This window comes from Bacteroides sp. AF32-8BH (genome assembly GCF_003435205.1).
GTDB lineage: Bacteria > Bacteroidota > Bacteroidia > Bacteroidales > Bacteroidaceae > Bacteroides > Bacteroides ovatus.
In genome coordinates, this window is the sequence record NZ_QVLZ01000051.1 from 1 (window position 1) to 47,736 (window position 47,736).

The following is a 47,736-nucleotide window of genomic DNA, read 5'->3' on the forward strand; positions in this document are numbered from 1 at the left end:
ATTTATTCACAATAGAAGAAGTACCACCAAATTTGACGAAGAACCAGATTTTTAAATTTCATTTCTCATATTCTCATAGGTGACTGATAAACAACAAATAGTCAAATAAATAGCTTATGAGAAATACTTTCTAAGACGGCATTTCTCATAATACACCTTCTATTTTAGCTTAAAATTCACCTTATTCTCATAGTATTTCAGAGTATTTCTCATAGTTAAATACTATACTTCTCCTTTTTTCTGGTTGAAGATAAACTGTAGTTCCGATTGTCCCATATATTATGGGAAAATGTTCCCTAATATTATGAGAATTTATTCCCACAAAATAAGAGAATCTTTTCCCTACTGGTAGGGAATACTTTCCCACAATATATGGGACAAGGAGAATATGTACTTCCCTGATAATGGTTGACTAGTTGTTTCTTTATTCTTGTATAGGTTGATTGGAAAAACACTATGAGAAATGAATCCAACAAGTATGAGAAACAAGGTAAAATACGGGGTATTTGACGGAAAAACTATGAGAAATGCCGTCTTAGAAATCATTTCTCATAGTCTATTCTATTAGTTTTCTGCTATTTATGATTAATGAATGAGAATATGAGAAATGAAAATCATAAAAACACTCTAGTAGGGTATCTATTTCAAATTAAATAGAAAATCATAATGCCCTGCTTCTACATCAACAGTCTGCTCCTTAACGCTCACTTTCTTCTTATTCTTTTTACATGAGACAGCATTATTAGGGATGCAAACTGTAGCCGTTGTTCCGGCAGGAACTGTCAATTGAAGATTCAACTGATTATCATCTTTCAACTTCCAATTAACAGCAATTGTGCCATAAGGTGATTCTTTCGTTACTTTTGCCCAGGTCACACCGTTTGGAATTTGAGGATCGACATAGAAGTGACGATATCCAGGTTTAGCCTCGTCAAGACGTATTCCTCCTACAGCCTGATAAAACCAAGTACCAATTCCATTGTAACAATTGTGCACACGACTTCGTTCTCCGCTCCAATATTCCCAAGTCGCTGTCGCACCATGATCAATCATATACAGATAACCGGGATAATCACGTTTCTTCATCATTTGATAGAAGAAATCCACTTGTTTATTCCGAACAGCCCATTCTGTCAAAATAGGTACTCCAACCAGACCAACAGCAATATGTCCTTTATATTTTTCTTCGGTCATCGTAACGACATTCTCTTTCACTTTATTGTACAAAGAATCAGGTACAACACCTACCAACATAGGATAGCACATATCCAATTGTGAACCGGTAGAATAGATCCCTTCATCTGCACGGTAGAACGTCTGATGAATCAACTTGTTAAGTTTTTCTCTACGAATAGCAAACTCTTCCGCCTCTTCTTTGTTTCCTAATGTTAAGGCTGTCTTATACATAGTGCTCAAGCATTCGCTGATAAAACAGTTACTTACCAAATCCACTGAAGCCTGATTACCTGCATCTACTCCCATGGGTGCCAGCCAATCACCCAAATACCAGTCACGGTATTTGGTATCGGGCCAACGTTTCAGCAAACCATCTACTGTATATTTATCAACATACTTAAACCACTCTTTCATTTGAGAATAATACTTCTCAATCAAGCGGGAATCACTATAGTTGACATACGTTCTCCAGGGAGCTTGTACAAAAAATCCGCACCAATACGGACCGCCGCCACCGGCACCCGGATTAGGACCAACATGCGGTAAACTTCCTCCTTCACGCATGGAGTCTCCCCATGTTTGCACCCAGTTTTCAAAAGTAGGGGCTACATCGTACATCGTTTGCAAAGACATCGTTGAGGAGTTTCCATCACCACCATATCCTGCACGTTCCAAATGCGGACAGTCTACCATATATCCACTAAAAGTCAGACATTTCATCGTATACTGAATCATTTGGTGAATAGCATTCAAGTCGGCATCCGAACATTCAAAAGTTGCGGTCTGTTTATAATCTCCATAAATCTGCAGAGATTTCATAGCACCTGTTTCCGGTTTTTGAGGAAGATTGGAGATGCGCACATATCGAAAAGCGTGATGATTGAATTTATTTCTGAAGTATTCTCCTTGCTTACCACCAGATATATAAATATCACTTTCACCTTGCTTGTCAAATTCACCGTCTTTCGTCAAATTATCACTATATTCCATAATAACTTCATGACCTGCCGGCAATATAGGCATTTGCATCTCAAACCATCCGGTCTGAACCTTCCCCATATCTACCAGCCAGAGACTTTCACCCAGCTTCTTTACAGAAACAGCCTGCAAAATCTGATGTATCTTGTTTATCTCACACATTTGAGGGGAAGCGATATGATCGGGAACATTCACTTTCACAACAGGAATCCATTTCATTTTGTCTAAAGCCTGTGTTGAAAGGTCTCGCGGAAGAATCCTTCCATCCACCCTCTCACCTCCAAACTGCAAAGCACGCCAAGTACCTATATCAGAATAGCCACTTTCACGTCCGTACCATGATCCGTCTGTCTTCGTTACGACTTCCCATTTACCATTTCTCAACACATCCAATTCTGCTTTTACCAGCGGACCTTCATAAGCTGCTCCGAAAGTCGTCGTTTTATACCAACCTTGTCCCAGCCAGATAAGCAAATCATTGTCTCCTTCTCTTAAATAAGGAGTAATATCATAAGTAACAATTAGTGAACGTTTAGATAAATGTGATACAGCAGGGGTCAGAACGTCCTCCCCAACCTTTCTCCCATTGATATAAATTTCGTGATAACCTAACGTGTTTACATGCAAGAAAGAAGTCTCCCCTTGAGTCAGTTTCACTTTTTTGCGAAGAATAGGAGCACAAATCTTACCACCTTCAACAGAAGCCCCTATATATTCTCCTTGCATCTGTGACTGATCCAAGATGCCAACTCCAAAACGGGCAACAGGACTCCATGATGAAGCTTGTTTTTTAGCATCCCAAACACGTACCCGCCAATAACACAAAGAACGAGAAGTTAAAGTCTTCCCTCGATAAGGTACCATAACCGAAGTTTTGGATTTCAATTTTCCGGTATTCCATAAATCAGCTTTATTCTGCACCAACAGAATACTATCCGAAGCTACCTGTATTTCATAATAAGTTTGCCCGTCTTTCCAGCCGTCCCCCTTTAACTTCCAACTAAAGTGAGGAGTTACATTATCAATCCCCAAAGGATCAATAAGATTCTCACATTTTAATTCCGCCAAATAGAAAGGCGAAGTTTTCTCATTTCCATATACTATCATCGACAGACAACAGAAATAACAAATCAAACCTAAACATAGCAATCGTTTCATTCTATTCATCTTCTATTATTATTCAACTCTTGCCAGCCTCACTTTATGAGTGACAGGTTTATTGATTTTATAAATTGTTTCAACAATAGTCTTCATATAATTACTCCAAACCTCCCGTATTTCGGGATTCATCGCTTTTATATACCAGTCGTAGCTCATCCTAAGAAAACCATCTTTAGGTAAATATTCTTTTAGTTTATCAATAGCTTTCTGATCATCAGCAAACAGTAATCCTTCCTTTTTCAGGAATGAATATTCGGTCCACAAGTATTCTCTGAAACGTTTCTCCACTTCAAATCGTTCTTCATTCAGATACATGATTTTCGCAGCTTGTTGATATTGGGGAGTATTCGGGTAATCTGCCAAATTCACTCCATTCGCCAACTTTTCGGATGAGAGATTGTCAATAAACTGATTGTCTATAGTTAACCGATACATTCCTTTCTCTAAGTTTGTTACCTGAAAACGTTCCTGATTAAACTCTTCCATAAATGGAACCAACTGCATTGCATCGCGTTGTGACCTTTTATTTCCCCAGCCACTTCTAGAAATAGAATCCAGCGGATAAGGAAGAGCATACGCCAGATAATCAAAAGTCAGATCAGCTCCGTTCTTTTTTAGTTTTGAAATCTTACAGTTCTTATGGGTTATTACAGATGAATGATATGCATCAATAGATACTGATGACACTTCATCCCCAGCCAGTCCCTGTGCTTTCAGAAACAAATAGGCCATAACCATCTGTCCGTCATTATCCGGATGAATTCTATCTATCCTGCAGAATGTAAATGTAGAATCTGCCTCCTGCTCCTTTCTGCTTATCTCACGCATCGGTTGGTTAAAATCAACAAAACCCCAGCCATTCTTTTTAGCCGATGTACGTTGGGCATCTATGATTTTTAAAATGGCGTTATTCTTATTATGCAATATAAAATTATTAAACCGGGAAGTCTCATCATAAGGAGAACCACCAATCAAAACTTTCTTTATTTTATTTTTAGCCAGTAAGCGTTCTTCTATTTCCCGATAGCTTTCCAATGACTTTGCAATCCGTTGTTTCGACAGTTCTTTTGCATCGTCTTTCATGTAAATATCATAACCGGTATCATTCATACCGAAAGTTAGAGTCACATAAGTTGGTTTCCTGTTGAAAACATCATAGTCCAAGCGATCCTTCATATCCCACGCACTCTCTCCACCAATTCCGGCATTCATGATAGTAATCGGTTTATCCGGGAAACGAGTCATGTAATACAACCAGATAAATGAATGATAATGTCCGCCGTGAGTAATGCTGTTTCCTACAAATACCACACGTTCCCCTTCTTCAAACCGAGGTATTGTTGTTTGTGCCTGTAAGTAATCGCAATTTATATAAACTAAAGATAACAACAAAAGTATCCTCATTTTTAGTCTATTAGCCATTTTCTTTATTCTTTTAATCAAACCATAAAGATAACCGTATAACAATCAATCTGCTATATCCAGCTTATTCTTCTCTGCTTTCCCATACTGTTTCACCAATACACTTACGCCTCCTTTCAACAGTTCGGGAGTCGCCTCCATAGTGATAACCTTTTCTTCGCCCGGCATCAACGTCACATAATTATCGGACATAATAATTGGAAGTATTCGTTTTTGCGTAGCCTTATTAACAAGCCTCACCCGATTAGCAAAAGCCACAGTCTCGGAATTGTTCTTTACAGCTATCTTCATCCTTCCGTCAGACATCGATTTATCCACCAATCGGCAAGACAAAGCAACTTCCGGAAGTGTGTTCAGCAATGTATAGTCAAGATCTCTCACGCCATTCCGCCAATAGAAGTTTTCAGAGATTAAATTACCTTTGGCATCTATCAGTTCCAACTTGATAAAATGAAGCGGAGTCAGTTCTTCTATCTCTTTTGGTTTCTCACCGTAGATTTCGAATTCGAACAAAGAATATCCAAACTGTGTGGCACGGCTGATGCCTGCCAATTTCACATAACGTGCTGTAACAGGTTCCAATTCAATCTGTTCAGTACCACCTCTTCCATCTTTGTTGGCATAAACGGTTTTCCATTCTTGCGCATCATTCGATACTTGCAGTTCGTATTTCTTAGCACAAGCTGCCTCCCATTTCAAAATAACCTTTTCTATCTTTTCTTCTTTACCAAGATCAATGTATATCCATTGAGGATCACTGTATGCACTTTCCCAACGACTTCCGGCTCCTCCGTCAGTAACCATTGAAGCACTTTTAGAGGCACCTGTTGAAGAAGAAGCTACAGCCTTCTTTCCATAAGCCAGATTGAAAGGGTTAAAGTTCAAAGAAAATGCTTCTGCAATGTTGCTGGCTGCCACATCGACCTGTTTTGTCTGTCCGTATGCAGGCACTTCTTTTCCATTCAAGTTGTAAATTGCAGCTTTAGCTATTGCACCTTTCAAGTCCTCTGCTGTAGTATTTATTACTTTTATATTGTTATTGGAAGCATTCCATTGGATATGTAAAGGTTCACAAGCCTTTTTTGCTCCCCAATAAGCACCTGTAGGATCATAATAATAGTCATAAGTCTGCCATACAAACGAGGGATAAGCCGGATGGCTCATCCAGATCAGAAGTCCGGCTGCATCATTCCACATCTTATCGTTCCAAGCCTCATACATACCTTTCATCACTTCGAGATTCAGCATTTGCGCTTTCTCGCAGAATTCTTCCAATCCGGATGATTCTCCGTACTGTGTGTTCACTGAATTCTTATAATTAACCGGGTTGGCATTAGACGCTTCCTTACCGAAGAAATGTTTGTTCCATACATTGTCATCATCATTCTTCAACTGCTCATCAGTAGGCAGAGGCCACCAGTCTTTTTCCGGGATAAACTCTTTGATGCTTTCAAATGTCGGGAAAGTAGCCGTTCCTATTTCTGTACGCATACCGTAACCGTGATCAATACCGTATGGATAAGCCGGTGTATTAAATGCCAGATTACTGCCTGAAGTTTCAAAATGGTGTCTTGGAGGTTGATTTCCCCACCAACCACTTCCGGACAGTCCATCCTGATTGGAGCAAGACTTATACATACGGTCATTATTGTCCTCTTTCGCAATCATTTCACGCAGGTAATTATCCAAATCAGTTGTCGGATGCGTTTCATTTGCTCCACACCAAATAGCAATGGAAGGATGGTTTCTAAGACGTCTGACTTTATCAAGAGCATTCGCTTTAAATGCTTCCGGTTGAGCCACATCATTGTATGCTACATATAACCAGAAATCATTCCATACCATAATCCCATATTTATCACAATAATCATAAAACTCATCATCAGTAACACACCCTGTCCATAGACGGATCATATTGTAATTCATTTCCTTATGAAGTCTGATTTTCGTTTCATACTCTTTACCCTGGCAGCGAAGCAGATATTCGCTCATTCCCCAGTTTCCACCTTTCAGATAGATCTTCTGTCCGTTGATAAAGAATGTAAGAACAGGATATCCCACTACATTATCGACCATTTTATACTCATACTTCTTGATACCGAACGTCATTTCTTTTACATCCGACACTTTTCCATCTACAGAACAAGTTAGCTTACAAGTATAAAGATTGGGATCACCATAACCATTCGGCCACCAAAGTTTCGGATGGTCAACGACCAATTGCGTTATGTCATCTTTGTTAATAGATAGTCTGGCTGTTGTTCCTCCTTCTACCCGAATGTCTTTAGAGAAAGAAATATTCCCCGGCTGAATCACTCCGGATACAACGACATCTTTGGGGGAAGAAGAAGCATTTCTAATATCTGTTGAGACAGAAAGCTCTGCTTTCTGCAAGGTCGGTAACTCTGAACGTACCCAAGGATCTTCCATCACTACATCTCCTGTTACCACAAGATAAGCATTGCCTGTGATACCAGCCAGACGTCCCGGTACGTATGGCATCCAGTCCCAACCGGCACCAGCCAGATAACTGGGGCTACACGCAACTCCATACGGGTCTTTAGCCTTACGCGTCTTTTTCTGATCGGCATCGGTAATCAGAACAGCTATCACATTCTTACCGGATTTCTTTATCAGATTAGTTACATCAAACTTCGAACGTAACATGTGACCGCTTACATCTTTAGTAGATGTTTTTGTTCCTGATATCTTCTCGCCATTAAAATAGAAATCGGCAAAACGGTTCGTATTGTCGAAATGAAGCCATACCCGCTTCCCTTCCGAATAAGAAGACGGGAGTTCGAATTCCGTACGATACCAGAAAGGACGGTTATAAAACGTTTCGTCTACTTTATAAATATTATCGGCATAATTAGGATCAGGAACGATTCCTGCTTCAACATAAGCAGTAAAAACAGTTCCGGGAACCACACCTTTAACGTAATCGGACATTTTAAATTCCGGAGTAGAAATCTGTTCTCCGGTTATGTTCTCTAAATCTGCCTGGGGTTTCACTTCCCAGATAATCCGAGGATTAGAGCTGTTCAAAGACATCCATGTACTCTGCTCTGCACACCCTGTCTGGATTAGAGCCAATATAACCGATACAATGATAATCCCAAGTTTATTCATCATACTATCAAGATTTTAAAGTAACAATTTGTTTTAGAGTATGTTATTCAATCAAAGTCCCCACTCAACATTAGGTTTATCACCCATAAACAGCTCCAATGTACCTCCGGCTGCAATGTCCGCAAAATCAAGATAACATTTATTGTATTCCTGACCGTTCAACAAGGCTTTTTGTATATAGACGTTATTTATGCTGTTATTATGAGCTATCACCGTGAATTTCTTACCAGTATAATAGCTGGGATCAAGATTGAACTCTACTTTATCAAAAACCGGACTTGTAATCTCCATACGTGTATTTCCCGGACAGGAAGGATGAATACCGGAAGCAGCCAACATATACCACGCCGACATCTGACCTACATCTTCATTGCCAACAATTCCTTCAACTTTGTTTGCATAAGCCTTTTCACATGTATAGCGTGTCCATTTTTGAGTATACCAGGGAACTTCAAGCTGATTGAACAAAAAAGGAACGAAGTGCACAGGTTCATTCGCATGGTTATAATATTCATTCCACAGCATATTAGAAGGAGTTTTATTAAAGAAATCTGTTAAATCCGCAATAACTTTCTCCTTACCACCCATCAAATTCACCATTCCCGGAACATCGTGAGGTACAAACCAACCTTGCTGATAAGAGTTTGCTTCTATACACCCATACCATTCTTTAAGACGTGCATTCTCCGGCCATTCTACCCATGTTCCATCTGCTTTACGGGGACGGAACCACCCCTTTTCTTTATCAAAAATAGAATGATATGCCTGTCCCTTTTCATAGAAACATTTGGCATCGTCTTCTTTCCCCATAGCTTTCGCTAATTGAGATATACACCAATCAGTATAAGCATACTCCAAAGTGGTTGAAATACTCAATGGTTCCGGAGCATACCCCAATGAATCATTACCAAAACGACGGGATGTGTTAACGGCATAACGATATGCTTTCTCTGCATCATACGTACGAATCCCTTTGATATAAGCATCCGCCAAAACAGACAAAGCAGGATTTCCCAACATACAGCCGGAATAGGAATTCAGCAATTCCCAACGTTCATAGTATTCGCGCCCACTCTGATCTGCCATAGTAATCAATGAGTTCAGTTCATCACTTACTAAACGCGGATTAATTATAGTCTGCAAAGGAAACTGACTACGAAATACATCCCATCCGCTGAATATAGTACGTTTTGTAAAAGTGCTGTCAGCCGTATGTATTTTATAATCACCACCTACATAACGTCCGTCTACATCTGTATAGATACGAGGATCAATCATCGTATGATACATGGCAGTATAGAATATCGTTTTTTCATCATCCGTACCACCGGATATCCGGACACGATTAAGTTCTTTATTCCACAATTCAGTGGCTTCCTGCTTTACTTGTCCAAAATTTTTAGAGGCTATTTCTTGTTCAAAGTTATTTGCAGCACCCTCCATATCAACAAAAGAGATACCAACTTTCATCTCTACAGTCTCTCCCTCCTTCGTTGGAAATTCAGTAAAAAAGCCCAGATGTTTACCCGTCAGTTCTTTCTTGTCTTTTATAACCGGAGCTTGTGATACACGAGTCAAATAAGGAATACTCACTACTTCATCACGTTTCCGAACCCAATGTTCGGGAATATCTGCACTCCAAAAGCCATAATTAGTCAAAGGTTTACTAAATTGTGCATAATAATAAACGGTATAATCGGCTTTTCCTTCACCATTACCCCATCCACCACCATCAGGTGTGCACTTCATCCATCCTTGAATAGTGTAATCATCTACAACTTTAATATACTGTGAAGTAGATGTTCCCCCTACTCTACGAGCTAAATCAATCTGAATACGCGATTGGTCACTAGAAGGATAAGTAAAATGTAAAATTCCACAGTGTGGTGTCGCGCTACTTTCTACTTTGATATGATAATCAGTCAATTCTACCGAATAATATCCGGCCTTAGCCGTTTCAGTGGCTTTGTTATAAGCCGAACGATATCCTTTTATACTATCATTATTCTCTTTACCTGCCACTTTATATAATTCACCAGTTGTAGGCATCACAAGAAAATTGCCCAAATCACCAAACCATCCCACACCACTCATCTGGGTAAAGGCAAATCCTTCGATTGTCTTATGTTCATCACTGTATCCGGAACCGTTATCACCTCCCGTTATTGTATTAGGACTAACCTGTACCATACCATACGGAGTCGTAGCTCCGGGAAAAGTTTTACCTAATCCGTGATAAACACCGGCAGCCCCTACACTAGTACTGGCACCAATAAACGGGTTTACATAATCGGTCGGAACCCAATCTTCCGATACGGTATTGGTTGATGAGCAACCCGTCATCCAACACAAAAAGCAAACAATTAAAAGATTAGCAGTCGCTTTATACATAACAATAATCTAATTATTTTAAGTCAAACTAAGAACGAAAGTCTTAATACCAAACCGAGGCATTGAAATCATCATTTCCGATTTACCTGCACGTGTTTTTATCTTCTTTCTTTCGATACATTGTCCATTCAAATCAACTTCCTCCACTCCGGATAATGGCATGTCAATGGTAACCTTTTGTAATTTTTCGTCCCCTTCAGAATTGAACAGGCGCAATAGTACCTTTCCATCTTTCATTTGAAGAGCACTCACTTGATAACCAGTATTCTGTAAATCAATAAATGATTTCGATTCCGGTTTTGCCACTGGATAGCAAGAATGCAGCAATGGTTCATTCCAACAATCGCTATCATCTGCGATTGATGCTTTGTCCCATTTGCCACGATGAGGTATAATTGCATACTTCATCCTCAAAGGGTGTGTTATTTTATAATCAGGTCCCCAAAGTCCTCCACCCGAATATTGAGCAGTCAGTCCTAATGGATAGTCCTCTCCATAAGAATAAGAAGTAGTATGATCTGATAATAAAGCCAGAGCATAGTCGCCTTCCTGTTCAGCCAAGTCAACCCAATGAAGTATAATATTATGTTTAATTTGATCCCAAGAACCAAAGAAAGTATCAGTCAGTTTGCTTTCGCATACGTCAAACGGTGCATTTTTGTAAACGCGGGGAGCATGTAAATCAGTCGGGAATAATACACTTAGTTTAAACCGATCGTCACAATAAGCTCGACGATTATCACGCCAACGTTCCTCTTTATATTCACCAATACCTACATTCTTTTTCCAGTCAACCGTCAAATCAAAATCGATCCGTCTCGTTCCTTTAGTGAGAGTGATTACTTGTGTAAACGGATGGGAAGCAATCTCACCCTCTATCTTAATTTTTTGCTCATATACATTATCCCTTACTACTGTCAGCTTGGCCGGAGTCTCTATAGAAGAACGAAATTTACCTTCTTCATAAAAAAAGCCTCGTAGCTCCCCTAAGGCATATTTCTCCGTTTTACCTGCAAAATCCTTATTCCCTTCTTTTTTAGCTATCAGGCTTTTTATGGTTCCTCCCTTTGATAAGTCAAAAACAATTTTATACATATCATTTTCAACCACGTATTCCTGTTTATTCACCTTATTACCTTCCAAAACGAATCTACTCTCCGAAGCCTCTTTCTTACCGGCTTCTTTCTTTTTTATACAATACGTGGAATAACCAAAGGGAGGAATCTCTGCCTCAAAAAATAATCTTATCTCTTTACCTCCATTTTCTACCAAACAACCTATATCTTTACCTTTCCAGTCATAAACACTTAAATCCGCATTTTCAAATTCCGTAGGCAGAAGAACACTTACGATTTCCTTTCTTCTCATTCCTAATGTATTAAAAACACGTATATATTGCTGTTGAGCATTATTTTGCGGAATAAACTTTTCATTAAAGCTCCGCATAGATGCCTCAATAATTCCATCTGCAAGATGATTGGTACTGTCTGTCCATCGCTTAATCTGATCAGCCCATGTTCCTTTCCTATTCAGTCCATTATAAGGCACAATCCATGAATCATGATGTTGTGCCAACATCAGTGTACGCCAAGCCTCATCCATATCTGCCTGTCGACAAATATATTTATTTTCCAGATAAGCCATTACAGACATTTTCTCTGCCATGACAATTCTATTTTCTGAAACGCGTACTTCTTGCGCTATTTTTTGCAAAACCTGACTTCCCCACATAAGATTCACATGTATATCTTCCTGTGAAAAAGACCAATTATCATCCGTTTTTCCGATGGAGACATTTTCAATATAATCTCTCCATGTCATATATATAGAGTTATTTTTTGTGTTCTTTCCACTTCCCAGCCATGGGCCGTTTTTCCATCCCGCATCCTGAAAACACATACCAACAGGATGCTTGATACCTGCGTTACGGCAATCTTTTAAATAAGCATCCGAATTTCCCCAAGCAGTTGTCTGCCAAGTTGATCCCGGCTCCAGTTTTTCACAAGCATATCTGGGAACAGTCAATATTGCAGTCCCGTCCGGTCCCACCCAATTAACCAATTCTCCGCCATAAGCAGCAGTATACCCTCCCCAACAGGTGTTGGGACATTTTAATACAGCATATTTAAAGCCGAATTGTTTAAGGATTTGTGGCAAGCAACTTGTGAAGCAAGGTTCTTCTACCGAATAGGTTACAAAATCTACCTCCGGAAAATGTTTGTTTATTTTAGCAATACCATATTGAAACTGTCTTATTATACTCTCTCCCGAGATATTATAGCAATAAGGCTGTGCATAAGTAGGATTCGTAAACTCTACCTGATTACTAGTAGCCATCTCTTTAAAACGCAAATAAGCCTCCGGAGTCTGTACTCTGACTGTATCCCATGTTTCAGGCTCTATCTCCATACAAATCCGCCAGTCCGGATGCATAGCCAGCTGATCCACAATAAATTGAGTTTTCCACTTTACCGGATAATGTCCATATATCCCGCCATGATACCCATCAACAAAATAAGCTTGTTGAGAATAAACATTTGCATAAAAGAAAACAGTCAGTAATATGATATAAATTTTACTCATAGTATCCTAAAGCTATTTATCTTTGTGTTGCTCCATTCTACGCATAAATTCATATAATTTATGTTGGACAACTTCTTTATTATTTTCATATTCCGGAGATATCCAATCAACGAGTGCCAGCAAATTCTGATTTTCTATAAATTCTTCCTTCAGCCTTTCGTTGTTTTCCACTTCTATGAGAAACTCTGTTTTTTCATCAGAAGTAAATTCATCCGCAAAATATTTATTCAGACAATTCTCCATATACACAGTCCTTTTTTATCAAAGAACGATTATCTCAATAAATACCCCTAAAAAATACCGATAAATTCATTAAAAAGTTATGCAGCCAATGTCACATTGAGTTTTGCTCTCAACTTTTTTAGTGCTATTCCCATCTGACATTCCACTGTATTTACCGAAATGCCCAAACGTTCGGATATTTCCCTATACTTCAATCCTTCCATGCGACTTAACAAAAATATGTCACGACATCTTTTAGGCAAACTATTGATAGCATCCCGTATCAGGTTCTCCATCTGATTTCTTTCTGATATATCATATACATCAAAACGATCCAAAGATTGCAATTTCAGATTCAACTCAATCTCAAAAGAAGCCTTCACATTCTCGACATACTTTTGCTCGAATACTTTATGCTTTAAATAATCCAAACATTTGTTTCTTACAAGCCTGAAAAGATAAGCATTCATATTCTCAATATGATTCATTGACTCTCTCTTTTCCCATAAGTCTGTAAACACATCTTGTGTTATGTTCTCAGCCTCCTCTTCCGACATCACAAATTCTTTTGCAAACCGAACTAGTTTGGGATAATAAATAAGATACAATTCTGAAAAACTCATAGTTGTGTGTTTCTTTAGATTAGTATTCAGTTATCAAAAATCTTGTGATGCAAATATAGAGATGAAAAAAGCCTACTTCTTAATGGAAGTAGGCGGGAAAGTAAACGTTTTAGAGATTAATATGTGTATATAAATCTAATAATCAACACTTTAAAAAGATTTCATTTTTTAGTTTTGGTAAACCGGATAGAATCATTTTTGAGACAAAGAACCAAGCTTTTTTACCTCCTCCTCAAAGATATTACTATCAAGAGTCGACATTCTCTTCACTTTACTCTTATAATTATAGATTGTCTGCACAGAATAATGCAAAAATACAGCAATCTGTCCAACATCGGTAATTCCTAACCGTATCAATGCAAATATGCGTAATTCTGTATTCAGTTGGTCCTTTTCCAGTTTATAACGCTCCTCCGGTTTCAACAAAGAATTGAACTTTTCCACAAAGTTAGGATACAAATTAAGGAACGCTTTATCAAAGTTATGATAAAGTTCTTCAAGTTCCTTTTCAAAAGGTCGGGAGGATGACTTATATAAATCATCAATCTGTCCGGTCTTGATTTTCCTGTTCACATTCTTCCTGTACTCATCGAGTTTATTAATATAAACGGCACATTGATTCATAAAATACCCCACATATTTTTCCTTGATCAGATTAGCTTCGTCGAGATTCTTATTCAGCCCGACCAGTTCCTCATTCATAGCTTTAAGATGCCGTTTAGCCCGGGATACAATTTTTGTTTGTTTATATGTAAAATACAGGGTGATAGCAAGAGCTACCACAAACAAGCTAGTCAGAAATATATAGAAACGGAGGTTCTGCTTTTGTTTTTCCAACCGGATCAAGTATGTATTTTCAATAATCGGATGGATGCGGGCAATTACTGTATTCTTAAAACGAGAATTATAAAAGATGGCATCATCCAACGCTACTTTAATATAGTTATAAGCCCTATCTATATCTCCTTTATGATATAAATTAACTGCCAATGTCAATAATGCCTCATTCTCTTTGACAGCCAGTTTTGTATCTGTCATAGCAGCCAGCATTAGAAACTTTTCTTCCAGTGCATAATTCCCAATCAACCGATAAGCCCTGGCAAGCCCCATAGCCATCATAGCATATCCATGAGATGCCGGCTCTTGTTTATCATATATCTCTGTCAAAATCAGAAGAGCCTCTTTGGTACTTCCCTTATCTTGAAGCTTCACAGCTTTTTCTTTTCTATATTCATCCGACTGGTCAAATAAGATGCTCATCACAGTATCCCGATAAGCCTCTTTTTCCGATATATACTCGTTTGAAAACCGTACATCGTCCGTGTATTTAATGAGATTTTCATAATAACGTATACGATTCCAGCAATACAAAGCTTTCAAATGATCGGGTAAATCCGCACATTTTATCGACTTAAAAATATCATTTGCTTGAATAAACAAACCGGATAAGGAATAGACAAAAGCCAACCGGAGCTGCTCTTCCAAAAGATATTCTTTATTACCGATCGTTTTTGCTATATCAATATTTTCATGAATGTATTGTTCTGCCGAGTCACAGACAAAAGTCTCATATTGATGGATAATCTCTTTATTTAAATTATATATATCCTCCAACGAATTAAGGCCAACCTTCTTTTTCTTTAATTCTTTTATGGTAGCTTCTTTTTTCTGGGTATATATCAAACGTTCAGAAATCACTTTGTCTAACACCTTCAACAAAGAATCATTCTCACTATCTGCATAGAGGTAAAACAAGGAGTTTAGAAGGAAAAATATAAACCAAAGTGTGCGTTTCATAATCATGTATTCTTTCTTAATCTGCAAAAAAATGTATTTTCTTTGTGTAATTCGCAAAAAAGAGCGTAAATCATTCTTTTTATTGCATCTTTTAACAAATGAAGATGGAGAAATTACCCCATTCTAAATGATATTTGTGAAACCATGCTGACTAAAAAATGAATCTAAAAGATATGGAGTTAAAAAAAGCTTTTTTGCCATACGGACTTTGCAAAAAGTATAAATATTAGTTCTATATTTGCAGCCGTTAAAGGAGAAAGATGAAACAAAGCTTAAAATTCGGACTACTTTTAGTGTTGGCTTTGCTCATCCATTGCGCAACTAACGGAGCAATGGAAGATATGTGCAAAGTTTCCTCCCCGACTTATCGGCAGGAGAAATGCTATGTATCACAAGATCGTCCGATTCAGGATGCTTTGGAACGTCTTTATAATCTTTATACGACTCAAACCTGTGATATGAGTCATACAGACGTCGCACATGTTCCGACAGATAAAAGCATGTTTTTGTTAATCGCTTATTTCTGTGACCATTACAAACATCAAAGTCCACCTTACCCTGTCTCATCCCATTCTCCTACATACTATTACGATCCTATCTCCTATTATATATATGGGTTGAGAAAGATTGTCATTTAGCCTACAGTACAGTAGACTCTTTTGCTCGTCATTTATTACAGTTGGTTTTATTCTCCATAGGGCGAATAGACTAATTGCTTATTTCTATATAATATTCAATCTAAACAGCTATTGAATTATGAATTTTACATTTTTAGTTGTTGTTTTACTGACAGCGCTTGCTTTTGTCGGTGTAGTAATAGCCCTCTCGCGTGCTATCTCTCCCCGTTCATACAACCTGCAAAAGTTTGAGGCTTATGAATGTGGTATACCGACACGTGGTAAATCATGGATGCAGTTCCGTGTAGGCTACTACTTGTTTGCCATCTTATTCCTTATGTTCGATGTCGAAACAGCTTTTCTGTTTCCGTGGGCGGTAGTTATGCGTGACATGGGACCACAGGGACTTATTAGTGTTCTCTTCTTCTTTATCATTTTAGTTCTAGGTCTTGCTTATGCCTGGAGGAAAGGAGCTTTGGAATGGAAATAACCAAAAAGCCAAAAATAAAATCTATTCCGTATGATGAGTTTATCGACAATGAATCATTGGAAAAGTTGGTCAAAGAACTTAATGCTGGAGGAGCCAATGTTGCCCTCGGAGTACTTGACGACTTTATCAACTGGGGGCGCAGCAATTCACTGTGGCCGCTTACCTTTGCAACCAGTTGTTGTGGTATCGAATTTATGGCACTGGGTGCCGCGCGTTATGACATGGCCCGCTTTGGGTTTGAGGTAGCACGTGCCAGTCCGCGTCAGGCTGATATGATTATGGTATGCGGAACAATCACCAATAAAATGGCTCCGGTACTGAAACGACTTTACGACCAGATGCCCGATCCGAAGTATGTGGTTGCCGTAGGCGGATGCGCTGTCAGCGGAGGTCCTTTCAAGAAGTCCTATCACGTAGTGAACGGAGTGGACAAGATTCTTCCGGTAGATGTATATATTCCCGGATGCCCGCCACGTCCTGAAGCATTCTATTATGGCATGATACAATTGCAACGCAAAGTGAAAATAGAAAAGTTCTTTGGTGGAGTAAACAGAAAAGAGAAGAAACCGGATTATTTAAGAAATGAAGAATGATGAATGATGAATGAAGAATTCGCATGCAACATCCCGGCAGATTTTTCATTCTTAATTTTTCATTCTTAATTTAATTTGATTTATGCAAGAAATACAATTTATAGCTCCTGCAGCGTTACACGACGAGATGCTGCGCTTGCGAAATGAAAAACAGATGGACTTTCTCGAAAGCCTCACCGGTATGGACTGGGGAGTAGCCGATGAGAAAGACGCTCCGGAAAAACTCCGCGGTTTAGGCGTAGTCTACCATCTGGAATCTACCATTACAGGCGAACGGATAGCACTAAAAACAGCGACAACCAACCGCGAGCTACCGGAAATTCCGTCTGTCAGCGACATCTGGAAGATAGCCGACTTCTACGAACGTGAAGTTTTTGATTTTTATGGCATCACCTTTGTCGGTCATCCTGATATGCGCCGGCTCTACCTGCGCAACGATTGGATCGGTTATCCAATGCGTAAAGATAACGATCCGGAAAAGGATAACCCACTGTGCATGACCAATGAAGAGACGTTTGATACGACGCAAGAAATAGAACTGAACCCGGACGGAACCATCAAGAACAAAGAGACGAAACTGTTCGGCGAAGAAGAATATGTAGTCAACATCGGTCCGCAACACCCTGCTACCCATGGTGTAATGCGCTTCCGTGTTTCTCTGGAAGGTGAAATTATTCGTAAGATTGATGCGAACTGCGGGTATATCCACCGAGGCATCGAGAAAATGAATGAAAGCCTCACTTACCCTCAAACATTGGCTTTGACAGACCGTCTGGACTATTTGGGCGCGCATCAGAACCGCCATGCATTGTGTATGTGCATTGAAAAAGCCATGGGCATTGAGGTCAGTGAACGCGTACAGTACATCCGTACCATAATGGACGAGTTGCAACGTATCGATTCTCACTTGCTGTTCTACTCTTGTCTTGCTATGGACTTAGGAGCGTTGACAGCATTCTTTTATGGATTCCGTGACCGCGAGAAAATTCTCGATATCTTTGAAGAAACTTGCGGCGGACGTCTGATTATGAACTACAATACGATTGGCGGTGTACAGGCTGATCTTCATCCTAACTTCGTCAAACGAGTAAAAGAGTTCATTCCATATATGAGAGGAATTATCCACGAATATCACGATATATTCACGGGTAACATCATCGCACAGAGCCGTATGAAAGGCGTCGGTGTGTTAAGCCGTGAAGATGCCATCTCTTTCGGTTGTACCGGAGGTACAGGCCGTGCATCAGGATGGGCGTGTGACGTACGTAAACGAATGCCATACGGTGTATATGACAAAGTCGATTTCAAAGAAATCGTTTATACGGAAGGTGACTGCTTTGCCCGTTACCTGGTGCGTATGGATGAGATCATGGAAAGTCTGAACATCATTGAGCAATTAATAGACAATATTCCCGAGGGACCTTATCAGGAGAAGATGAAACCTATCATCCGTGTTCCGGAAGGCAGTTACTATGCAGCAGTAGAAGGAAGTCGTGGTGAATTTGGTGTCTTCCTGGAAAGTCAGGGTGACAAAACGCCTTACCGCCTGCACTACCGTGCTACGGGATTGCCGCTTGTTGCTGCAATTGACACCATTTGCCGGGGAACAAAGATTGCAGACTTAATTGCTATTGGCGGAACAATAGATTATGTCGTTCCGGATATTGACAGATAATACTTAATTATTAAAAATATATGTTCGACTTTAGTATAGTAACAAACTGGATACATGAGCTACTGCTCTCCATTATGCCGGAGGGATTAGCCATCTTTATAGAATGTGTAGCTGTCGGCGTGTGCCTCGTAGCACTGTATGCCATCCTGGCTATCATATTGATCTACATGGAGCGTAAGGTCTGCGGTTTCTTCCAGTGTCGTCTTGGACCGAACCGTGTTGGTAAATGGGGTTCTATCCAAGTGGTCTGCGACGTGCTCAAAATGCTGACCAAAGAAATCTTCATGCCGAAGGGTGCCGACCATTTCCTTTACAATCTTGCTCCATTCATGGTGATTATCGCTTCATTCCTGACTTTCGCTTGTATTCCTTTTAATAAAGGTGCGGCGATTCTGGACTTTAATGTGGGCGTGTTCTTCCTGTTGGCAGCTTCCAGCATTGGAGTTGTCGGTATCTTGCTGGCCGGTTGGGGTAGTAACAACAAATTCTCTTTGATCGGTGCCATGCGAAGCGGTGCACAGATTATCAGTTATGAACTTTCGGTTGGTATGAGTATCATGACAATGGTAGTGCTGACGGGAACCATGCAATTTTCTGAAATCGTAGAAGGACAAGCTGATGGTTGGTTCATCTTCAAGGGACATATTCCTGCGGTCATTGCTTTCATCATCTATCTGATTGCCGGAAATGCAGAATGTAACCGTGGCCCGTTCGACCTTCCCGAAGCGGAAAGTGAGCTGACAGCCGGATATCATACTGAATACTCCGGTATGGGTTTCGGTTTCTTCTATCTGGCAGAATACTTGAATCTGTTTATCGTAGCCAGTGTTGCCGCCACCATCTTCCTGGGAGGATGGATGCCGCTGCACATTGTTGGTTTGGATGGATTTAACACTGTAATGGATTATATTCCGGGCTTTATCTGGTTCTTCGCCAAAGCATTCTTTGTGGTATTCCTTCTGATGTGGATCAAATGGACTTTCCCACGCTTGCGTATCGACCAGATCTTGAATCTGGAATGGAAATACCTGGTTCCAATTTCTATGGTAAATCTATTATTAATGGCATGCTGCGTAGCTTTCGGCTTCCACTTTTGATAAATGAAAATTATGGAATATAAAGATAAAAAATATACGTACTTAGGTGGTCTGGTGCATGGCATCAGTACACTGGCAACGGGTATGAAAACCAGCATCAAGGTATACTTCCGTAAGAAAGTGACCGAGCAATATCCCGAAAACCGGAAAGAGCTGAAAATGTTCGACCGTTTTCGTGGTACGCTGAATATGCCCCACAATGAGAATAATGAACATCGCTGTGTAGCTTGCGGATTGTGTCAAATGGCCTGTCCGAACGATACAATCAAAGTGACCAGCGAAACCGTCGAAACAGAAGATGGAAAGAAGAAGAAAATTCTGGCAACCTATGAATATGATTTGGGTGCCTGTATGTTCTGCCAGCTCTGTGTCAATGCTTGTCCGCACGATGCCATCACGTTCGACCAGAACTTCGAACATGCAGTCTTCGACCGGACGAAACTTGTCCTGAAGTTGAACCACGACGGTAGTAAAGTAATAGAAAAGAAAAAAGAAGTTTAGATATGGGATCAACACTTGAAACAGTAGTATTCTACTTTTTGGCAGCATTTATTATTGCTATGTCCATCATGACGGTGACTACCCAACGTATCGTACGCTCGGCCACCTACCTGCTCTTCGTGCTCTTCGGCACGGCCGGCATCTATTTTTTGCTGGGTTACACCTTTCTGGGTTCCGTTCAGATTATGGTTTATGCCGGTGGTATCGTCGTTCTTTATGTATTCTCCATCCTATTGACCAGTGGAGAAGGCGACCGGGCCGAGAAAGCAAAACGAAGTAAAGTCTTAGCCGGACTCTTCACTATGATTGCCGGTTTGGCCATTATCCTGTTTATCACACTGAAGCACGATTTCATGCAGACAGCTAATTTGGCCCCGCAAGAAATTAGCATTCATGCTATCGGGAACGCTTTATTAAGTAGTGACAAATACGGTTATGTATTGCCTTTCGAAGCTGTCAGCATATTATTGCTGGCGTGTATCATCGGTGGCATCATGATTGCACGTAAGAGATAGGAATTTTAAGTATTAACTATCAAAATAGAGTTCGAATATGATACACATGGAATATTACCTGGTAGTTTCTACCATCATGATGTTTGCAGGAATCTATGGATTCTTTACCCGCCGAAATACACTGGCTATCCTGATTTCTGTAGAGTTAATGCTGAATGCTACGGACATCAACTTCGCCGTATTCAATCGTTTCCTTTTTCCGGGGGGAATGGAGGGTTATTTCTTTGCACTCTTTTCCATCGCCATCTCGGCTGCGGAAACTGCAATAGCTATCGCCATCATGATTAACATTTATCGTAATCTTCGAAGCATTCAGGTGCGCAACCTGGACGAGTTGAAGTGGTGATTTGTTTCATTCCCAGGAACAAGGTGTTTCATCCCTTGAAACACTTCGTTTCACACCGAGAAACAAAGTGTTTCTCACCGAGGAACAACTAGTTTCACACCGGGAAACCAAACAGAAGGTCCGAGTATAGTGATTATCAGCTATAAGACCAAAAATTAATAATAATAACTCAAGTAATTAAATAAAACTGTATGGAACTAACAATTCTAATACTCCTTCTTCCTTTCTTCTCCTTTCTCATATTGGGAATCGGAGGTAAATGGATGTCCCACCGGACAGCGGGTACAATCGGTACGCTGATACTGGGAGCAGTAGCAGTACTATCCTACGTTACAGCTATCCAATATTTCTCCGCTCCACGACTGGAAGACGGAACATTCGCCACACTGATGCCTTACAACTTCACGTGGCTTCCTTTTACAGAGACTTTACACTTCGATTTGGGCATCTTGCTCGATCCTATATCGGTAATGATGTTGATCGTCATCTCTACAGTGTCACTGATGGTACATATCTACTCTTTCGGTTACATGAAAGGAGAAGTCGGTTTTCAACGCTATTACGCTTTCCTATCCCTGTTTACCATGTCTATGCTGGGATTGGTCGTTGCAACCAACATCTTCCAGATGTACCTTTTTTGGGAGCTGGTGGGGGTAAGTTCTTACCTGCTAATCGGTTTTTATTATACAAAACCGGCTGCCATTGCTGCTTCCAAGAAAGCGTTTATTGTTACTCGCTTTGCTGACTTGGGCTTCCTGATCGGTATCCTGATTTACGGATATTACGGTGGTACATTCGGCTTCACTCCGGATACAGTATCCTTGATAAGCGGTGGAGCTTCTATGCTTCCGTTGGCTCTCGGACTGATGTTTGTCGGTGGTGCCGGTAAAAGTGCCATGTTCCCGTTGCATATCTGGTTGCCGGATGCAATGGAAGGTCCTACTCCGGTCAGCGCATTGATTCATGCGGCTACCATGGTAGTTGCCGGTGTATATCTGGTGGCACGTATGTTCCCACTTTTCATTACATACGCACCGAATACGCTGCACATGGTTGCTTGGGTAGGTGCATTTACAGCATTCTACGCGGCAAGTGTGGCTTGCGTACAATCAGACATCAAACGTGTACTGGCTTTCTCTACCATTTCACAGATTGGCTTCATGATGGTAGCTCTGGGTGTTTGTACTTCCATGAATCCGCACGAAGGAGGTTTGGGCTACATGGCTTCCATGTTCCACCTTTTCACACATGCCATGTTTAAGGCATTACTCTTCCTCGGTGCAGGTAGCATTATCCATGCCGTACATTCTAATGAAATGTCCGCTATGGGAGGTTTACGCAAATATATGCCGATCACTCACTGGACATTCCTGATTGCTTGTCTGGCTATTGCCGGTATTCCTCCGTTCTCGGGCTTCTTCTCGAAGGATGAAATTCTGGCTGCTTGTTTCCAATACAGCCCTGTAATGGGATGGGTGATGACAGTCATCGCTGCAATGACAGCTTTCTATATGTTCCGCCTTTACTACGGTATTTTTTGGGGGAGCGAGCCGCCCCGGGCAGGTTCCCATTCGGAACATAACACGCCGCACGGAAACTTGGAAGCGGCACCTTGCCGCCCACATGAGAGTCCGTTGGCTATGACTTTCCCGCTGATGTTCCTGGCAGTTGTAACTTGTGGAGCAGGATTTATTCCTTTCGGACACTTCATCAGTTCGAATGGTGAATCTTATTCTATCCATCTCGATCCGTCAGTAGCTATTACGAGCGTTGTTATTGCGATTATTTCGATTGCAATCGCTACATGGATGTACAAGAATGCCAAACAGCCTGTTGCTGATTCGTTGGCAAAACGATTCAAAGGTCTGCACAAGGCAGCCTATAATCGCTTCTATATTGATGATATCTACCAGTTTATTACGCATAAGATTATCTTCCGCTGCATCTCTACTCCTATCGCATGGTTCGACCGTCATGTAGTGGATGGATTCTTTGACTTCCTGGCATGGGCCACCAATACAACAAGCGACGAGATTCGTGGTTTGCAGAGCGGTCAGGTACAACAATATGCGTATGTGTTCCTTTGCGGTGCATTGGCACTTATCCTACTGCTGATTCTCTAAATAGTAAATAGTAAATCTTTAAATAGTAAATCATAAAGATGAATTTCTTATCCATATTCGTACTTATCCCCTTATTGATGCTGGCCGGACTTTGGGCAGCACGAGGAATCAAAGCCATCCGGGGGGTTATGGTTACTGGCGCATCGGCACTTCTGATTGCCTCCGTCGTACTTACATTCCTGTATCTGGGAGAGCGTAGCGCCGGAAATACGGCAGAAATGCTTTTCCGTGCAGATACGCTTTGGTATGCCCCGCTTCACATATCTTATTCAGTAGGTGTTGACGGAATTTCGGTAGCCATGTTGTTATTGTCTGCTGTCATCGTATTCACCGGTACATTCGCTTCCTGGCGCCTGCAACCGCTGACGAAAGAATATTTCCTCTGGTTCACCCTGTTGTCTATGGGAGTATTCGGATTCTTTATATCCGTCGATTTGTTCACCATGTTCATGTTCTATGAAATTGCGTTGATACCGATGTACCTGCTGATTGGTGTATGGGGATCAGGACGTAAAGAATATGCAGCCATGAAACTGACCCTTATGTTGATGGGCGGTTCCGCTTTCCTATTGATCGGTATTCTCGGAATCTATTTCGGCTCGGGAGCAACCACCATGAACCTTCTCGAAATTGCACAGTTGCACAACATACCTTTTGCACAGCAATGCATCTGGTTCCCGCTGACTTTCCTCGGCTTCGGTGTATTGGGCGCCCTTTTCCCGTTCCACACATGGAGTCCTGACGGTCACGCTTCTGCCCCGACTGCCGTATCCATGCTTCATGCCGGAGTATTGATGAAACTGGGAGGTTACGGATGTTTCCGTATCGCCATGTATCTGATGCCGGAAGCAGCCAACGAACTTTCCTGGATATTCCTGATACTGACAGGTATCTCTGTAGTCTACGGAGCCTTCTCCGCTTGCGTACAGACCGACTTGAAATATATCAATGCTTATTCATCCGTATCTCACTGCGGACTGGTTCTTTTCGCCATTCTGATGCTAAACCAGACAGCAGCAACAGGAGCAATCCTTCAAATGCTTTCACACGGATTAATGACAGCCTTGTTCTTTGCTCTGATCGGTATGATATATGGACGTACACACACACGTGACGTTCGCGAACTTGCCGGTTTAATGAAAATTATGCCGTTCCTTAGTGTATGTTATGTGATTGCCGGTCTTGCCAACCTCGGTCTGCCGGGATTAAGCGGTTTCATTGCTGAAATGACCATCTTCGTCGGCTCTTTCCAGAACAACGACGTATTTCACCGCACACTGACCATCATCGCCTGCTCTTCGATTGTGATTACCGCAGTCTACATCCTGCGCCTGGTAGGTAAGATTCTATACGGAACCTGCACCAACAAACATCACCTCGAACTGACCGACGCAACTTGGGACGAACGTGTAGCCGTTATCTGCCTCATCGTTTGCGTTGCCGGACTAGGTATGGCTCCTTTCTGGGTTAGCCACATGATTGGTGAAAGCGTATTACCGGTTGTCTCACAACTAATCCCCTAACTCATAAATCATAATTCTTAATTCATAAATAAACAAGATGGATTATTCACAATTTCTAAATATGCGAGAAGAGCTGTCGCTCATAGCTGTCTTACTGCTGCTATTTCTAGCTGACCTCTTCATGAGTCCGGATGCACACAAAAATAGTGGGAAAGCACGCCTGAACACTATGTTGCCCGTTATTCTGATGGCTATCCATACGGCTATCAACTTGATTCCGGGAACTGCTACCGATGCATTCGGTGGTATGTATCACTATGTACCGATGCACACAGTTGTTAAATCGATCCTGAATGTCGGTACACTGATTGTTTTCCTGATGGCGCACGAGTGGATGAAAAGAGAAGACACTTCATTCAAACAAGGAGAATTCTATGTGCTTACACTCTCTACCTTGTTTGGTATGTATCTCATGATTTCCGCCGGACATTTCCTGATGTTCTTCATCGGTCTTGAAACAGCTTCTATTCCGATGGCAGCATTGATTGCCTTCGATAAATACCGTCACAACTCTGCCGAAGCAGGTGCCAAATACATTCTGACAGCTCTTTTCTCCAGTGCATTGCTGTTGTTTGGTCTGTCCATGATCTATGGTTCTGCCGGGACTCTTTATTTCGATGACCTCCCTGCCCATATCGACGGAAATCCGTTACAGATCATGGCATTTATATTCTTCTTCACAGGAATGGCATTCAAGTTGTCACTGGTTCCGTTCCACTTATGGACAGCAGACGTTTACGAAGGCGCTCCGAGTACAGTTACCGCTTATTTGAGTGTTATATCAAAAGGATCGGCAGCATTTGTTTTATTGGCTGTCCTTATCAAAGTATTCGCTCCAATGATTAATGACTGGCAGGAAGTACTTTATTGGGTAACCATCGCTTCTATCACTATTGCAAATATATTTGCTGTCCGTCAGCAAAACCTGAAACGTTTGATGGCGTTCTCCAGTATTTCGCAAGCGGGATATATTATGTTAGGCGTTATCGGAGGCACAGCACAAGGCATGACGGCATTGGTATATTATGTATTAGTGTACGCTGCCGCCAACCTCGGAGTATTTGCCGTTATCACTATCGTGGCATTACGCAGTCAGAAATTCACGCTCGAAGATTACGCAGGACTTTATAAAACGAATCCTAAAATCGCTCTCTTGATGACTCTGTCTCTGTTCTCATTGGCAGGCATCCCTCCGTTTGCCGGATTCTTCTCTAAGTTTTTTATCTTCATGGCTGCTTTCGATGCAGGTTTCCACTTGCTGGTATTCATCGCATTGGTAAATACAGTGATTTCGTTGTATTACTATCTATTGATTGTAAAAGCAATGTACATCACTCCTTCCGACAACCCGATTCCTACTTTCCGCAGCGATCGTTGCACAAAATGGGGACTAGCACTTTGCACATTGGGTATCATCGGACTGGGTATTGCAAGTATCGTATATCAATCTATCGATAAACTGTCGTTCGGAATTTAAACGGACTACACCTTTTCACCAAAGAAACGGTCTTGGTTTCATGTCAGTATCAATCGACATCAAAACCAAGACCGTTTCTTCTATATAAAAGCCGCTTTTATTAATGAGGAAGGAAGATATTCACCTGCCTTATTACCACTCTACCGGGCACAGTTCATCTCTTCCGTCACGATCACTCCGGGAATAGTAAACCAAAACCTTGATCCTTTTCCTTTTTCAGAATCAACGCCAATCCGCCCACCTAATTGTTCAACGATGCTCTGACAGATAGAAAGTCCCAATCCTGTACCGTGTACAAAAGAATTAAGCTTCACAAAACGCTCAAAGATATGTGGCAACTGCTCTTTTTCAATACCGATGCCTGTATCTTCAACATAGAATTCCAATTCGCCATCTTTTAGTTTATATCCCACATGAATACTACCTTCAGAGGTAAACTTCATTGCATTGTTAACAAAGTTAGAGATCACCTGATGTATACGGTTACGGTCACTAATGACATGACAAACCGGAAGATGATCATCAAACACCAGTTCCACCTCTTCTTTCGCTTTCATCCCCATAGAGCGGACAATATCCTCACATAACAGATTTACATCTACATCTCCGTTAGTAAACTCAAATGTACCCGCTTCAATCTTTGACAAATCGAGTATATCTGAAATTAATTGCAACAAAAGTTCATTATTCTCACGTACAATCTTAATATACTCCTGACGTTCTGCCAGCTCTTCAGTTTCTACCAGCAAATCGGAGAAACCGACAATGGCATTCAGCGGCGTACGGATTTCATGACTCATATTGGCAAGGAAAGCACTTTTCAAACGATCCATCATCTCTGCTTTATCACGTGCCTGAATCAATTCGGCTTCAGTCTCCTTCAATTCTGTAATGTCATAATTGATACCGATGATTTCTATTTCATTTTCTTCCGGTTTATAATTGGTGACCATCACATTACTGCTGACCCAATTCCATTCGTTCTTCGTTCCGGGACGACGAATACGCATCTCCCCTTGGAAATGCCTCCTTTTTCCGTCTCTGACTCCATCATAAAAATCAAGGAAACGCTTACGGTCTTCGGGATGCATTTGGCTATAAACTGCTACCACCTCACTCAAAGGAATATCTTCCTCCTCACCTAAATTCTTATACCACTGTTTTATAGCATAACCTTTGCGGTTCAAGAGATTCAATTTAGCATATCCTACTTTTGCATAATCGGATATCATCAAGAAGAAATTCTCAAAATCACGAATACGGTTCATTGCATCAATACGCTCCGTATTGTCAATGCTTATTAAAATATATCCGCTGAAGTTGCCCTCATTATCATATAGTTTACTAACCTTCGAATATAGTTCTATCACATTAGAACGGCTTGTCTCATAATATCCTCCTGCTTGCTCAAAAGAATAATTAAGTCTGAAATCTACTAAATCTTCATTCCGTACACGATCACGTATGTTCTGCGGCACATTCGGATTATCAAAGAAGTTAACTCCGATCACATCCGACTTATTCACTACACCGAATATCTCCAAATCCTTATTATTCAGGTCTATCAAATAGCCATCCTTATCGTAGATCTCTACTCCTGCCGGAATATTAGCAAATATGTTCTGAAAGAGCTTCTCGCTACGGTCCAATGCCCGGTTAGCTTGTACCGATCCTGTAGAATCGAGGAACAAACCGACTATTTCATCTTTTCCGGGAGAATAAATAACCCAATGCGTATACCGTTCCGTTCTTGGAAAATATTCATCTTTCTCCCTATAAGAATTACTATCCAGTATCTCTTCCAGAAAATTAAGTTTTTGGAGATAGTCAGGATGCTTTTCAGATGCCAAAGAACCAATATACGACTCCAAAGGAAGCCCGAAAAAGGTTGAACTGACCTCATTCGCATCCGTCACCCGATAATCGCAAGGTTTATTATTCTCGTCACGGATAATGGACATACGTATATATCCCATCGGCATAAAATGAAACAGATTATTTAGGAAAGTCTGTTCACGGATTACCTTGTCCTTAGTTTTACGCAACTCGATACAGATATTTATAATATTTCCCAATGAGGAGAACCATTGAAAATCTTCATTACTCCAGTCATGGTAGGTCTCAACCAAATCAATCCCCATATATCCCCAAACGCGGTCGCCTGTCATCAAAGGAGTCACCATTAACGATTTGATTCCCTGAACTACAAGAATCTGATATTCATCAGGAGCCTCTTCTAATAACTGCTCCAGTGTATTTAAAATAATCGGCTTGCCCGATAATATCTGTTCACTCCACCATTTTGACTCACTGGCAGGCATGTCCTGCAGATTGTCTATCTCTGCCGATACTCCTTCAGAAACAACTTCGTAGATACAACTATGATGGGCATAAATTTCATCGTATTCAAAAATATAAACACGACCTTTTCCATTATAAAGATTCAGAATATCTCTTAAAATATCTGCGATACAAGATTCTACTGCCTCATCACGTAGGAAACGAAGCAACGATTGCGAAACAAAATTCTGACGACAAAGCAAATCATTCACACGCCTTAATGCATCCCTTTGATCTTCCTCCTTGGGAGCCTCAACGCGCTGGATTATTCCGAAGGACTTATCACCTCCATCAACACCCGTACCCTTCTCACGAAAAGCCAGACGGGTATGCAGCCAAACCTCACCATATTTTGAATGAATCGGGAAAGTTTGTTCGTAAAAGTCCTTATGGATAGAAGAATTTGCCCGGAACTCCTGAGCAATCTGCTTGCGATAATCTTCACGTATCAGGTTTAGAAAATCCGAAGTAGAGATGGTGTCGCCGTCCAATCCCAAAAGATCAGAAAGATAATCGGAACATAAATAACATCCTGCCGTTAAATCTACTTCCCACCATCCGATTTGTGCAAGAGAAGCCATTTTTTTGTATCGCTCGTTGTCTGTTTGCATATTTTGTATCGTTGTAAAATAATAGGTTGACAAATATACGAAAAAGGTAATCACTGATACCATAAAGGAGCAAATAAAAAAGCTAAAAGAAGATTACGAAAACAAATAAATAGAATATGGGAGAATCTGTTTGTTACAAATTCTCCCATACCTCCTATTAAAAAAGATACACTTTGCTACTCTATATCTTATTTATAAGGAAGAGAAATTATATCCGCTCCAAGTGAACAGGGATGCATCTGCACCTGTATTCGTAGTTGGCTCGGTAAATGTATTCAATGTACCGTTCAGCTTATTCTTAAAGTTCAATGTATGGGTGATGCTGATGCTGGAAGCAGCATTTCCTGTACCTTTATTGTCATTCATATCAATCAAATCGATTGTACCGCCTGAACCTTTGACAAGGGCATTGGTGATCGTAGCTTTTGCTCCACGACGGATTTTAATCACATCTTGCATACGGTCTACATTATCCGTTGTATTGGCAGCATTATTTACGATTGTCATATTTTCAACCGTAAAATCCGACTGACGTAAATGATCCGAATAGTCACCATCCAAGTTACCATCTGCTTCAATGCCGCGCGGATCTGCTTCCGTACTGGTATAACCGCTTTCCCAAACGCCATAGCAGTTTTTCAATTTACCGGAATATCCTTGAGTGAAGTCGAACATGTCATCATCCGGGTTCACAGCCAACAAGTTGGTTACATTCACCGTACCGCCAAAGAATTCGACGGCATCATCCGCGCTCTCAAGAATGTAGATATTCTCAATCTTGGTACCGTTTCCAACACCGTTCAGTGTCAATCCGTTGTGCTCGATATCGGCAGTAGAGCGGGCACCGGCATAGCAGATTTTCACATAAGTCAGTGAACCGGAATTGTCATTATCGACATTACCACCGTATTTATAGTTGTTGTCGATTTCCGTCAGACCTGTATCACTCTTATTGGCGTTCGAACCGGAAATCGGAGCTTTACCATTGATAATGATTCCTCCCCAATAGCCGGATGTAGGGGTTGTTGAATTGGCAGTGAAAACAATCGGTTTATCAGCTGTACCGTCAGCATAAAGTTTACCGCCCTGTGCTACCAGCAGATAACTGCTGAAACCTTCGCGAGCCTTAATCGTTGTTCCGGCAGGGATATTCAGACGGCCTCCATTTTCAATGACTACCGTTCCGTTCAGAATATATTCCTTAGCTTCCAGTGTCTGTTCTCCGGTCAGCGTGCCGGACAGGATATTTTCGCCCACAACAATAGAGCTACCGGTCCCACCGTTGTTTCCACCATCTCCGTTACCATCACCGTCTCCGTCACTATCACTGCTACATGCAGTCAATGTAAGTGCTGTTGCCATAACGGCAAACGTCATAAAGTTCACAAACAATCTTTTCATTTTGCTTTCATTATTAGTTAATAATCTTATTTCATCACCCGGCTTAGAATGTACACGACACTCCCAGGCTTATATTTATTCCTTTCTTATAATCATTCAGTATCACCTTTTCCCCGTTTTCGTTCGCTTTGCGGCTTAACTTAGAAGAGGGATTCAACAAGTTGCGGGCTTTCAGGTTAAGCGAAAGATGCTTGTTCAGTTTGGCTTGGGACACAAAATCCAGTGTCAGTACTCCCTTCTCCATCATATCCTGATAACCCTGTGTGCCAATGGTATATATCTTATCACTCACATAATTAAGTACCAATGTATTGACAAAACTGCGTTCTCCTTTCGTGAAGTTATGCGAGAGGTCGAAATTGACAATCCACGGTGCAGCTCCTTCCAGTTGCGAGCCGGTGGTAACCGTTGCCAAAGGCATTTTTGCATTCGTGTAGATATAAGAGCCATTCAATCCCAAAGAGAGTTTATTCATTCCGTGCGCAGCATTACTCACCGGACGGACAAACAGATTCTTACGTATTTCTACTTCCACTCCTGCCACGGTTGCCTTATCCGCTATATTCTCATAAGAAAGATAACCTCCGGCGCTTGCCACTTCGATGCGGGATATTGGATTCTTAATCAATTTATAGAAAGCTGTGAGAGAAATCAACTCGGTCGGAGTGGGATTAAAGTCCCACTTCAGATCAAGGTTATAATGATCCGAAGGTTTCAGATTGGGGTTACCCTGACTGTTGAAGTTCACGCCGACATAACGGTAAGGAGATATTTCCTTTGCCTGCGGAAGCGTATATGTTTTACTAGCTCCCAGACGAAGCGAGTTTTTATCATTCAGATTGTATTTGAGATTCAAGCTGGGCAGGAAATAATCTTTTTGGATGGTATTGTTTCCTTTAGAGCCTCCACGATTCACATTGTAATCCACTTCAATATCTACTTTGTCGTATTTCATTCCCAGATTCACAATCCAACGGGGAGTAAACTGGTAGGTAGCCTCGGCATAAGCGGAATGGATATTCTTTTTCACGGTATATTCATCTAGGTTCTTTTGTATCTTGAACCAGTCGGAAGCAAAGTTTTCCTGATTATAATAATCGTCAAGCGAGAAGTCGTCCAAAGAAGAAATGCTAGAAACATGTCCTACGGTCAGGTTATACTCTGTAGCTTTGAAGTTATCATCTACGAATCGGCCTGTATATCCGAAACGGACATTCGAAATCTCTTCTATATTATCTTTCAGACGATAGACCAAGCCTGCTTTTACATTCAAGTCGTCTTCATCTAAAGTTGAGAAGTAGCGCTGTTGTGAGTTGCCCCTTAGCAACGTATAGCCGTCTTCCGCTTTAGTCAGGTTATTGATACGACGATCCGGTTCATACCCTTTCACCATATTATAGGAAGCACCTGCATCGAGACTTAATGATTTGGTCAATCCCCAGTTAGTCATCAGTTGGTTAACGATCAGCATATTGTCATTTGTTTGTTGGCGACGGGTGAATCCGAGACTTTCATAGTCGTCACTAAAAATCGAGTTCTTGCCGTTGTAATCACCCACCGACTGGGTATTGGCATGAATCATCATCAAATTATAACTGATGTGATGACGGTTCTGCATATCGAAATCCACATTGGCAAGTGCCAGCTGACTGATATTCTCCGCATACTTCTTTCCATTCATATCTTTGTAGACCGTACCGCTGGTAGTTGTATTACGTATGATTTCATCCGTATACTGATAATCCGTCGTATGTCCGGCGGTCAGGAAGAAAGAAAGCGGATTTCTGTCTTTTCCGACATAGAATCGTTTACCTCCGGAAATACTGTAACTCCGGTTTATTTGGAAATGTTGAGCGGAAGGATCTAACTTATTTCTGAAGTTCCATGAGTTTTCATCGGCAGGTTCGGTACGATTGGCAAAGCCCATGAAGTTCACTCCATCCTGTTTCAGAAAATCGGCTGCTACCGTTTGTGTATTCAAGCCACCGGAAATGCCGAATCCCAGATTACCGCTACCAATTAGTTCTTTGGATACAATATCAATGGTTGCCCCTCCGACATCGCTGCTGCCTCCCGCGTTGAATGCTTTATTTACGCCTACGGACTGAATAATATCCGTACCGAAGAAATCAAGAGAGATATTCTTATATTCCGGATCTTCGGAAGGAAGAGCAAATCCATTAAAAGTAGTTGCATTGTACCGGTCACCCAATCCACGGATAAAGACATTTTTCACTCCGTCTTGTTTAGACACTCCGGCAACTTTCGTCACAGCACCTTCTGCATCCGAAACACCTTTGCGGGAAAGCTCCCTGACACCAACAGATTGTACGGCAATGACTGCTTTTTGCTGTTCGAGCAACAGCATATTCTCATTTTCCCTATTCTTCTTAGCTACAACCACCACATCGGCAAGTTCCTGTGCATCGGTTTCCAACTCCAAATTCAGTATCACCAGTTTTCCATTCTCCACACGTACTTTACGGCGTACTTCCGTTTTGTAGCCTACATATTTAATCTCAATATCATACATACCTTCCAGAACGCCCATGCTGTTCAATTCAAAATTACCCTCCATATCGGTCACTGCTCCGGCTTGAGTTCCGAGCAAACGTATCGTAGCTCCTATCAAAGGTTCCTTGGATAGTTTGTCTTTCACAGCTCCTTTAATCTTGATATTGGCAGCCAATGCAGGAAGTACACACAACAGGCAAAAAAAGGCTACCACTGAAAATCGGATAAGAAATAGTTTTTTCATCTAACTTTGCTCTACGTTTTAATTACGTCGGCAAAGATAGAGGGTGAGCATTACAACTATAAGACGAAATAAATACAATCTATTGAAAGAGTCATTGCAAGATGATGACAAGATGTTACAAACGTATGTATTATCAATCAGTTACGCTATTAGTTTAACTTGTTTATAAGCAAATTTAAGACCGGAACTTCACTCTTTTATCTCTCATTATGCATAAAATTAATCGTCTGACTATTAATTTTATGCATATCGAAACCTAATTCTCCGTATTCGGCGAATTAGTTCATAAGGATGAATACACTAAATCAGTTTCTTTTTCTTCCGGTAGTTCTCGCGAAACTCTTTAGGCGAACAACTCTTTTTCTTCTTGAAGATCCGGTTGAAATTGGAAAGGTTATTAAAACCGCACTCATAACAAATCTCGGCAATAGACATTGTAGAATCTACCAACAACCGGGAAGCAAAGCCCAGCCGAATATCAATGATATAATCGGAAAGATTCTTGCCTGTACGCAGCTTGAAGAAGCGGCTGAATGACACATCCGTCATCCCCACCATATCGGCCAACTGCCCCAGACGTATTTCTTCCTGATAATGTGTATTGATGTACTCCTGCACTTTCTGCACACGCCGGCTGTCCGAATGAATATCTATCTTGGCAAAAGACGAACTGGACAAGGTACGTGCCTCTTCCTCAAAGAGAGAAAGTTCATACAAGATCGTCATAAATTTAATGACCGCATAAAATCCTTGCTTCTCTGAAGCAAGCGTATCCAGCAACGGATATATTTTGAGTATGGCGGACATCGGGAAACAAAGCCCTTTTTGTGCTTTATCCAGCATCCGGCGGATAGAGTCGAACTGATTCTTATTGATAAAGCTCTTGAAGAAAAGATCGGAAGAAAACTGAATCGTAATCTCCCGTATCTCTTTCGAACGGCACTCGTTCTGTTCCCAGACGTGCTCCAAGTCTTTTCCTGTTATCAACACCAAATCATAATCACCTATCACTTCGGAAGAGTCTCCTACAATCCGCCTTACTCCGGCAGCCTTTTCGGTGAAGTTCAATTCAAACTCGGAGTGGTTGTGTATAGGATAAGTGAATTCCGTTTTATAACGCTCCGCAATGTAAAAGCAATCCTTATCTGATAAAGGAGTGATTTCACGGATAATCTGGTTGGATAACGGTGTAGTCATAGTAATTACAATTTATAAGCGTTTTATCGTTTGATTAGTTTTCTATCTTTACCCCTATCCGATGCAGGTCTGCCCCCGACGGGTTTTGGAAGACACGCAAGTCGAATTCGGGAATAATGGCAAGCACATGATCGAAAACATCTGCCTGTATGCCTTCGTAGGCAACCCATACTTTATTGGCAGAAAAGAAATAAAGTTCCAATGGGATACCGGTTTCAGTAGGCTGAAGCTGACGTACCATGCAGGTCAGGTCTTGATTGACGGTAGGCAGATTCTTCAGATAGTTAGTCAGATAGGCACGGAAAACTCCCAAGTTTGTTTGCCGGCGTCCATTCACTAACACAGAGTTGTCGATATGATGTTCCTTATTATATTCTTCCACTACCTTTTCCGTTTCATCCACATAGTCTTTCAACAGTTGTATCTTCCGGTATTTTGCCAACATCTCCGGCGTACAGAAATGCACACTAGTCATATCTATATTGATAGAGCGTTTCACACGACGTCCGCCGGATTCCTGCATTCCCTGCCAGTTTTGGAAAGAATCACTAATCAACAAGTAAGGAGGAATGGTGGTGATAGTATTGTCGAAGTTACGTACTTTTACGGTATTCAATGTTACTTCTATCACTGTACCGTCCGCACCATATTTCGGCATCGTGATCCAATCGCCCACCTTCAGCATATTATTGGCGGAAAGCTGGATGCCGGAGACAAATCCCATGATACTGTCCTTGAAAACTAACATCAGAACCGCAGCGGAAGCTCCCAATCCGGTCAGCAACACCACCGGACTCTGCTTTATCAGAATACTGATAATGATGATAGCTCCTATAAAGAAGAGAATGACTTGCGCTGTCTGCAAAAGCCCCTTCAAAGGTTTGTCTTTATATTGCTCACGCGCGCTATATACCAGATACACAGCCGTGAACAAAGCACTGACGAAGCGAAGAAAGACTGCAAGGATATAAATCATGCAAAGTCTTCGAAGAAAATCAAGCAAAGCAGAGTCTGCATGTTCGGGAAAAGCAATAGGAATAGATATATAAATCAATATAGGCGCCACCATCCTGCTGATGTTCACCATTACTTTATCATTAAATACAATATCATCCCAAGTAGCTTTTGTCTGTCTCACCAATTTAGCCACGGTACGCAGAATAATCTTGCGGCAAATCAGATTGGCCAGTAATGCTATTCCAATAATAAACAATAAGATGATAAAGTTATCAATCTTATCAGCCATAGCTTCATCCACTCCCATCGAGAGCAAAGCATGATTCACTTCTTGCATCACCACATTACCTGCTTCTTCCGGTTGCCCGTTTGCCAATGCCACACTCACTGTATCAACCACTTCTTTTACTTCTTTCATAAGCAATCGTCTCTCTCTTTTTTAGTTTTTCTTTTATTTATGATCTCTGTTTCTTTTCTTCTTTATTCTTTCCTTCTTCCAAATATTCACTGATATCCTGCCGTAGCCAATCATAATGGAAGAGTCTTTTGTAGGCTACATTCTTCTTGAGCATGATTTCTACGTTCACCTGGCTGTTCTGATAACAAGTCAGTTCGTTTCTGAACTGTTCATTGTGTTCGGCCAGCCGCTTGATTTCCTGTTCCCGTTCACGGCGCAATACGGTGCAGACCGGAATCAGTAGTTTCATTACCACATTATCCATCACATGGTGTCCCTGCATATACAAGTAAGTAGTTTCCGGCACCAAGCCCAGTTCCTTAAATTCAGTCCGCAATCCATTCACCTGATTGATGTTATGGGGGAATTTCTTTTTCAACTCTGCCAACTTCTGATTAACCCGTTGTTGAAGAGATTCCAAGCTCTTCTCCGGATGCCGGAGATTGATCTCACGCAAAGAAGTATAGGTATGGAAATCGTACATGGGGAAGGTGTAAGTATCCCGTTGGCGATAGAACCATACGTTCCAGAGGAAAAGCGGATATACAATCTCGGAGTACTTCTTCAGGTAGAAGTTGAAATCTAAAATGGAACGGTCATTCAACGTAGCCTGCACACATACTTCGTGAAGGCTTTCGGCAAAACAATGATAGTTTTCAATAGCATAGGTATAAGTCTGAAAAATATACCTGCTCCGGTTGATTTTACGGGAGGTATTGGTAGCTCCCTGCAACAGGAAATCATAGTCACTGTCCACACAGGCAATCAGACTTCTCCCCAATTCGGCTGTATTCAGCGTGTTCATGAGTACCATCTTTTTTCCTTTTGCCAGGGAGGTGGCCGAAGGAAGCATCACTTGGAAATAGTGTTCGTCGTCTTCAAACTCTTCAAGCAATGTGCGCCAGAAAGCGATGTCGTCATAGCTTTCTACGTAAGCGATGATACGTCGGCGGGCTTTCTTCGGATAAAGCTTATGGGCGGCATTGAAATAAGAAGAAGTCAGATTATCTCGTAGTGAAGTTGCCATTTGTTCTATTACAGGTTACGAATTACAAATTACAGTTGGAAGAATCCTTGTCGAGCTTGTGCCCTACGGTGGTAGATATATCGCTTACTTCTGTCACGGCATCCAGCCAGCCTTCCATAATGACGGCAGGCGAATGGGTAGTCAGGATAATCTGCACATTCGGATTCAGTTCACGTATCATAGCAATCAGTTTCTGCTGCCATTCTATATGAAGGGAGGCTTCCGGCTCATCCATAAACAATACACAATGGCTGTTGTCCTGCACGAGTACGGTCAGCAGGATAACCAGCATTTGCTTTTCACCGGACGACAGTTTATAAGGGAATAATAGTTCGCCATCCTGATAGAAAGCGATATCGTTCCGTTTCCGGTCTATCTTTTTGCGTGTATAGCTGAACAGTTCGTCAATCATATCCTGAAAACGACGTTTGGCTACAGATAATGTAGCTGCTTTACGACGCTCTTCTTCATCAATGCTGGAAAGCATTTCAATCATCTTATTACCAATGTTGACCTGATAATCGAGGTAACGGCGTTGCAAGAGATAAAGCTGCCAGTCCAGTTCAGACTTTACATTCTTGTCGGCCATGCGGGCTGTGAAGTCACCCATAATCAGGGGGCGGTCGTAGCTCCGGATGACGTCATAAGGAATATAGGTTGCCTGGGGATTGTCGAAAAAGAGACGCACTCCGTTCTTCTCGTCACTTTTCATTTCACCGGAAAGTTCTTCGAGGTATCCCACCGAACGGTTCAGAATGGTAGTCTTCCCCACTCCGTTGATGCCGGAGAGGATGTTCACATCGGGACGCAAATCCCATCCTATATTAAAGCGTTCCCATAGTCCGTGTATCTCGATACGACGGATATAATTGGCTTGTTGTTCCATAATATTCAAGTTTAATCAAGGCAAATATAAACAAATCATACGATAAATGAATCACGATTACAGCAGTTTTCAATAAAGGTAACAAATAAAAAGAATGACGCAGGTAAGGTGGATTTCAGATTTTGTCCACATTACTGCGCCATTCGTATTTCAAAAACTGTTCTTTAGGTCAGAAGTTGTATAAGAACAAGTCCGGTTTCGATTAACTCAATAAGTTCATTTCTTCTTCTGCCGACGGTTCAGCCTGTCCTTCCGGCAAATCGGCTACACCGAAGTTCTTGTAATCGGTCAGTTTGTTGCCTGCGTCTTTTTCTTCTTCCGTCTTTTCCACTACTTGGTTTTCAGTTCCTTCGGCAGCTTCCTGTATATCTTCATTGACGAAAATATATTTGTAATACCATTTTTCAAAAGTATTTGCGTCGATTCCCAGTTCAGCCATCAGGTGTTCGCGAACAGCCGGGTCGATGTTTTCAGGAAGGATAGCTGCTTTCTTTGCATTGCCATACTTACGCATAGTGTTCTGACACTCTTTCTTGATGGCGGGAATTTCTTTCAACCCCATACCGATCACATGAGGCCCCAAGTCCTTGACTGGTTTGAAATATTTTAGTGCCTTCAACTTCAGATTTGGAAGAGCAAGGGCGGCAGAAGCTGTATTCAGACTAAGACTGGTGGCATCGAGAATTATTTCAGCCCCTGTCATAATACCTTGTGCTACCTGCCAACGTCCCATACCGTAACTCAAGAACTGATTGTTTACGGAATCAATCATACATTTGAAAAGATAGTTTTTTCCTCCTACGGAGAAAGAAGCCTCCTGATATTTGTAGTGAAAAAGGCTGTCTCTATAAGTTGAAATCTTATGATACAAGGTGTCACAAGACAGCAGATACCCATCAATGGTTGGATCTCCCGATGGTTCGGGCAGTTCCCAGATGAGTTCTTTTTTCTCTTTTTTCTTCTTGTCTTTCTGGGCGCTCAAAGACGTCGGATACACAAAAGCTAATCCTAACATAGCCACGAAAACTAATAACAGATGTTTGTTTCTCATGATTGCAAAGTTTAAATGTTTAATTTATAGTAGATTTGATTAGAAAACTATTTCAGTTGTCGTGCTATCTATCTTGTATGATTTCTTATCGCCATAGAAGTAGAGGTAAGGAGGAGGCGTATCCTTGAAAACGACACGGAATGAACCATCGCCCCGGGTAGTGCCCAGAGGTTTGTCATCACTATTGGGTTTCGGGTTATCGGGAGTATTGGAAGCATAGATCGGTATCCCGCCACCATTCGGGTGTCTGCCGATTATTTCCTGATATTTCACAGTGACTGTTGTCACCTTGCTGTTCATCGGGTGGGCTTTCAGTTTTTCATCCAGTTCTTCTGCACGACGTTCAAATTCAGTTGTACCGGGGGCATATTCCAGCACTTTCTTATAGCTACGGATCGCTCCGCGATAGTAGATGAATACGCTATCGGCCGTAAACCCTTCTTTGCGTTCCACTCTTGCTCCCTGTCTCTCGAATTTCTCCGCATAAAAAAGGAACTTACGGGCAGAGTTCATCTTCCCCAGTTGAGCTTCCAGTTCACCTCGTTTATCCACAGGGCAGTTTTCATGGCTACGGGCATCCTGATAAGCATTGGCGGCAGCAAAGAAATCGGCTTCTTTCTCTTTGGTTTGAGCTTTGGCGAGGAGTTCGTCAAACGAAGCTTCTTTTTCAACAATCTTCACGTTGCTGACAATGGTATAGCTATATGACTTTTTAAATTCCAAGTCACCTCCGAGGTCTACATCAATGGCATTGGAAGCTCCTACCTTGATTTTGAATACAGGGCGTTTGATGAATGTCGGTGTCTTTTTCTCTTCATCCAACATGAATTCTATGATATAAGCGTTCAATTCACCGCCTTCCTGCTTCACGGAAGAAGAGAAGTTGACATCGGCCACCGGAACAGCCTGTCCGTCGGAAAAACACAACTTGCCGTTACACTCTATATCCAGCTTTTTCATGGCAGACAGGAACGTGACTTTGGCAGCCTTCGACTGCGGGAAGAGTCCGTCATTGTTCTTTTCAATCGTTATGAAGTTCTCATTGAACGTCCCCACATAGCCTTTCCCTTTCCGCAAAACAAGCATAAAGTCTTTCTGTCCGACGGGTAGCCGGACCAAAAAAGTGGATTTTATGAAATTATCCTCATAATCTTCGGGAAAACTATAATTAATGGTATAGCGGTAAGTCCCGTCGTCATTCGTGGTTCTTACTCCTTTTTCCTCTCCCATATTATGAGTCATCGCCAGCTTGTCGCTATTAGAATGGATGATAATCTTCACCTGATTGGGACCGGCTGTAATGGAGGGGTCTTCTTTGGGTTCCACAAAGAAAACTCTTTGCGCATTCGCCTTCATCCCTATCACTAACGCACAGCTTAGTAATAATAGAATATGATAGATTCGTTTCATCGTACTTTTACAATTATAAATCAATTACGAAATCACCGGGAGTGAAAATATCTTCCTGGGCTATTTCTTCCGTGTGATTATCATTCATCCAACGAGGCTGCCAGGTACGCACATGAATCTGTACCTGATCCTTATCGCGGAAATCCCACAACATAAACAGATAACCGTCATCTTTATAGCCACTGCTGTTGGCATAAAGTTGATGAACGGTTACTCCGTAGAAACCTTCCATCTTCGGGTTAGGGTGTTTTACAACCTTCACATCGTCGAAGCGGACATTGATCCACTTGTTTGCACGAAAACTTTTTTTCAGGTTGTTGATATATTCCTGCTTGCCTTGTTTCTTGTAAGTCACTTTATTATAAGTAATTCCTGTGCCATCAGTTTTCTTGACTTCGGTCACCGAACCTGTGATAATCAATGCATCTTCGCTGAAGATATTATCCAGAAATAGAATATCCTGTTCGTTGTAAGCTGTACGGAACTGCTCTACGTAGGAAAGGATTTCCTGGCGACGGGCAATCTCGGTCACTGTTTTACCTTTCTTCATCACATTCTGATAAACAGTAGTGCTTAGTGTAAAATTGAAACGTGTGATGTTTCCGCTTGCGTCATAGTTAATCACAGCTTCCTGATATTCATCATCCAGTGTCTCGCCCACAGGCTTAATCATTAGAGGGATCTGGCGAACCTGATACCCGTTTCCGTTACGGATACAGGATTGCACGACTTCCGAATCATCACAATAGAAATGTGTATTCTCCCATAGCGCGCTCAATCCGCGTTCTGCCGTATCGGTCAGTCCTAAAGATACCAGATTCAATGCTCTGTTTTCTTTAAATGCTTTATTGATTTCTGTCAGCAATGCGCTGGTAGACTTTTCCATCTTTGCCTTTAAGCCGGCATCATATAAACCGTCAGCAATTTCCAGTTTCACAGCATCCTGGGCTTGCACAGGTAGAGTCATCAGTGTACAAACTGCTACCAATGCCCAACTCAAAATTATACTTTTCATCTTCTTCTCTTTCTACTTATGTTTGTTATTTAAGAATGAACCAATAAGCTCCGCAACCGCTAAAGACAGCAATATCCGTAGCCTCTTTCGTCCGGACGTCATTCAGCTCTTTGTCATTCTTCTTCACCACTCCTTTTACCTCACCCGTACGGGTATAGAACAACAGATAACATTGTTCTGCCACTGTTTCAGGGGCATATACGCCATACGAGATCCGATCCTGTTCTTTAAGCGAAGCAAAAACCTGCTTCATCTCCGTCATCGTTTTTGCCGCAAGAACCTGATTCAGACTCTCTTGTTCGGGATTGATCTTTTCCACCGTCGAAACCATTTTCTCATCTTTTGTAGACTTCTTGGCGGACTCTATCTTGATCGGTTCCGATATTTCAGACAAGGGTTGCAAATCGGCTCCTTTTTCCTCTTCACTCAACATGATTTGTCCTTCACCATAAATGAGGACAATCTCATTTTTCTTTACGTATACAAACGCGCGAGTTCTCACTCCACGCTTCATATCCATTCGCTGGGTACAGGTATTGATGTCTTGCAAAACAACTTGTTTCACTTCACCGCTTTTCCGTTTACTGGCTACCCAATCATTGATTTCACTGACTAACAGTTCTTTGGCTTGCTGAATGGCTTCTTCTTCAGTAGGCATGGTAGCCTCGGCAGAAAGATAGGACTGCGAACGCTTGATCTTATTGATCTGCGCCTTTGTTTCGGCTTCACTCTGTGCCATCAGGCTGCAATATGCTCCGCAAAACAATAACAAAGTAATTATCTTCTTCATTTTACTTTAATTTGCCTTTTTGGGGTAGTATTTACCCAATTAAGTTCTTCAAAAAGTGACGAGATATTGTGGGTGGGGACAAACAAGGTTATATCGCCTTCTACCGTCCCTTTCTCTTCGCTTAGGAGGGAGTTGGGAATTTCCACATTCATCACATGATTATACTTCAACACAGTATTCACCGCAAAGACATATACCTTTACCGTATTGGTTTCCAACGCTTCAACGCCTACGTAGAGAGCGCAGCCCTGATTACGCATATAGGATATCCATGAACGGACGGGAATTTCCATCTGTTCTCTTTTCAGTCCATATTGGCGTACGGTCATGCGGATGGAGACATTGCCAGGAGTGTCTTCACTAAGAAATAGATTAAATACGCTCTCGGCAGGATGATCCATGCTGAACACCGGACGAAGGGCGCGTTCCTTTTCCTCGAAATAAAGATTCCCGTTGATTTCTTCAATATAATAGGTATCTCCCGTTTTCACATAATAGTCTCCCGCCAACTTTTTAAGTTCCTTCCGCACGGGTTGCGAAGAGGATGGAGTGTAGCTATAAGAAGATAATCCTTTCACAAAGTCGGCTTCCAGCTCCTTCAGATTCTTCCCGGTCAGCAATTGGCATGAAGCCGGAAAAGAGAGTTCGATCAAAAGGAAAGACTCATTGATAAGAGATACGATGTAACGGTTTTCCTTCTCGGAAAAGTTCATCGATGTCTGCTCGTTGATGAGATTCAGAAGATCCATACTCCCTTGTGTAATCCATACGTTATCACGCTCCATCTGCGATTTTCGCTCGGCAACGGACATCTTTTGCAATTGGGTCAGATACCGTTCTGTAAAATCGTAAGCTGCCGTAGCAAAAGGAACATCGGAGGAAATGGAAACAACCGTCTGACGTAGTTTCCCATTTCCCCATTTTCCTGTTTGCTGTCCCCACACCGAAAGCGGGAACAGCAAAAGAACTATGTAGACTATTTGAGTAGACGGATTCCTCATTACGGAATGATTACCTCTTTGTTTCCATCGCTCTTATACCACGTACCGGTAACTAGGTGACCGTCTTCAAAGATACCGACCACTTTTTCACCTGCATTAGCTTCACGCTTCTTCACGTCGCGCGGTTCTATAACATGGGTTGTCTTAAATGTCAATACTCCATTTTCATCATTCATCAGGCCATTCTTCATACGTCCTTTGTAAACTGCATAACCGAGGTCTTTCGTTACGATACCGCCTGTTCGGCTGTTATTGCTCCCTCCTGCATTGCTCTTATCAGAAACAACGACTTCTACCTGTTCTTTGGTATCCGAACCGTCTGTTTCAGCTTCCATTTCAACTTCTTCCTGTGGTTGATTAACCACTTCAACAGAGCCCGGGTTTGTTCCGCCAATCGGGTCGCTTCCTTTCTCTCCACCGCTAAGAGCGATTCCAATGCCCACACCACCAAGGATTACAACAGCTGCGACAATACCGCCAATCAACTTTTTGTTAGGGCCTTCTTTAGGAGGCGGAACCATACGCAACGGTTCTTTACACTCTTCGCATACGAAGTCTTGTCCGGCTCTTACTTTCTGTACTTCTTTACTTTCACATTTAGGACAAGGGGTTCCTTCTCCATTCTTGTCACGATTGGTGCAGATACCATATTTGTATCTGTCGCGTTCACTAGGTCTTGCCATAATTTTTATTTCTTATTAATTATTTCCAATGCTTTCTTTGCTTCAGCGCTGTATTGCTGATACTTGGGTGATGTAGGACTGGAGCACTCCTTACTTACATAATCGCGCATCACTACCTTCACACCTTCTACCATAGCAGCACGGTCACTCATCTTCAAATCCGGGTTCTTCAATACTTCATCTACCTTTTCTTTGATAGTATCCAACACTTCTTCCGTCAGGTCTTCGCTGGTCAGGAGTTCTGTAAACTGGGATGCGATAAGGGTTACCATTTCAGCTCCCCATTCGTCGGCAGTGACAATACACCAACCCTTTTCTTCCCGTTCGTTTTCACGCACAGCAAGAATATTGTTTGCAGCAGCCACGAAGAAATAAGGGATAAAGTCTTTCGGCGATACCTTCTTTTCTCCCATCAGGTCCGGCAATTCCGTACCGTCACCTTCGCTGTGAAGCAAGATACGGGCTTCTTTAGCAGCCAATTCATTTTTATTATTCACCATATCGTTATACGCACGATCATAAGAAGGCAACCAGGCGATAGCACGCATCGGGAAACAATACCGGATGGAAATAACCGTTATTTCATTCATCCGATCACTGGAAGTATTGAAGTTGATTGTACTTCCCGGCGTAGCATTTCCGAAAGCACCTTGTAATGCGGCTTTCAGTTTATTAGAGAATGCTTTGAGCGAATCGTTTCCTTCATCAGTCGGCATCGAAATCAAGATTGTCTTGCGATTGATTGATTCGGGATGAGATACCGGGTTTTCGTTATTATTCAACGCTTTCGAAAGTTGCCCGTCATCCAGTTTCAGGAATGTACCGCTCTGATTGATGACTGTAGAAGCGAAGTTACGAATATCTGTATCCGTAAGCAGTACCTTTTGCAACTGTTGCAGCACGTTCAGCCCTAAAATCTTGTCGTTCTGATAATCCTGATCGTGTTTTTCACGAATCTTCGGACTCAACTCCGTATCGAATATATCAAAGATAGCATCTTCGGAAGTAGTGGCAGCCAGCTCGCTGAAGTGGGCATAATTACGGTTGCCTGTAATAGCCTTACGGATGTTTCCCGACCAGGTTTCCTGTTGGTTCTTATCCAGGATCAATGCCTGTTCGAGCTTGAGCATTTTCTCATCTTCACTGACTTCTACAATAGCACTCGACAAATCGGCTATTCCTTTGGTGTTCTTATTACGGTCGGCAATACGTTTTTCTGCAGCATCCATTGACACCAGCAACACACCGATGAACTGACTTACTTCAGCACTGAATTCTTCGAACGCAGCACGTAACTTACCCAGCAACTTACCTTCAAATTCATAAGCAACACGTTGGGTACGCAACGTATAGAGATCTTTCATTATCATCTGATGATCGGAGTAGAGACGGGGGGAACGTCCGGTAGCACGCTGCAACAACGACAAGTGATTATAGTCGTAATTGTTAGCATCCGCATCGTCCTCATTCACCTTGATCTTTTCATCCACTCCGGCAATATCAGTTTCGATCTTCTCTTTGCGGTCTTTTATGTAAGTCAATACAGTATCACAGATATTCAGCAAATCCTCCAAGGAAAGGGTGCCCTCATACCATTTTGTATATAGATTCTTCTCTATACGTTCAATAATATATTGTGCCTGTTCCTTCAACAACTGGTCGTTGCTCTTGTCCTGATAGTAAACTTCTACTCCCTGTTTATTACGGAAAGCATTCTTATACGTATCCGCACAGATACTTTCAAGGAATCTCAATGGTTCCGGGTCTACCGCTTTGGCATCATCATAAGAATAGCTGTTGGTAATATCACTCCAGAAATTTTCTATCTTACTGCAATACTTATCTGTATCGAATATCTTCTCTTCCAACATCAAATGACTATCATCCAGCAACCAGTCGCGCAAGTTCTTGTCATTGATATACAACTCACGATAATCCTTACGAACCGATTCCTGCACAAAGCCGAAATCATCCTTGAAGTTATTATATTGCATTTGCCAGAGAACACGTTCACCTACAGTATAAGTGATATGTTCCAGTATTCGTTTTTCGGGATAAATAATGCGTTTGATACCGAATGTATTGATTGCTTTCGTACGGGCACGTTCCTTATCCGTCCCTTTCGACTTTTCGCTGTACTCCACACAAAAGTCATTGATATTCTCCAAGCTGAAAGAACGCAGAAGGTCATCAGTCGTACCATGCTTCTCTTCCAGAAACAGACGGAAATAAACGGTATCCGCCAACAACTGTGGCAATTCTGTAAACGAATTGACTACCACGCCATTTTCATTCACATTAGAGTAAAGCATCAAACCGAACTGCTTATTAGGAGTAAAGTCCAACTCTATCTTCTCTTCCCCACGAATAACGTCCGAAGGAACAAAACGTCCGATATTCAGCGCACTCAACTCTTTCAATGCAGCATAACCATTCTGATGGTAGCGTCCGGCCTGACATCCGGTAGGAATATCCAATTCAGGCACCATGGCATAAACCATAATGTTAGCATGCTTATAAGTCTCTTGTGCACGGGTTTGAGCAACAACATCAATAATAGCACCTGATCCCGTACCACCGGCCAAACCAGTAAAAATATGAATATTAACCTCATCTTTGTTGGTCAGAGATTTCACTTTATTGTACTGCCCCTTCAAAGCAGAAAGATACTTGTTGCAATTTGCAGCAAAAAGAATTCGTCCTGCACGACGTTTCTGTCCGGCAGCTTGCCCCACTTCCCCCAACGTATTCTTCATTGAAGCACCATTCTTCACAATAGTCTTCAATCCGGGATAATTGGATACATTATCCAGAATCTGTTTCAAGTCCACCGACTTAATATCCACAAACTCACTTTCCGTAAACGAAGCATCCTTCCCCATCACACGGAAAGAAGGATCACCCGGCGTCATCATCTCACGCGTAGAATCGACATATACAAAACCGATAGACAGTTTGTCTCGTTCTTCATCATTGGGAAATTCCTGATAAATGCGTTTACGAATGGCCTTCAGTACTTTACCGCCTGTACCGCCTACACCAACCAAGATGTGGTTAGGACTTTTCGGGTCTAATGTTTCCATAATATCATTTAGTATTTATAATTGTTTTCTTATAATCTTTATCTGCGCCGCGGACGATGCGAACGGCTCGTATGCTGCGTAGTCCGATGACGGGTAGAAGCTGATGCCCCTCGTTGTCCCTGTCGATTACGACCATTTCCTGTCAATGCTGGCAAGGCAGCCACCACGAAACATATCATTACTCCGCCTAATGCCCATGCCGCACGTCGCCACATAAAGCCATTGATGATGCTATTAATAAGAGAAAGCGCCGAGGTTTTCTGATCTGATACTTCGTCCACTTTCGTTCCGACTTTATCAAGATAAGGTTTTAAAACAGGATAGGTCGTTTCAATATTATTCCAATCGACCTTTCCACTAACAGTATTACTTAGGCCAGTAATGTCTTCAACTACTCCTTTTACTTTTCCGGCACCAATAATTGCCGTAAACTGAAAGGAAAGAAAGAAGAGAAGAAAAAGTCCCATCAATCCAATCAACCACTTTGGGGTGTCCATTAGTTCATTTATCAGATACACGACAAGAATCGTAACTACAATTCCCGCCAGTATTCCCCCAAAGAGCGTAACAATAAAAGGTTCTTCGTCAAATTTGGTGGTAATCTCTTTTTTATTTCAACTGTCTTCT

34 protein-coding genes are annotated in these 47,736 nt (G+C 41.6%); 11 read left to right on the forward strand and 23 right to left on the reverse strand.

Annotated elements, in window-relative coordinates; all coding sequences use genetic code 11:
* Positions 1–639: 639 nt before the first annotated feature.
* From DWZ47_RS25705 to DWZ47_RS25740, 8 genes are all read right to left on the reverse strand, one after another.
* Positions 640–3,321, reverse strand: a complete 2,682-nt coding sequence (locus tag DWZ47_RS25705; protein WP_117515142.1) for a family 78 glycoside hydrolase catalytic domain — start codon at positions 3,319–3,321, stop codon at positions 640–642.
* A gap of 9 nt (positions 3,322–3,330) precedes the next feature.
* Positions 3,331–4,737: an SGNH/GDSL hydrolase family protein gene (locus DWZ47_RS25710; RefSeq protein WP_117515168.1), complete on the reverse strand. Its 1,407-nt coding sequence runs from the start codon at positions 4,735–4,737 to the stop codon at positions 3,331–3,333.
* A gap of 45 nt (positions 4,738–4,782) precedes the next feature.
* On the reverse strand, positions 4,783–7,872 hold the full coding sequence (locus tag DWZ47_RS25715; protein ID WP_117515144.1) for a discoidin domain-containing protein: 3,090 nt from the start codon (positions 7,870–7,872) through the stop codon (positions 4,783–4,785).
* A 48-nt stretch (positions 7,873–7,920) separates the two neighbouring features.
* A complete protein-coding gene (locus DWZ47_RS25720) occupies positions 7,921–10,260 on the reverse strand; it encodes a GH92 family glycosyl hydrolase (RefSeq protein WP_117515146.1) in 2,340 nt (779 codons plus the stop codon).
* An 18-nt stretch (positions 10,261–10,278) separates the two neighbouring features.
* Complete coding sequence (locus DWZ47_RS25725) at positions 10,279–12,843, reverse strand: glycoside hydrolase family 38 C-terminal domain-containing protein (RefSeq protein ID WP_117515148.1); 2,565 nt, start codon at positions 12,841–12,843, stop codon at positions 10,279–10,281.
* 12 nt (positions 12,844–12,855) lie between these two features.
* Positions 12,856–13,086 carry a hypothetical protein gene (locus DWZ47_RS25730; protein ID WP_004305330.1) on the reverse strand — a complete coding sequence of 77 codons (231 nt, stop codon included), beginning with the start codon at positions 13,084–13,086 and terminating at the stop codon, positions 12,856–12,858.
* Positions 13,087–13,163: 77 nt separating this feature from the next.
* Positions 13,164–13,688 carry an RNA polymerase sigma-70 factor gene (locus DWZ47_RS25735; protein ID WP_008642111.1) on the reverse strand — a complete coding sequence of 175 codons (525 nt, stop codon included), beginning with the start codon at positions 13,686–13,688 and terminating at the stop codon, positions 13,164–13,166.
* Between the two features lie 192 nt (positions 13,689–13,880).
* On the reverse strand, positions 13,881–15,485 hold the full coding sequence (locus tag DWZ47_RS25740; protein ID WP_008020697.1) for a DUF6377 domain-containing protein: 1,605 nt from the start codon (positions 15,483–15,485) through the stop codon (positions 13,881–13,883).
* A gap of 260 nt (positions 15,486–15,745) precedes the next feature.
* Here DWZ47_RS25740 and DWZ47_RS25745 point away from each other — a divergent pair, with 260 nt between their 5' ends.
* The 11 genes from DWZ47_RS25745 (at position 15,746) to DWZ47_RS25795 (ending at position 26,442) form a co-directional block, all read left to right on the forward strand.
* Complete coding sequence (locus DWZ47_RS25745; protein ID WP_004312115.1) at positions 15,746–16,123, forward strand: hypothetical protein; 378 nt, start codon at positions 15,746–15,748, stop codon at positions 16,121–16,123.
* A gap of 118 nt (positions 16,124–16,241) precedes the next feature.
* Positions 16,242–16,592 (forward strand): NADH-quinone oxidoreductase subunit A, encoded by a 351-nt coding sequence (locus DWZ47_RS25750; RefSeq protein WP_004312114.1) that lies wholly within the window; start codon positions 16,242–16,244, stop codon positions 16,590–16,592.
* Positions 16,583–17,185, forward strand: a complete 603-nt coding sequence (locus DWZ47_RS25755) for an NADH-quinone oxidoreductase subunit B (RefSeq protein WP_117515150.1) — start codon at positions 16,583–16,585, stop codon at positions 17,183–17,185. The genes DWZ47_RS25750 and DWZ47_RS25755 overlap by 10 nt, the downstream gene beginning before the upstream one ends.
* 82 nt (positions 17,186–17,267) lie before the next feature.
* On the forward strand, positions 17,268–18,860 hold the full coding sequence (locus DWZ47_RS25760) for an NADH-quinone oxidoreductase subunit D (RefSeq protein ID WP_004312112.1): 1,593 nt from the start codon (positions 17,268–17,270) through the stop codon (positions 18,858–18,860).
* Positions 18,861–18,880: 20 nt separating this feature from the next.
* On the forward strand, positions 18,881–19,957 hold the full coding sequence (gene nuoH / locus DWZ47_RS25765) for an NADH-quinone oxidoreductase subunit NuoH (RefSeq protein ID WP_004315645.1): 1,077 nt from the start codon (positions 18,881–18,883) through the stop codon (positions 19,955–19,957).
* A 12-nt stretch (positions 19,958–19,969) separates the two neighbouring features.
* On the forward strand, positions 19,970–20,458 hold the full coding sequence (locus DWZ47_RS25770; protein ID WP_004305338.1) for a 4Fe-4S binding protein: 489 nt from the start codon (positions 19,970–19,972) through the stop codon (positions 20,456–20,458).
* Positions 20,459–20,460: 2 nt separating this feature from the next.
* On the forward strand, positions 20,461–20,973 hold the full coding sequence (locus DWZ47_RS25775) for an NADH-quinone oxidoreductase subunit J (RefSeq protein WP_004312110.1): 513 nt from the start codon (positions 20,461–20,463) through the stop codon (positions 20,971–20,973).
* A 37-nt stretch (positions 20,974–21,010) separates the two neighbouring features.
* Positions 21,011–21,319, forward strand: a complete 309-nt coding sequence (gene nuoK, locus DWZ47_RS25780) for an NADH-quinone oxidoreductase subunit NuoK (protein ID WP_004312109.1) — start codon at positions 21,011–21,013, stop codon at positions 21,317–21,319.
* 191 nt (positions 21,320–21,510) lie between these two features.
* Positions 21,511–23,442, forward strand: coding sequence for an NADH-quinone oxidoreductase subunit L (gene nuoL / locus DWZ47_RS25785; protein ID WP_004312108.1), 1,932 nt, complete (start codon positions 21,511–21,513; stop codon positions 23,440–23,442).
* 38 nt (positions 23,443–23,480) lie between these two features.
* On the forward strand, positions 23,481–24,965 hold the full coding sequence (locus tag DWZ47_RS25790; protein WP_004312107.1) for a NuoM family protein: 1,485 nt from the start codon (positions 23,481–23,483) through the stop codon (positions 24,963–24,965).
* 37 nt (positions 24,966–25,002) lie between these two features.
* Positions 25,003–26,442 (forward strand): NADH-quinone oxidoreductase subunit N, encoded by a 1,440-nt coding sequence (locus tag DWZ47_RS25795; protein ID WP_004312106.1) that lies wholly within the window; start codon positions 25,003–25,005, stop codon positions 26,440–26,442.
* Between the two features lie 140 nt (positions 26,443–26,582).
* On the opposite strand, the gene DWZ47_RS25800 is transcribed toward DWZ47_RS25795, so the two are convergent.
* From DWZ47_RS25800 to DWZ47_RS25870, 15 genes are all read right to left on the reverse strand, one after another.
* A complete protein-coding gene (locus DWZ47_RS25800; RefSeq protein ID WP_009039048.1) occupies positions 26,583–29,393 on the reverse strand; it encodes an ATP-binding protein in 2,811 nt (936 codons plus the stop codon).
* Between the two features lie 192 nt (positions 29,394–29,585).
* Positions 29,586–30,794 (reverse strand): hypothetical protein, encoded by a 1,209-nt coding sequence (locus tag DWZ47_RS25805; RefSeq protein WP_117515152.1) that lies wholly within the window; start codon positions 30,792–30,794, stop codon positions 29,586–29,588.
* 43 nt (positions 30,795–30,837) lie between these two features.
* Entirely contained in the window at positions 30,838–33,552 is a 2,715-nt protein-coding gene (locus DWZ47_RS25810; RefSeq protein WP_117515154.1) for a TonB-dependent receptor, read from the reverse strand.
* Between the two features lie 300 nt (positions 33,553–33,852).
* On the reverse strand, positions 33,853–34,749 hold the full coding sequence (locus tag DWZ47_RS25815) for an AraC family transcriptional regulator (protein ID WP_004301439.1): 897 nt from the start codon (positions 34,747–34,749) through the stop codon (positions 33,853–33,855).
* 34 nt (positions 34,750–34,783) lie between these two features.
* Positions 34,784–36,124, reverse strand: coding sequence for a mechanosensitive ion channel family protein (locus DWZ47_RS25820; RefSeq protein ID WP_085930461.1), 1,341 nt, complete (start codon positions 36,122–36,124; stop codon positions 34,784–34,786).
* Positions 36,125–36,161: 37 nt separating this feature from the next.
* Positions 36,162–37,190 carry a DUF4435 domain-containing protein gene (locus tag DWZ47_RS25825; RefSeq protein ID WP_055236319.1) on the reverse strand — a complete coding sequence of 343 codons (1,029 nt, stop codon included), beginning with the start codon at positions 37,188–37,190 and terminating at the stop codon, positions 36,162–36,164.
* Positions 37,191–37,212: 22 nt separating this feature from the next.
* Positions 37,213–38,076 (reverse strand): AAA family ATPase, encoded by an 864-nt coding sequence (locus tag DWZ47_RS25830; RefSeq protein ID WP_032843051.1) that lies wholly within the window; start codon positions 38,074–38,076, stop codon positions 37,213–37,215.
* A 202-nt stretch (positions 38,077–38,278) separates the two neighbouring features.
* Entirely contained in the window at positions 38,279–39,127 is an 849-nt protein-coding gene (locus DWZ47_RS25835; RefSeq protein ID WP_117515156.1) for a hypothetical protein, read from the reverse strand.
* A 39-nt stretch (positions 39,128–39,166) separates the two neighbouring features.
* Positions 39,167–40,537, reverse strand: coding sequence for a hypothetical protein (locus DWZ47_RS25840; RefSeq protein WP_233525112.1), 1,371 nt, complete (start codon positions 40,535–40,537; stop codon positions 39,167–39,169).
* Positions 40,538–40,550: 13 nt separating this feature from the next.
* Complete coding sequence (locus DWZ47_RS25845) at positions 40,551–41,552, reverse strand: hypothetical protein (protein WP_004324836.1); 1,002 nt, start codon at positions 41,550–41,552, stop codon at positions 40,551–40,553.
* Between the two features lie 25 nt (positions 41,553–41,577).
* Complete coding sequence (locus DWZ47_RS25850) at positions 41,578–42,342, reverse strand: hypothetical protein (protein WP_117515158.1); 765 nt, start codon at positions 42,340–42,342, stop codon at positions 41,578–41,580.
* Positions 42,339–43,343, reverse strand: coding sequence for a hypothetical protein (locus tag DWZ47_RS25855; protein ID WP_117515160.1), 1,005 nt, complete (start codon positions 43,341–43,343; stop codon positions 42,339–42,341). The genes DWZ47_RS25850 and DWZ47_RS25855 overlap by 4 nt, the downstream gene beginning before the upstream one ends.
* On the reverse strand, positions 43,343–44,026 hold the full coding sequence (locus DWZ47_RS25860; protein ID WP_117515162.1) for a hypothetical protein: 684 nt from the start codon (positions 44,024–44,026) through the stop codon (positions 43,343–43,345). Before DWZ47_RS25860 ends, DWZ47_RS25855 begins: the two co-directional genes overlap by 1 nt.
* A gap of 5 nt (positions 44,027–44,031) precedes the next feature.
* On the reverse strand, positions 44,032–47,109 hold the full coding sequence (locus DWZ47_RS25865) for a tubulin-like doman-containing protein (RefSeq protein ID WP_117515164.1): 3,078 nt from the start codon (positions 47,107–47,109) through the stop codon (positions 44,032–44,034).
* Between the two features lie 38 nt (positions 47,110–47,147).
* Positions 47,148–47,606 (reverse strand): hypothetical protein, encoded by a 459-nt coding sequence (locus tag DWZ47_RS25870; RefSeq protein ID WP_233525113.1) that lies wholly within the window; start codon positions 47,604–47,606, stop codon positions 47,148–47,150.
* Positions 47,607–47,736 lie beyond the last annotated feature (130 nt).

Coding starts and splice junctions, on each gene's coding strand:
- DWZ47_RS25705 (WP_117515142.1), bottom strand. CDS start 3,321: ATGAATAGAATGAAACGATTGCTATGTTTAGGTTTGATTTGTTATTTC.
- DWZ47_RS25710 (WP_117515168.1), bottom strand. CDS start 4,737: ATGGCTAATAGACTAAAAATGAGGATACTTTTGTTGTTATCTTTAGTT.
- DWZ47_RS25715 (WP_117515144.1), bottom strand. CDS start 7,872: ATGATGAATAAACTTGGGATTATCATTGTATCGGTTATATTGGCTCTA.
- DWZ47_RS25720 (WP_117515146.1), bottom strand. CDS start 10,260: ATGTATAAAGCGACTGCTAATCTTTTAATTGTTTGCTTTTTGTGTTGG.
- DWZ47_RS25725 (WP_117515148.1), bottom strand. CDS start 12,843: ATGAGTAAAATTTATATCATATTACTGACTGTTTTCTTTTATGCAAAT.
- DWZ47_RS25730 (WP_004305330.1), bottom strand. CDS start 13,086: ATGGAGAATTGTCTGAATAAATATTTTGCGGATGAATTTACTTCTGAT.
- DWZ47_RS25735 (WP_008642111.1), bottom strand. CDS start 13,688: ATGAGTTTTTCAGAATTGTATCTTATTTATTATCCCAAACTAGTTCGG.
- DWZ47_RS25740 (WP_008020697.1), bottom strand. CDS start 15,485: ATGAAACGCACACTTTGGTTTATATTTTTCCTTCTAAACTCCTTGTTT.
- DWZ47_RS25745 (WP_004312115.1), top strand. CDS start 15,746: ATGAAACAAAGCTTAAAATTCGGACTACTTTTAGTGTTGGCTTTGCTC.
- DWZ47_RS25750 (WP_004312114.1), top strand. CDS start 16,242: ATGAATTTTACATTTTTAGTTGTTGTTTTACTGACAGCGCTTGCTTTT.
- DWZ47_RS25755 (WP_117515150.1), top strand. CDS start 16,583: ATGGAAATAACCAAAAAGCCAAAAATAAAATCTATTCCGTATGATGAG.
- DWZ47_RS25760 (WP_004312112.1), top strand. CDS start 17,268: ATGCAAGAAATACAATTTATAGCTCCTGCAGCGTTACACGACGAGATG.
- nuoH (WP_004315645.1), top strand. CDS start 18,881: ATGTTCGACTTTAGTATAGTAACAAACTGGATACATGAGCTACTGCTC.
- DWZ47_RS25770 (WP_004305338.1), top strand. CDS start 19,970: ATGGAATATAAAGATAAAAAATATACGTACTTAGGTGGTCTGGTGCAT.
- DWZ47_RS25775 (WP_004312110.1), top strand. CDS start 20,461: ATGGGATCAACACTTGAAACAGTAGTATTCTACTTTTTGGCAGCATTT.
- nuoK (WP_004312109.1), top strand. CDS start 21,011: ATGATACACATGGAATATTACCTGGTAGTTTCTACCATCATGATGTTT.
- nuoL (WP_004312108.1), top strand. CDS start 21,511: ATGGAACTAACAATTCTAATACTCCTTCTTCCTTTCTTCTCCTTTCTC.
- DWZ47_RS25790 (WP_004312107.1), top strand. CDS start 23,481: ATGAATTTCTTATCCATATTCGTACTTATCCCCTTATTGATGCTGGCC.
- DWZ47_RS25795 (WP_004312106.1), top strand. CDS start 25,003: ATGGATTATTCACAATTTCTAAATATGCGAGAAGAGCTGTCGCTCATA.
- DWZ47_RS25800 (WP_009039048.1), bottom strand. CDS start 29,393: ATGCAAACAGACAACGAGCGATACAAAAAAATGGCTTCTCTTGCACAA.
- DWZ47_RS25805 (WP_117515152.1), bottom strand. CDS start 30,794: ATGAAAAGATTGTTTGTGAACTTTATGACGTTTGCCGTTATGGCAACA.
- DWZ47_RS25810 (WP_117515154.1), bottom strand. CDS start 33,552: ATGAAAAAACTATTTCTTATCCGATTTTCAGTGGTAGCCTTTTTTTGC.
- DWZ47_RS25815 (WP_004301439.1), bottom strand. CDS start 34,749: ATGACTACACCGTTATCCAACCAGATTATCCGTGAAATCACTCCTTTA.
- DWZ47_RS25820 (WP_085930461.1), bottom strand. CDS start 36,124: ATGAAAGAAGTAAAAGAAGTGGTTGATACAGTGAGTGTGGCATTGGCA.
- DWZ47_RS25825 (WP_055236319.1), bottom strand. CDS start 37,190: ATGGCAACTTCACTACGAGATAATCTGACTTCTTCTTATTTCAATGCC.
- DWZ47_RS25830 (WP_032843051.1), bottom strand. CDS start 38,076: ATGGAACAACAAGCCAATTATATCCGTCGTATCGAGATACACGGACTA.
- DWZ47_RS25835 (WP_117515156.1), bottom strand. CDS start 39,127: ATGAGAAACAAACATCTGTTATTAGTTTTCGTGGCTATGTTAGGATTA.
- DWZ47_RS25840 (WP_233525112.1), bottom strand. CDS start 40,537: ATGAAACGAATCTATCATATTCTATTATTACTAAGCTGTGCGTTAGTG.
- DWZ47_RS25845 (WP_004324836.1), bottom strand. CDS start 41,552: ATGAAAAGTATAATTTTGAGTTGGGCATTGGTAGCAGTTTGTACACTG.
- DWZ47_RS25850 (WP_117515158.1), bottom strand. CDS start 42,342: ATGAAGAAGATAATTACTTTGTTATTGTTTTGCGGAGCATATTGCAGC.
- DWZ47_RS25855 (WP_117515160.1), bottom strand. CDS start 43,343: ATGAGGAATCCGTCTACTCAAATAGTCTACATAGTTCTTTTGCTGTTC.
- DWZ47_RS25860 (WP_117515162.1), bottom strand. CDS start 44,026: ATGGCAAGACCTAGTGAACGCGACAGATACAAATATGGTATCTGCACC.
- DWZ47_RS25865 (WP_117515164.1), bottom strand. CDS start 47,109: ATGGAAACATTAGACCCGAAAAGTCCTAACCACATCTTGGTTGGTGTA.
- DWZ47_RS25870 (WP_233525113.1), bottom strand. CDS start 47,606: ATGGACACCCCAAAGTGGTTGATTGGATTGATGGGACTTTTTCTTCTC.